Source organism: Nocardia paucivorans NBRC 100373, assembly GCF_000308675.1.
GTDB classification, from domain to species: Bacteria; Actinomycetota; Actinomycetes; order Mycobacteriales; family Mycobacteriaceae; genus Nocardia; species Nocardia paucivorans.
Map to the genome: position 1 here is coordinate 1 of NZ_BAGE01000023.1, position 41,189 is coordinate 41,189.

Annotated in this window: 41 protein-coding genes; 26 read left to right on the forward strand and 15 right to left on the reverse strand. The window is 65.8% G+C overall.

What is annotated here, in order from left to right; translation table 11 throughout:
• On the forward strand, positions 1–201 hold a 201-nt coding region (locus ON32_RS04930; protein ID WP_040789012.1), incomplete at its 5' end, for a non-canonical purine NTP pyrophosphatase.
• A 112-nt stretch (positions 202–313) separates the two neighbouring features.
• Here ON32_RS04930 and ON32_RS04935 read toward each other — a convergent pair.
• The 3 genes from ON32_RS04935 to ON32_RS29300 all read right to left on the reverse strand — a co-directional run bounded on the left by ON32_RS04935 (position 314) and on the right by ON32_RS29300 (position 1,781).
• The gene (locus tag ON32_RS04935; protein WP_040789014.1) at positions 314–841 is read right to left on the reverse strand and encodes a DUF3558 family protein; all 528 of its coding nucleotides are present in this window, start codon (positions 839–841) and stop codon (positions 314–316) included.
• Positions 838–1,284, reverse strand: coding sequence for a hypothetical protein (locus ON32_RS04940; protein WP_245550806.1), 447 nt, complete (start codon positions 1,282–1,284; stop codon positions 838–840). The genes ON32_RS04935 and ON32_RS04940 overlap by 4 nt, the downstream gene beginning before the upstream one ends.
• A gap of 152 nt (positions 1,285–1,436) precedes the next feature.
• Complete coding sequence (locus ON32_RS29300; RefSeq protein WP_040789018.1) at positions 1,437–1,781, reverse strand: hypothetical protein; 345 nt, start codon at positions 1,779–1,781, stop codon at positions 1,437–1,439.
• A gap of 785 nt (positions 1,782–2,566) precedes the next feature.
• On the opposite strand from ON32_RS29300, the gene ON32_RS27555 reads away from it, so the two are divergent.
• The 4 genes from ON32_RS27555 (at position 2,567) to ON32_RS04960 (ending at position 5,598) form a co-directional block, all read left to right on the forward strand.
• Entirely contained in the window at positions 2,567–3,091 is a 525-nt protein-coding gene (locus tag ON32_RS27555) for a DUF3558 domain-containing protein (protein WP_245550807.1), read from the forward strand.
• A 70-nt stretch (positions 3,092–3,161) separates the two neighbouring features.
• Positions 3,162–3,563: a hypothetical protein gene (locus tag ON32_RS04950; RefSeq protein WP_051132868.1), complete on the forward strand. Its 402-nt coding sequence runs from the start codon at positions 3,162–3,164 to the stop codon at positions 3,561–3,563.
• Positions 3,564–3,583: 20 nt separating this feature from the next.
• The gene (locus ON32_RS04955; RefSeq protein ID WP_169331589.1) at positions 3,584–4,819 is read left to right on the forward strand and encodes a PPE domain-containing protein; all 1,236 of its coding nucleotides are present in this window, start codon (positions 3,584–3,586) and stop codon (positions 4,817–4,819) included.
• The gene (locus ON32_RS04960) at positions 4,816–5,598 is read left to right on the forward strand and encodes an ESX secretion-associated protein EspG (protein WP_040789020.1); all 783 of its coding nucleotides are present in this window, start codon (positions 4,816–4,818) and stop codon (positions 5,596–5,598) included. Before ON32_RS04955 ends, ON32_RS04960 begins: the two co-directional genes overlap by 4 nt.
• 107 nt (positions 5,599–5,705) lie before the next feature.
• Here the strand turns inward: ON32_RS04960 and ON32_RS27560 are convergent, their stop codons facing one another.
• Together ON32_RS27560 and ON32_RS04965 are read right to left on the reverse strand one after the other, a co-directional pair.
• Entirely contained in the window at positions 5,706–5,912 is a 207-nt protein-coding gene (locus ON32_RS27560; protein ID WP_083874040.1) for a DUF397 domain-containing protein, read from the reverse strand.
• Positions 5,902–6,795, reverse strand: a complete 894-nt coding sequence (locus ON32_RS04965; RefSeq protein WP_040789021.1) for a helix-turn-helix domain-containing protein — start codon at positions 6,793–6,795, stop codon at positions 5,902–5,904. Before ON32_RS04965 ends, ON32_RS27560 begins: the two co-directional genes overlap by 11 nt.
• A 514-nt stretch (positions 6,796–7,309) precedes the next feature.
• On the opposite strand from ON32_RS04965, the gene ON32_RS04970 reads away from it, so the two are divergent.
• The 5 genes from ON32_RS04970 to ON32_RS04990 all read left to right on the forward strand — a co-directional run bounded on the left by ON32_RS04970 (position 7,310) and on the right by ON32_RS04990 (position 11,389).
• Complete coding sequence (locus ON32_RS04970) at positions 7,310–8,185, forward strand: oxidoreductase (RefSeq protein ID WP_040789023.1); 876 nt, start codon at positions 7,310–7,312, stop codon at positions 8,183–8,185.
• Between the two features lie 82 nt (positions 8,186–8,267).
• Positions 8,268–8,789, forward strand: coding sequence for a glucitol operon activator (locus ON32_RS04975; RefSeq protein ID WP_040789025.1), 522 nt, complete (start codon positions 8,268–8,270; stop codon positions 8,787–8,789).
• Positions 8,790–8,800: 11 nt separating this feature from the next.
• Positions 8,801–9,151: a DUF3817 domain-containing protein gene (locus ON32_RS04980; protein ID WP_051132875.1), complete on the forward strand. Its 351-nt coding sequence runs from the start codon at positions 8,801–8,803 to the stop codon at positions 9,149–9,151.
• A gap of 177 nt (positions 9,152–9,328) precedes the next feature.
• On the forward strand, positions 9,329–9,979 hold the full coding sequence (locus tag ON32_RS04985; RefSeq protein WP_040789029.1) for a PadR family transcriptional regulator: 651 nt from the start codon (positions 9,329–9,331) through the stop codon (positions 9,977–9,979).
• 198 nt (positions 9,980–10,177) lie between these two features.
• On the forward strand, positions 10,178–11,389 hold the full coding sequence (locus ON32_RS04990; RefSeq protein WP_040789071.1) for an FAD-dependent monooxygenase: 1,212 nt from the start codon (positions 10,178–10,180) through the stop codon (positions 11,387–11,389).
• Between the two features lie 41 nt (positions 11,390–11,430).
• Here the strand turns inward: ON32_RS04990 and ON32_RS29860 are convergent, their stop codons facing one another.
• Both ON32_RS29860 and ON32_RS05000 read right to left on the reverse strand, forming a co-directional pair.
• Entirely contained in the window at positions 11,431–12,111 is a 681-nt protein-coding gene (locus ON32_RS29860; protein ID WP_245550808.1) for a hypothetical protein, read from the reverse strand.
• A gap of 32 nt (positions 12,112–12,143) precedes the next feature.
• Entirely contained in the window at positions 12,144–12,902 is a 759-nt protein-coding gene (locus ON32_RS05000) for an HNH endonuclease family protein (protein WP_040789031.1), read from the reverse strand.
• Between the two features lie 861 nt (positions 12,903–13,763).
• Here ON32_RS05000 and ON32_RS05010 point away from each other — a divergent pair.
• The gene (locus ON32_RS05010; RefSeq protein WP_040789034.1) at positions 13,764–14,159 is read left to right on the forward strand and encodes a nitroreductase/quinone reductase family protein; all 396 of its coding nucleotides are present in this window, start codon (positions 13,764–13,766) and stop codon (positions 14,157–14,159) included.
• A 36-nt stretch (positions 14,160–14,195) separates the two neighbouring features.
• Here ON32_RS05010 and ON32_RS05015 read toward each other — a convergent pair whose 3' ends face one another.
• Entirely contained in the window at positions 14,196–14,636 is a 441-nt protein-coding gene (locus ON32_RS05015; protein ID WP_040789035.1) for a winged helix-turn-helix transcriptional regulator, read from the reverse strand.
• 93 nt (positions 14,637–14,729) lie between these two features.
• Here ON32_RS05015 and ON32_RS05020 point away from each other — a divergent pair, with 93 nt between their 5' ends.
• Positions 14,730–15,215, forward strand: a complete 486-nt coding sequence (locus tag ON32_RS05020; protein WP_051132871.1) for a PaaI family thioesterase — start codon at positions 14,730–14,732, stop codon at positions 15,213–15,215.
• A gap of 71 nt (positions 15,216–15,286) precedes the next feature.
• Here the strand turns inward: ON32_RS05020 and ON32_RS05025 are convergent, their stop codons facing one another.
• Both ON32_RS05025 and ON32_RS05030 read right to left on the reverse strand, forming a co-directional pair.
• Entirely contained in the window at positions 15,287–16,078 is a 792-nt protein-coding gene (locus ON32_RS05025; protein ID WP_040789037.1) for a hypothetical protein, read from the reverse strand.
• Between the two features lie 78 nt (positions 16,079–16,156).
• The gene (locus ON32_RS05030) at positions 16,157–16,873 is read right to left on the reverse strand and encodes a VIT1/CCC1 transporter family protein (protein WP_040789039.1); all 717 of its coding nucleotides are present in this window, start codon (positions 16,871–16,873) and stop codon (positions 16,157–16,159) included.
• Between the two features lie 117 nt (positions 16,874–16,990).
• On the opposite strand from ON32_RS05030, the gene ON32_RS05035 reads away from it, so the two are divergent.
• Positions 16,991–18,499, forward strand: coding sequence for a flavin-containing monooxygenase (locus tag ON32_RS05035; protein WP_040789041.1), 1,509 nt, complete (start codon positions 16,991–16,993; stop codon positions 18,497–18,499).
• A 21-nt stretch (positions 18,500–18,520) separates the two neighbouring features.
• Here the strand turns inward: ON32_RS05035 and ON32_RS05040 are convergent, their stop codons facing one another.
• Positions 18,521–19,528, reverse strand: a complete 1,008-nt coding sequence (locus ON32_RS05040) for a metal-dependent hydrolase (protein WP_245550809.1) — start codon at positions 19,526–19,528, stop codon at positions 18,521–18,523.
• A gap of 418 nt (positions 19,529–19,946) precedes the next feature.
• On the opposite strand from ON32_RS05040, the gene ON32_RS05050 reads away from it, so the two are divergent.
• From ON32_RS05050 to ON32_RS05075, 6 genes are all read left to right on the forward strand, one after another.
• Positions 19,947–20,339 carry an Rv3235 family protein gene (locus ON32_RS05050; protein ID WP_051132872.1) on the forward strand — a complete coding sequence of 131 codons (393 nt, stop codon included), beginning with the start codon at positions 19,947–19,949 and terminating at the stop codon, positions 20,337–20,339.
• Positions 20,340–20,457: 118 nt separating this feature from the next.
• Positions 20,458–21,261 (forward strand): SDR family oxidoreductase, encoded by an 804-nt coding sequence (locus ON32_RS05055; protein WP_040789080.1) that lies wholly within the window; start codon positions 20,458–20,460, stop codon positions 21,259–21,261.
• Positions 21,262–21,271: 10 nt separating this feature from the next.
• Positions 21,272–22,120, forward strand: coding sequence for a DUF72 domain-containing protein (locus ON32_RS05060; RefSeq protein WP_040789045.1), 849 nt, complete (start codon positions 21,272–21,274; stop codon positions 22,118–22,120).
• A gap of 227 nt (positions 22,121–22,347) precedes the next feature.
• Positions 22,348–23,154 (forward strand): hypothetical protein, encoded by an 807-nt coding sequence (locus tag ON32_RS05065; protein ID WP_157224077.1) that lies wholly within the window; start codon positions 22,348–22,350, stop codon positions 23,152–23,154.
• Entirely contained in the window at positions 23,147–24,325 is a 1,179-nt protein-coding gene (locus ON32_RS05070) for an ImmA/IrrE family metallo-endopeptidase (RefSeq protein ID WP_083874042.1), read from the forward strand. Before ON32_RS05065 ends, ON32_RS05070 begins: the two co-directional genes overlap by 8 nt.
• A 402-nt stretch (positions 24,326–24,727) precedes the next feature.
• Positions 24,728–26,380: a TlrC/CarA/OleB/SrmB family ABC-F type ribosomal protection protein gene (locus ON32_RS05075; RefSeq protein WP_040789048.1), complete on the forward strand. Its 1,653-nt coding sequence runs from the start codon at positions 24,728–24,730 to the stop codon at positions 26,378–26,380.
• A gap of 340 nt (positions 26,381–26,720) precedes the next feature.
• Here the strand turns inward: ON32_RS05075 and ON32_RS05085 are convergent, their stop codons facing one another.
• Positions 26,721–28,235: a hypothetical protein gene (locus tag ON32_RS05085; RefSeq protein WP_040789052.1), complete on the reverse strand. Its 1,515-nt coding sequence runs from the start codon at positions 28,233–28,235 to the stop codon at positions 26,721–26,723.
• Positions 28,236–28,849: 614 nt separating this feature from the next.
• On the opposite strand from ON32_RS05085, the gene ON32_RS05090 reads away from it, so the two are divergent.
• Positions 28,850–30,382 (forward strand): acyl-CoA synthetase, encoded by a 1,533-nt coding sequence (locus ON32_RS05090; RefSeq protein ID WP_040789054.1) that lies wholly within the window; start codon positions 28,850–28,852, stop codon positions 30,380–30,382.
• A 21-nt stretch (positions 30,383–30,403) separates the two neighbouring features.
• Here the strand turns inward: ON32_RS05090 and ON32_RS05095 are convergent, their stop codons facing one another.
• Together ON32_RS05095 and ON32_RS05100 are read right to left on the reverse strand one after the other, a co-directional pair.
• Entirely contained in the window at positions 30,404–30,868 is a 465-nt protein-coding gene (locus ON32_RS05095; RefSeq protein WP_040789056.1) for a PPOX class F420-dependent oxidoreductase, read from the reverse strand.
• 206 nt (positions 30,869–31,074) lie between these two features.
• Entirely contained in the window at positions 31,075–31,509 is a 435-nt protein-coding gene (locus tag ON32_RS05100; RefSeq protein ID WP_157224078.1) for a YbaB/EbfC family nucleoid-associated protein, read from the reverse strand.
• A 220-nt stretch (positions 31,510–31,729) separates the two neighbouring features.
• Between ON32_RS05100 and ON32_RS05105 the strand changes: the two genes are divergently transcribed.
• The 3 genes from ON32_RS05105 to ON32_RS05115 all read left to right on the forward strand — a co-directional run bounded on the left by ON32_RS05105 (position 31,730) and on the right by ON32_RS05115 (position 34,190).
• Complete coding sequence (locus ON32_RS05105) at positions 31,730–32,317, forward strand: type 1 glutamine amidotransferase domain-containing protein (RefSeq protein ID WP_040789058.1); 588 nt, start codon at positions 31,730–31,732, stop codon at positions 32,315–32,317.
• Between the two features lie 82 nt (positions 32,318–32,399).
• Positions 32,400–32,753, forward strand: a complete 354-nt coding sequence (locus tag ON32_RS05110; protein ID WP_040789086.1) for a hypothetical protein — start codon at positions 32,400–32,402, stop codon at positions 32,751–32,753.
• A 210-nt stretch (positions 32,754–32,963) separates the two neighbouring features.
• Positions 32,964–34,190, forward strand: a complete 1,227-nt coding sequence (locus ON32_RS05115) for a sensor domain-containing diguanylate cyclase (protein ID WP_051132874.1) — start codon at positions 32,964–32,966, stop codon at positions 34,188–34,190.
• 97 nt (positions 34,191–34,287) lie between these two features.
• On the opposite strand, the gene ON32_RS05120 is transcribed toward ON32_RS05115, so the two are convergent.
• Positions 34,288–34,770, reverse strand: coding sequence for an NUDIX hydrolase (locus tag ON32_RS05120; protein ID WP_083874054.1), 483 nt, complete (start codon positions 34,768–34,770; stop codon positions 34,288–34,290).
• A 107-nt stretch (positions 34,771–34,877) separates the two neighbouring features.
• Between ON32_RS05120 and ON32_RS05125 the strand changes: the two genes are divergently transcribed.
• The 3 genes from ON32_RS05125 to ON32_RS30480 all read left to right on the forward strand — a co-directional run.
• On the forward strand, positions 34,878–36,338 hold the full coding sequence (locus ON32_RS05125) for a hypothetical protein (protein WP_174361598.1): 1,461 nt from the start codon (positions 34,878–34,880) through the stop codon (positions 36,336–36,338).
• Between the two features lie 177 nt (positions 36,339–36,515).
• Complete coding sequence (locus ON32_RS05130) at positions 36,516–38,237, forward strand: WXG100 family type VII secretion target (protein WP_040789062.1); 1,722 nt, start codon at positions 36,516–36,518, stop codon at positions 38,235–38,237.
• Positions 38,234–41,189, forward strand: a 2,956-nt coding sequence (locus ON32_RS30480) for a hypothetical protein (protein ID WP_040789064.1), incomplete at its 3' end; no start/stop codon positions are given. The genes ON32_RS05130 and ON32_RS30480, both read left to right, overlap by 4 nt.

Consider the following 41,189-nt stretch of genomic DNA (forward strand, 5'->3'; position numbering starts at 1 on the left):
CGTGGGGAGTGGCCGGGCACGATCGGGCGGGAACTGTTGGGCGACGGGGGATTCGGTTACGATCCGCTGTTCCGGCCCGACGGTGGCGCGACCAGCGCGGCACAACTGAGCCCGGCGGAGAAGGACGCCGCCTCGCATCGAGGGCGGGCACTCACCCAACTCATCCCGGCCCTCACCGCATTGGCCGACCGAAGCGCCTGACGCGCCGGAGTATCGGACCCCGTACCCGGCTCGGCCTCTTTCGGTCCGTGCGTCCTGCCCACCGTATGTGAGCCGAACCGGGTAGCGCCTTCTCCTATATGGGCGAAGCGAATTATCCGGGCAGGTGGGGAGCCAGTTGGCCGCTGATCCGTTCGGCCTCGCCGCAAAGGTTGCCTTGCGGCGCCCCACCGGCAGGTCCCACCGGAATTCGTGACCATATGAGCGCCATGCCCTGCGGTAGCGAGATACCGATATAGCATCGCTCCTGGCGTTCCGGGTCCAGGGAATCGGCGAATTTCACGGCTTCACGGGAATCGACCGTGGTTGAGCCGACCGCTTTGTAGTCCCGATAGCGCTGATCTTTCTCGAACTCGTTCAATGGGATCGGGCCATAGTAGACAGCGAGGTCGTACCAGCCCGCGGTGGACTTCCAGAAGCACCCCTGCCACCCCGCGAACTCGGCCCCGAACGGTTCCGTCATGAGCGGCTCGGTGTTCAAGCCGGAATCGGTCAGTGCCGATTTCGGTATGTCGCAGGGGTGTGCGGCTCGATTTTCACTGCCCGCGGAAGCGTTCTCGCTGCCGCAGGCCGTTGCCGACGCAACGAGGCCGATCAACGTCGCCGCGATACTTCTTCTCATACCAACCAGGTCCTTTGTGTCGGGTACTCGTCGAAATCGTCGGGCCAGTCGGTAGGACCGACGACGCCGGGGGCCTTCTTCCGTTGTGGCGGGGGCGTGGGTTCCGCTACGGGCTCGGGGATGTCCCAGGTCCAGGCATATGACGGTGAGTTCTTCAACTCCGCGACTTCCGGCGGCACGGGACGAGCCATCAGCTCTATCTCGGGCCATCGACATTCACCCGCCTCGACTCTCGCCGCATACGCCTTCAGCTCGGGCGATGCGTTGGGGATGGCAGCCAAGGCGCTCATGAGTCCTTCGTTGACCAGGATGGGATCACGCCACAGGTCCTCGAGAACGGTACGTTCGACGCGCAGGCTTGCCGTCTCCAGATCATCGGCGGCATTCAGTACCCGTCGCGCCATCGCTTCCACCTCGGGATCCAGATTCGGGTCATCGAGCATGGACATCACCGTTGTTCACGATTACTTCTCGGTGTTCCTGCGCGGTTCTCATACCGCGTCCTCCCACGGCTCGCGTCCCGATCCTGTCTCATAGGCTTCCTTCGGCCGATTCAGTGTGTTCTGCGCCTGGCTCACCATCGCGATGTCATTGATCAGCGCGGCCTTCTTGGCGGCATTGTCGATACGGTTGGGAGGAGGTCGGATATGACCCGGCCCACGGGGCCTTCCCATTTCATGGCCGCGATCTGGGACTGTGCCCACCCTTCGAATGCCAGCGCGGCCTTGCCATCCCAGTGTGGGCCGACTCGGCGCACCACCTCTTCGAGGTTGCCGCCGCAACTCTCCATGGAGTTTCCCGCGAGCTTGTACGATTCGCCGATCCGACGTAACTCGTTCCAGTTGGCGGTGATCGGTGCGAGGAGCGTCTCGAGCATGTTCACTTCACTGCCCGCCATCCTCGTAACGTTCTTCACCGCCTCGTTGACATCACCGACCACACCGGTCGTCTCCGCTATCAGATCCGCCGGCTCGGGCGGAGCGGCTGACGGTGGATCGAGCTCGATGGAGGCTCAGGGGTCGTGGACTCGACCGGAGGCGGAGGCATCCACGCGGAAGCGGCTTCGTGCGCTTCGGACGCCTTGTCGAGGTAGGGATTTCCGATCCATGCGATGCCGTTAGGGCCACCACGAGGACAACGAGCCAGCCTGCGACCTGGGCAAGCGGGGTGAAAACGCCGGATCGGTAGAGCTCGGCGAAGAACCTGCGCAACCACCTTCCGACGCGTATCCATCTCGGAAGACCGGAATGGTCTGCGAGGGTACCGTCGGGTTTCTCGTAATCCACCGTCACTCCTCGTACCGGTTCGATCGACCTCTCACTGAATCGGACGCGGATGACGCCGGCACCGGTTCCATCGGATACGTGACGCCGTCGAAGGCCCGAAGTTGCGCTCGGCGAACTATTACCAGGTTCCAGACGGTGATATGGAGCCGAACATCATCGGTAGCCCGATTGCGGATCGCATCGCCGCGGGCGGTTCGTGAGGTGGATGTGGCGGCATGGCCACCAGAGGAAGGCTGCCGAGGAGCGGTCTTCGGCTTCTCTGGTTCTGTGCCGGTGCGGTCGGTAGCAGGGCGATACCGGATGGGCTGTTGGCCGATATTGGATCGCGGTATGGTGCTTTGGACGAGTGTGCGGGGTTGTTCGCACCGGTGGCAGGAGGGGCATGCGTTCCGTGGTACGGCGATACGGTGGGGGCGCGGGTCGCGTAGCGCTCGCCGGTGTGGCTCTGTTGGGGCTGGTTGTGGGGTGTTCGTCGGAAGTGGACGGACAACCCGAAGCGCAAGGGCAGAGCACCGCAAACGGGGACACAAATGTCGAGTACAACCCGTGTACAGATCTGTCGGATGAGGCGTTGCGGGCTACGCGGGTGGATCCGGCAACCAAGGACGCCGATATCGATCCTCCGGAGGGGCCGAGCACGTGGCGCATCTGTGCGTGGGATTCGATTGACGGGCCATATTTCGTCAGCGTCGCGTCGACGACGCATAGGCAAGATGAGCTTTACAGCAACCCTGCGGTGACGGGGTTCCGGTCGGTGCAAGTAAACGAGAGGTCTGGTCTCAGTTTCTATAGCAGCTCTGACGCGGACCATCTTTCTTGTTATGTCAGTTTTCCTGCTAAGCAGGGAATGTTCAACGTGATCGTCGACTGGCGTTATGGCGAGCGTGAATCGATGCCGCAGTCGCCGCCGTGTGACCTGGCTATTCGGCATGCGCGGGAGCTCGAACCATTTCTGCCGAAGTGAGGGTCGGGATGGACGGCAATGCAGCGCGAGAAACGATGGGTCGGAACGAGGGTGAATAGGGGGTAGACCCGTGACGGATGATCAGAACGCCGATCCGCAGCTGGCTGGAATGATGCAGCATTGGCAGAATCTTCATACCCAAGCTGAAAATGGTGCACTTCGGATGGACCCAGAGCTTGGGGCTGAGCTGAAGCGCCATGTGGGCGAGTTGATCAAGCAGCTAGAAGAGCAGTTACGCCCGGCGGAAAGGCTCAAATTCGTAACGGGTTTCGGTGGTTTGAAGTCGGCGCAGGCTCTTCAGCAGAAATTCGCAAACAAGGCTGTGACAGACGATGATTCTGCCGTGAATCGTCTGAAGCAGGCGATTGATATCGCCAAGTTGATGGAAGATACCTACTCATTGGCGATTGGAAAAATTGAGGAAACAGATCAATCCACCGCCGCTGCGCTCGGTAATGCAGGGGAGCAGTAATGGTTGGGTTGAGTGAATGGATGACTTCGGTTTTCAGCGGGCCTTCCGAGGCTGCGGAGAACAAGCGGACCGACACCCAGCTGGCCGAGTCTCAAAAGACCAAATGGGACGGGGACAGGGCCATCGTGGGCGGGGAGTGGTCCGGGTTGTTGTCGGACTACCCGAATGCGCAGTTCGCACCGAAGGCGATTCAGGAACCTGATCCGTTCGAAACCATGTCGCATCAGGAGATCTATCAGGCGCTTACGGAGGTCGATCCGGGCGAAATCAATGGTCTCGCCGATGGGTGGCGAGGGCTGGCAACCGCTGTTCGGGAGGCAGATACCACGTTCACCCAGGGCATCACTGCCGCCATAGATCAATACTGGAACGGTGAATCCGCGCGGGCGGCGGTGGAGGGAACGAAGGCGTTCGCGACCGAGCTCACCGCGCTGGCGGCGAGTTTCCAGATGGTCGCACATGGATTGGACCTGATCGAGGGCCATTTGGCGCAGGCCAAGAGTTCGGTGGCCAAACCGGACAATGTGACGATCGGCGACAAGATCATCAGCGCGCTGCCGATGCAGAACATCCTCAAGGGGCCGGAGTATCGGGCCAATGAGGCGCAGGAGACGGCGCGATGGATCATGACGACGTACTACCGTCCCGGCGCGGAGGATGTGGACAGTAAAACGCCGGTTCTACCGCAGTTGAAGAACCCGGTGGAGGGCTCGAATCCCACGGACCAGCCGTGGAAACCGAGGGGGACCACCAACCCGCCGAATACGAATACGGGGAACCCGAGCAACCAGCCGGGGCCGGAGACGACCGATCAATCTTCGGAGCAGGAGACTCCAGAGAACCAGACGACTCCGCAGTCGACCACCCCGGAGTCGACCATTCCCTCCTCCACCACCACCCCCACGACGACCGGTACCCCGACCACGGAGAACCCACGGACCACCACGCCCGGTCTGACCACCGGCACTCCGAGCGTGCCGGGACCGAACACGACGGGCACACCTACGCCCGGCCGCACTGTTGCGGGCACGCCGAGTAATACGGCTGCGCCGAAGAAGACCGGCACTTCGGCGAGTAATGCGAGCCGTTCGGGGCGTATGGGGATGCCGGGTATGATGTCCCCCGGTGCTCGGGGCGGTCGGGACGATGACGAGACCGAACACAAGACCCCGGATTATCTGGTTTACGAACGTGAGAGTGAGTTGATCGGTGATATTCCGCCGGCGCTCCCGCCCGGTGGGGTGATAGGCGGTTGAGCGAGCTTCGCTGGCGGCTCGACGGCATGATGTTCACCTTGGCCGTACAGGGCTTCGGCCGCGATCGGTTGCCGTACCCGTTTCGCTACGAGCCCGAACGCCGCCATCCCCATGAACCGGTTGGATACGACGAGTATCAGCGACTGCGGACCGAGGCGCGGCGACGGCTTCGGCAGATGGCCGACGAGCGGTTGCATCATGCGCTCTCGGTTTTGCTGGAACCCGAGGTTCGGATCGAGGTCCACGGCTACTACGGGCCGAATTTCCAGCAGGTCGTTCGCATGCATGCGGGAACGAGCCGTGGCTCGGCGGCCCTGGCCATCCAACTGCCGGGGCCGACACAGGAATACGGCCGCGACATCATCCTCACCCGGCTACCGCCCGAGGCACTGCCGAAACAGATCGTGATGCATCTGCCGGCGTGTGCTCCGGGGCGGTACCGCCCGGTGCGCTCGCGGCGCTCGGATGTGGATAAGGCCGAGTACTCGCAGCATCCCACCCGGTTGTCGCCTTCCGAGGAGGTCAACCGGATCATTCGTCGTCGCCGTTCGGGGTTCGGTGAGGTGGGTGTCCTGGCCGGTCCCGCAATCGACGCGCGGCCCACGCCCGATGTGCGTGGTTTCCATTGGATGGACTACCTGCCCGAGGACGGCCGCTATATCCTGCATCACCTCCCGGACGAGGAGTTCGTCCTCACCCCCGGCCAACCGGATGAGGTGGCGCGCCAACTCCAACGACTCATCGAGACGACCCGTCGCTCACCGGCCCGGCGCTGGTAGCCCAGGTAAGGGCGATGCTCGAAGAAGGCGGGCAGCGCAATTGATGACACAGTGCGGACAGCCCCACTGAGATCGTGGGTGCGATCCCAGTGGGGTGTTCGGCTGCATCAAGGACGGTCGAATTTGCCCGAGCGAGTGTGGGATACGAATTCGTCCCATTTGTCAGGGGTGAAGATCAGGGCAGGGCCGGTCGGGTTTTTGGAGTCTCGGACGGCGACATGTCCACGGTTCAGGTGTGCGATCTCGACGCACTCCTTACCGCCTGCACTACGGCTGGACTTGATCCACGTGGCCTCGGCTAGTTCATCGTGCACGTTCGTACTCCTTTGCTTTCGCTCTCAGCAGGTTCTTGCTGTCGACGCTGTTCAGGGTTGCTCCCTGCATGGTTCGGAACGCCTTTCGATAGCGATCGACCGTGTCGGCTCTGTCGTAGTAGATGTCGCTGGTGTAGGACTCTACGTATACGGTCGCCGGTTCATGCGTCGACGGTGCGAAGTCAAGCACGATGAATGGACCGGTGGACATTCCTATCGGAAAACCGCTGGAGAACGGGAGGATTCGTACATCGATGTTCGGCGGCAGATCGGCCAGGTGCCGCAGTTGCGCGGCCATGGTCTTGCGTCCGCCGACGACCCTGTTCAGCACTGCTTCATCCAGAATCAGGCTTACCGTGGCCGGATTCCGTTTCCGGGTGATGATCTTCTGGCGGCCCAACCGCATCCGTACTCGTTTGTCGAGCTCTTCGGGTGTGTCCGTGGGAAAATAGGCCGCATCCAGAGCTCGCGAGTAGCCGGCCGTTTGGAAGAGTCCGCTGACCATGTCGGGCCGGTACATCAAGAGCGAGGATGCCATCGATTCCAAACCCACATAGAGCTCGAAATCGTCGGGGATCAGCTCCCCGTACTCGTGCCACCAGCCGCCGTTCCGAGACTCTGCGGCTGCCTCTTTGGCGAGCCCGAGCAGTAGATCCTTCTGTCCGAGCTCGTCATACAGCTCGCACAGACCGGTGATGATGTCCAGCCTGATCCGTCCCGGATACCCGGTTTCGAGCCGCTGGACGGTCCCCGACCCGCACCCGATATGACGGGCGGCTTCGGCAATGGTGAGCCCGGCTGCTTGGCGCATTTCGCGCAGGTGTCGCCCCAGTTGACGTCGCGGCACAGTATTACCGCTGCCAACAGATGCTTTGGCGGACATGAAAAGTCCCCTCCTGGAAATCGGCCGCCCCTTGCCGTGGAAGTCATTGTGGCGCAACCCTGGGCGTCGCGCTGGGGAAATGCGCAAAACCATTCGAACCGGCTATCGCCGCAGGTGGGATGGGTTCCTTCGGTGCTTGGCTGTGGCGGCATCGGGGAGCGGGTTCGTCGCTGTCCATCCGAGTACGCCCCTCGCCGTGGCGACGCATCCGGTACGGCCCTGGTGGTCGCGTCGGGTGGTGGTTCGTCCACACCGTTCCCCGGTGCGCCCGGACGGCGCATGTGGCCGAGGAGTGACCATATCGATCAGGAATCGAAAGGCTTCGCTCGAGCTACAGTGGCCGGATCCGGCTAGCGTGACCTGCGGAGATATTCCGGAGCCGAGATCGACTCCGTCTGAGACGGACGGATCGACCGGAGGTGACAGGTGGTCGAGAGCAGCGGACGGGTGGTTGTGGTGCGGCGCGTTCGCCTCCAGGCTTCCCTGGGAACTTACTCCTAAGTAAGGTTTGGATATGGCGTGGAAACCGAACCAGATACCCGATCAGAGCGGGCGCACCTTCATCATTACAGGAGCGAACGGGGGAATCGGGGCCGAGACCACCAAAGTCCTGGCGAGCAAGGGCGCGACGGTGGTCATGGCATGCCGCAATACCGATAAGGCGCAGCGGGTCGCCGACCGGATCGATGGGGATGTGCGGGTGGCCGAACTGGATCTCGCGGATCTGGCCTCGATTCGGAAGTTCGCGGCGGACACCGGTGAATTCGATGTGCTCGTCAATAACGCCGGGCTGATGAACCTGCCGTTCTCCCGCACCAAGGACGGATTCGAGACCCAGTTCGGGGTGAACCACCTCGGGCATTTCGCACTCACGGGGCTGCTGCTGGACCGTTTGAAGGATCGGGTGGTGACGCTGGCGAGTATCGCCCACCGGCAGACGCCGAAGCTGTGGATCGACGACCTCAACTACGAGAACCGTCGGTACCAGCGCAACCTGGCGTATGCGCAATCCAAGCTGTCGAATCTCATGTTCGCGCGGGAATTGCAGCGCCGTCTCGACGCGGCCGGGTCGTCCAAGCGGTCCTACGCGGTGCATCCCGGTGTCTCGGCGACCGATCTGTTCACCCGCACCGAAACCCCGCTGGACCACATTTCCAAGCCGTTCATCGCGATCGTCGGACATTCGCCCGCCAAGGCGGCGCACTCGAGTCTGTTCGCCGCCACCGAACCCAATGCCGACCCGGAGAAATATTGGGGACCGAACTGGTTGTTCGGCATGCGCGGGCCGGTGACGGCCTGTCCGTCGAGCCGGTTGTCGAAGAACACCGAGTTGCAGCGGCGGCTGTGGGAGGAATCGGAGCGTATGACCGGGATCACGTACTCGCTCTGATCGGCGTATGCCCCGGTCATGCCGGTTTCCGGGGTGCGACCTCACTCTACGGCCGTTGTAGTAGACGAGTACCGTGGTAGGCGTGTCCGCTCCGCCGCCTCGTCATGTCCATCATCGTCCGGCGTTGATCGCGCTGGTCGTCGTGGCCGCGATGACCGCGTTGGCCTTGGGCTGGTGGCAGTGGGAGCGGTTCTCCTCTGCCAGTGGGACCGCGCAGAACCTCGGCTACGCGCTGCAATGGCCGTTGTTCGCCGGGTTCGCCGTTTTCGCCTACTTCCGGTTCGTACGCATGGAGCAGGAAGCCCAGGACGGCGAAGAGGGCGAGACCGCAGTAGCGGATGCGGCAACCGACGGTATGGAGCCCGGGAAGTCCACACGGGCGGATACCGCCAAGCGCGGGAAACGGGGCGATCGGGCAAAGCCCTCGGCTCCCCGAGAAATCCCGGCGGGCTTTCTGCCCGAACGGCCGAAGGCGGTCCGGGACGAGGACCCGGTGCTCGCCGAATACAACGAATACCTGGCCCGGCTGCACGCCGCCGATATCGACGAACAGGTGCGCGCCGCGACCGAATCGATCCGACATACCGAGAGGAACGCCGGTTGACCAGCGAGAACATCACCGAGGCAAAAACCGCCCCGGCCCGATCGGCCGGCGACACCCGCCGGATCGCGGGTGCGCTCCTGCGCTACCGGGTGCTGGCCTGGGCCACCGGTATCTGGCTGCTGCTGTTGACCGGTGAGATGATCGCCCAGTACGGCTTCGGTGTCGACACCCCGAGCTGGATCGCGATCGTGCACGGCTGGGTGTACTTCGTCTACCTGATCCTCACCGCCGATCTCGCCGTCAAGGTCCGTTGGCCCATCGGGCGCACCATCGGCACACTCATCGCCGGGACCATCCCGTTCCTGTCGTTCTTCGTCGAACATCGCAATGCGGTGCAGGTGAAACGCGACTTCGGCGTCTGAGCGGCGGGTCGCGCGCTCGGTTCGCGCATACCGCGCTCGGTTCGCGCATATATCGCCTCGGCCGATGGAAACACATGGTGAAACCGCCCCGGGTCATTCGACCCGGGGCGGTTTTTTTCCAATGCTTGCGACCACAATGCTCGTCTACGTATATTCGTAAGCGAGTAAGGAGGGTGCATGGCGAAGAAGCGCAAGGTCGGCAACCTGCTGGCGTTGGCCGTGCTGTCGGTTATGACCGACCGGCCCATGCACCGCTACGAAATCGCTGCCACGCTGCGGGAACGCGGCAAGGACCGCGATATGGACATCAAATGGGGCTCGCTCTACACGGTGGTGCAGAACCTGGAGAAGGCCGGCTTCCTCGAAGTGGTCGGCAGTGAGCGGGCGGGAGCGCGACCGGAGCGGGTGATCTACCGGATCACCGAGGCCGGGCGCGCGGAATTGGTGGACTGGACCCGCGAGCTGATCGCCGAACCGGTCCCGGAACAGCGACGCTTCGTGGCCGGGCTTTCGATTCTGGGGGCGCTTTCCCCCGACGAGGTGGTCGAGCTGCTCGGCAGGCGGCTGGTCGCGCTCGACGAGCAGATCGCCGAGGCTCGGCGTGAACTCGTCGAATGCGCGCACACGCTGCCCAGGCTGTTTCTCATCGAAACGGAGTACGGGCTGGCCATGTTGAAGGCCGAGGCCGAATGGGTGCGCGCGCTGCGCGCGGAACTGGAAGCGGGAACATTTCCCGAACAGGACCGTTGGCGCGCGTGGACCACCGGCGGGATCGCGACGGCGAACGCCGAAGAGGCGAAAGGGGGAAACGTCTCGGAAGACAGCTGAGCCGATGATTTGACCGGGCTCGGCGGAGGTGCGGCAACACCACCGCCGAGTCCGGGTAACCGCCTCGGACCGTGCCCGCGCATTTCGAATCGCACACCCGGCCGCGAGTTTGGCAGACACAGGATAACCGGGTTATCGATCCGCGGGGTGGTCCGACTCGAACTGATTCGAATTCGAAACACCCGAGGAGATATATCCATGCCCGGAATCGGTTCCGCCCTGGTGATCGGCGGCGGTATCGCGGGGCCGGTCGCGGCCACCGCACTGCGGAAAGCGGGTATCGATGCCCGCGTCCACGAGGCCTATCCCGGCCCCGCGCACACCATTGGCAGCGGACTTGCCTTGGCGCCCAATGGGATAGCCGCCCTCGATCTGATCGGCGCGGGCGACGCGGTCCGCGATATCGCAATAGCGATCTCGAAAACGGCCATGCGGATCGGTGACAAGAAGATCCCCCTGCCGACTCTGACCGATGTGCCACCCATGCAGGTGGTGGATCGCGGTGAGCTGCACCGGGTTCTGCATCGACACGCCGTTGCGGAAGGTGTGCCGATGGAATACGGGAAACGACTGATCGGGGCGGAGCAGGACGAGACCGGTGTCACCGCTCGCTTCGCCGACGGCAGCACCGCCCGCGCCGATGTGCTGATCGGTTGTGACGGTATCCGTTCCACCGTCCGGCAGCTCATCGATCCCGACGCGCCCGGCCCGAACTACACCGGGATGCTGGGATTCGGCGCGCTCACCGAATGTCCGGTCGACCTCGACGAGAACACCATGGTCTTCGCCTACGGCAAACGGGCCTACTACCTGTACTGGTCGGAGGGCGACGGACGGGTGGCCTGGGGCGCGAACCTGCCGCACAAGGAATATCTGTCACTGACCGAGGCGCGGAAGATACCGGCCGAGCGGTGGCTGTCGATTCTGCGCGATGTCTACGGCGCGGACACACCGGGTGGGGAGTTGGCTCGGGCCACCCGGCCCGAAGATCTACAGATAGTCGGGGCGCTGCACATCATGCCGTCGGTGCCGCGCTGGTACCGCGATCGGATGGTCCTGGTGGGGGATGCGGTGCACGCGCCGTCCAACAGCTCCGGGCAGGGGGCCTCGCTGGCGATCGAGAGCGCGATCCAGGTGGCGCGCTGCCTGCGTGATCTGCCCACCCCCGGCGAGGCGTTCGCCGCCTACGAGCGATTGCGGCGCACTCGAGTGGAGGGGGTGGCGGCGCGCGCGGCCAGGATCAACCACAGCAAGACACCGGGGCCGGTGGCGCGGGTGGCGATGCGGACGCTCATGCCGGTGCTGGCGCGGACGGTGATGAATCCCGAGAAGACGATGGGGGCCGAACAGCGGTATCGGATCGACTGGGCGGCCCCGGTGCACACCGAACTCGTCGCGAGCGCGGTGTAGTCGGGGAGTGGGTGGGCGCCATATGTCGGCGCCCACCCACCTCACCAGGGTTTCCGTAGTTTCCGCACGAGCCGCCGCAGCGCGCCGGTCTCCGCTTCGGGGCGGTTCGCCGAGGGCTGTTGCTCGGTGGTCTCCTCGGACGAGGGCGTCGTCTCTTCGGTTGCTGCTTCCTGCGCCGGAGGCTGTTGCCCGGAGGACTTCGCCGAGGTGGACTCCGGCTCCGGTTTCGCTTCGTCGGTTGCCGATTCCGGCTGTGTCGACGACGGGGCGGAGTCGGCTGCCGCTGTGGATTCTTCCGCCTCGGCCTCTCCTGTTGCCTCGGGCGCTTTCGTCGGCTTGGTCTCTTCCGCTACCTCGGCTTTTTCCGCCGACTCGGGCTTTTCCGTCGCCTCGGATTCCGCTGTCGTCTTCGCCGCGGACTCCTCCGTCGACTCCGACTCCTCCGGGGTCGCCGCAGACTCGTCCGACGAGGCGGCGTCTTCCGACTCCTCGTCCTTGCCGGCCTCGAACGGAATCGTGTTACCGGCCGCGTCGCGGGTACCGGCCGCGGCCACAATGGCCGAGACGAGTTCGTCGCAGCTGGACCAGGTGCACGGCTCGGTGGCCTCGAGGTTGCCGATCGTGTACCAGGTGTCGGTGCCTCGATAGCGGACCAGGCCGTAGCCCTTGTCGTCGACGGCGACATCGAGCTCCCCGGAGACCGTCCCAACCTCCTGGGTCATGATCGATGTCTCGATGGGGATCTCGATGACGTCTATTTGAACTCGCCTCGTTTCACGCAGTCGTCGACCGCGGTGCGGAGCGCGGTCTGTTCGTCGGAATCAACGCTCAGGCCGTACTTTAGCTTGATTTTGATGTATCGATCGATATAACTGCACCGAAATTCTCCCGGCGGCAGATAATCCGCCGGGTCCTGGTCACCCTTGGACCGGTTGGCCGACGGATCGGAGGCGACCAGATTGACGGCGTCGTTGGCGATGCGGCGACGGGTGTCCTTGTCCAGTTTCCCGGCGCCCGAGCGCCATGCCTCGGCCAACGGAACGATGTGCTCCGCGTCCACCTTGCTCGGCTCGGTGATCCACTTGTACGGCTGAAGCTGTCCGGTCTTACGGTCCAGCACACCGTAGTGGTCGCGCCAGCCGCCGTCCTTGCCGACCTTCAGATCGCAGGTCTTCGGGTCGAGGGTCACGGTGCCGGTGGAGTCGCGCAACATCATCACCTCGCGGGTGGTGCAGCGCTGGTACTGCGCGAATTCGGGACCGAAACCGTGTTCGGGGTCGTTGTTGTCCCAGTGCGGGAACTCCTCGCGGCTGTAGCCGGCCATGGGGACCTCTTTGCCGACCGGGAGTTTCCCCAGGGCGTCGAGCACCTCTTGCGCGGAAACCGCCGAGGGGTCCGCGGTGTCGGGGGTGATGACGTTCGGGTCGGTGGGGTCTTCGAGCAGTGAGCAACCGACGGCCACGACGACGGCGATCAGAATCGAGCCGGCGGCGGCTCCGATGCGCTTGATCATCGATTATCTCCGCCCACTCGGCTCACCGGCACGAGCCGGGCGGATGATGCAGCTACGAACGCTGTGAACTTCAACGGATTTCCTTGCCGACGCGCCGAGTTGTACAAGCGTCAAACTACCGGGAACGGTTAATGGGAGGCAATCGTCGGCCGGGAGATCGATGCACCTCCCCCTGCGCCGCCGTGCCGGCGACGGCGCAGGGGGAGGGCTGTCACGAACGAGCCGGCTACCGCCCGGGGGACCGGGTGCGGGGCCGATTGTCCGGACCGGCTGCCGCTCGCAGGACGGAGCTGATGAGGGGATAGCTCCGTTCCGACGTTCGGGCCCGGGCGCGAACTCGTCGTGACGTTCATCGGCCGGATACGACGAACCGGCCACGTCTTCCGCTGTGGAACCGTAACACAGTACATACACCGAATCCGTTGGGGATTCCCAGAATTGGGAGAAATATTACGATCGGTCGGTTCGCTCGGAATCGGATTCGTTCGGCGACGGCGGTGTCGGCGCGGGCGGTGGCGCGGGCCGCCGGGCGGCCCATATCGGCGAGTAGGTCGAGTGCGGGTGCCGGGGCCACGGGTTCGGGGTGGTATTCGTCGACGCGCTCGGCCGCCCGGGAAGCGAGCCGACCGCGACAAGGGCGTCGGTGGGCCGTTCCGTGGCGTTCCTGGGGGAGTTGGCACATCTGCGTCAGGTGTGCGGTCGGTGCGAGGAGCTCGTCGGTGAACCGGGTTCGCACCGCCGAATTGTCACCCACGCATACTCCACCGGTCGACGGATCCGTGATCCGCGCAGGTGGCGAATGCTGTTGACGCGCGACGGAAACGTCCCGGCCCGACCGGGTTCCGGTGTTACCGTTGCCATATGGCCGACGCGCGCGCGGTGAAACATCGCATCGTCACCACAGTCCAACGTCTGGTGGCGAATCCGTTGAACCGGCGGTTGCCCTTCCAGCAGTTGCTGGAGACGACCGGGCGCAAGAGTGGCGAGCCCCGTATCACGCCGATCGGCGGTGCGCGGGTGGGCAACGAGTTCTGGTTCGTCTCGGAGTTCGGGGAACGGTCCCAATACATTCGCAATATTCGGGCGAACAACAGGGTCCGGGTTCGGACGGGTGGGCGGTGGTATTCCGGGACGGCGCATGTGTTGCCCGACGACGATGCCCGGAAACGGCTGCGTTCGCTGCCCCGGGCCAATGGCGCCATGGTGCGGATCATGGGGAACGACCTGCTCACCGTGCGCGTGGATCTGGATACCTGATCGAGTTCGCGCGGTTGGGGGAGGCGGCGGTATCGATCACTCCGCGGGATGGACGTGGTAGGTCACATCGGTGGCCGAGAGTTCCGCCCCGCAGTGCGCGCACTCCAGCCGCTGCCGTACCGCGCCGCCGTCGGCGCGATGGGTGAGCGACAGGGCGGGACGTTCGACGATCCAGCGATCGCCCCAGCGCATCAGCGCCACCGTCACGCCGTAGAGATCCAGGCCTTTTTCGGTGAGGCGGTACTCCTCGCGTGGGGGATGGTCGCTGTATCGGCGTCGCTCGAGTATTCCGTTGCCGACGAGCCGGTCGAGTCGATCGCTGAGGATATTGCGCGCAATGCCCAGATTCCGTTGGAACTCGGCGAAACGGCGCACGCCGTAGAAGCATTCCCGCAAGACCAGGAAGGTCCAGCGGTCGCCGACCGCGCTCAATGCGGCGTCTACGGAATCGTGACGGATCGAGGGGGGTCGAGGCATGGTCGCAGCCTAGCGAGAACCGGTTGCACCAGGCGGTACGCTGTGGTCTCCTAGTTGGTAGCAAAATGAAACCTAGCTGGAGGTGGCCTTGAAATGACTGTTGTCGAGGCTTCGATCGATGACGACAACCCCTATCGGGACCTCACCCCGGAGCAGGTGACCGCATGGTTGAGTCGGTATTTCCACGGCGTTATCGGTCTTCGATTCACCGAGATATCCGCGGATCGGGTTCGTTCGGAACTGCCGGTGACCCCCGCGCTACAACAGGGGGCGGGCATTGTGCACGGCGGGGTGTACTGCTCCGTGGTCGAATCGACGGCAAGTGTCGCCGCCACGGCATGGTTGGCCGGGCGTGGGCGGGTCATCGGCGTGAACAACAACACCGATTTCCTCCGGGCGGTGTCGTCCGGAACGCTGTTCGCGGAAGCGACCCCGGTGCATCGGGGGCGTAGTCAGCAACTGTGGTCGGTCGAGGTCACCGACGATCGGGAGCGGGCGGTCGCGCGCGGGCAGGTACGGCTGCACAACGAGTACGGGCAGGTCACGCTCCCGGAGCGGCCGACGCCGTCGAATGGCTGATTCGGTCGAACCGTCACGGCTCGGGTGCCACCGTCCTCATCCGCGGTGCCGGTCTCGTCGCGAGGAAGGCCTCAGTCGACAGGGGGTTCGTCGTCTTCGGCGCGGTCGAGGATGGCTCGGGTGTGGGAGTCCAGGTCGTTCAGAGTGGAGATCAGATCGAGGGTCGGCAGGTCGGAGGTCTCCTCGGCCATTCGGCGGAGTTCGGCCATGACCGTGTCGATATCGTCCTCGGGGTTCGTGGGCTCATCGGTCCGAGCCGTGACGGGCTGCCAGGCGATTGCCTGCTGCCACCACGGGTCGTCGGTGGCCCAGGCCCAGATGGTCTTGTGGACCAGCTCGGTGTTGTCGGTGAGCAGTCGATAGAAGTCGTCGATTCGGCGGTGCTCCAGTTCGTGGACACCCTCCGGTAGCCGTCGGGTGCCGATATGGCACATGGGGGCGCGGGTGACGGTGAGGGTGGGGGTGGACGGGTTGTCGAGCAGTTCGCGCAGGAGCTCCTCGGTGAGATAGGGGAGGGTGATCTCGCCGACGGTGATCGGCATACGGGCCCGCCGGCGAGGGCTGTAGAGGCGGCGTGCGGTCACATCGAAAACCGCCAGGTCGCGTTCGCCGGTCAGGGTGAGCAGGGCGGATAGACAGGCGATCCGATCGTCGACCGTGGCGCGCAACAGCAGACCGCGCCCATCGGGTGGTCGGTGCACCGACAGACCGGCATCGGCGCGGTCGATCAATGCGTAGACCACCCCGACAACCGGAAGAGGCGCCGTCGGTTCGGGTGCGCGCTCCATCGCCACGTACTGCTCGTATGCCTGTTCGGCCGAGTCCGTTGCGGCGGCGGGCAATACGGCGAAGAGGAAACTCACCCGGTAATTACAGCAAAGTTCTCATAGAAATTCGCGGGATGGACGGTGAAAAGTTCTGATCCGCAGCGAGATTCGGGATCAGAACCCCGCGACGCCGGCAAGTTGGCCGATACCGTAGGTAACGCCCATGGTGAGGGCTCCACCGCACACCACCCGGACCGCGGCCCGTGCTCGACTACCGCCGCCGAGTCGCGCGCTCACCGACCCGGTGAGTGCCAACGCCACCAACACCGCGCAGATCGTCACCGGAACACGAGCCGACACCGGCGGAAGCAGAATCGCCGCCAACGGCAGCAACGCGCCCACCACAAAGGAAATCGCCGACGAGAACGCCGCATGCCAGGGATTGGTGAACTCCGCCGGATTCAGGCCGAGCTCCACCTCGGCATGTGCGGCGAGCGCGTCCCGAGCGGTCATCTCCTCGGCCACCTTCCGGGCGGTCTCCGCGGAAAGGCCCCGCATCCGATACAGCTCCACGAGCTCGGCCGGCTCGTCCTCCGGCGCCTCGTGCAGTTCCCGGCGCTCCAATTCGATCAGCGCTCGTTCGCTGTCGCGCTGGGTGCTCACCGAGACGTATTCGCCCACCGCCATGGAGATCGCTCCCGCTCCGACACCCGCCACACCCGCGGTGATCAGGGTGTCCGTGCTGGTCGTGGCCGCCGCGACCCCCACCACCAATCCCGCTGTCGACACGATCCCGTCATTGGCGCCCAACACCCCCGCGCGCAGCCAGTTCAGTTTCGCGGCCAGTCCCGTGCCGTGCGGTTCGCGCGATGAAGCCTCGGCATCGCTCATGACGTCAGCCTAGGGAATGTTTCGGCCGTGGACGCGACGGTGACATTTCGACTCGCGGCGGGAGGCGAAGCGGAGGTGGTCGCGACGCCGGGCCGGGGTTCGGCGACACTGTAGGGCATGACCGAGACCGCTGCTGCCCCGGAACACCTCGATGTGGTGATCGTGGGGGCGGGTCTGTCCGGTGTGGGCGCCGCCTACCGGCTACAGACCGAATGCCCGGACAAGACCTATGCCATCCTCGAAGCCCGGGGCGATATGGGCGGTACCTGGGATCTGTTCCGGTACCCCGGGGTCCGTTCGGACTCGGACATGTTCACTCTCGGCTACCCGTTCAAACCGTGGCGCGATGCCAAATCCATCGCCGATGGACCCTCCATCCTGCGCTATATCCGGGAAACCGCCGCGGAATACGGGATCGACCGCCGGGTTCGCTACCACACCAAGGTGGTGGCCGCCGACTGGTCGACCGAACACGCCCGCTGGACCCTCACACTGGAGCGCCGCGACTCCACGGGTGCCGTCGAACGCGGCACCCTGACCTGCGGATTCCTCTACTCCTGCGCCGGTTACTACGACTACGACCGAGGTCACAACCCCGAATTCCCCGGGATCGAATCCTTCACCGGCACCGTGGTCCATCCGCAGTTCTGGCCGCAAGATCTGGACTACCGCGGAAAACGCGTGGTGATCATCGGTAGCGGCGCGACCGCCGTCACCCTCGTGCCGTCCATGGCCGACGACGCCGCGTCGGTCACCATGCTGCAACGTTCCCCCACCTGGATCGGGGTCGTGCGCGGGCGGGACGCCTTCGCCGACCGGGCGCGCGCCCTGCTGCCCCCGGACCTCGCCCACCGGTTGATCCGCACCAAGAACATCCTGTTCGGCATCGGCTTCTACCAGTACTGTCGACGCCGCCCGGCCGCCGCGCGGAAACTGCTGACCGGCCTGGCCACCCGCATTCTGAAGGACGAGAAACTCGTCGCCGAACATTTCACACCCCGCTACGACCCGTGGGATCAGCGGTTGTGCGCGGCGCCCGACGCCGATTTCTACCGCGCCGTGCGTAAAGGGAAGGCCGAGGTGGTCACCGACCATATCGACGGTTTCGTTCCCGACGGTATCCGCCTGCGTTCCGGTCGTGTCCTGCCCGCCGATGTCGTGATCGCCGCGACCGGACTGCGACTGCTGGCCTTCGGCGGTATCGCACCCACCGTCGACGGGAGGCCGGTGGACCTGGCCCGCCAGTTCGTCTGGCAGGGCGCCATGGTGACCGGGCTGCCCAACTTCGCGGTATGCCTGGGCTACACGAATTCCTCCTGGACCCTGCGCGCCGACCTCACCTCACGGTTGGTCTGCAAGATCTTGCGCCATATGGATCGCAACGATTACGCGGCCATCGTCCCTCGCCCCGACCGCGGTCTGTCCGAACGCCCACTGATCGATCTGACCTCGGGGTATGTACAACGCTCCATCGGCCACTTCCCGCGCCAGGGCGACCGGCATCCGTGGCGGGTGCGGCAGAACTACCTGCTCGACTCGGTCACAACGCTACGAACCCGACTGGGCAAAACCCTGGTGGGAACACCGCGCTCGGCACTGCGAACCCCGGTCCGGGCCGAGGTGTGAGGAGGTTCGGTTACGCCGTCGTCAGGGCACCGCGTAAAGGTAGAGCAGGACGAGGGTGCCCACGCCCATGAGTGGGGTGAGAATCCAGGTTTCGACCTTGTTTCCGGTGCGGGAGATGACCGGGATGGCGGCGCGCTGTTTCAGCGGCCACAGCAGTGGGCAGCCGCGTTCGGTGAGACAGTCGCCGACCAGGTGGATGAGGCAGCCGAGGCCGATGGCGAACGGGAGCCAGCGGGGGGTGTCGGGAAGCCAGCGGTGCATGAGGATCGTCCCGGCCCCGGCGAAGATCACACAGAGGCCGTAGGCGCGCAGCGAATCACCCGAGGGACTCAGGTGTAGGGCGCGCACCCCGAAGGCGAGCATGACGAAGACCAGTCCCAGGGTGAAGGGGCGGCCGAGGAAATGCTGGCCCGCCCAGGTCGCCCACCCGGCGAGGATCACGAACAACAGGCTGTGGGTGGCGTGGCGGTGGCCGCCCGAGATCGTGGAAACACCTTTGGCCAGGTAGTGACTCACCGGGCCCAGAGACTGGGCGATGGTGCCCTTCGGGTGGTCGATATCGGGCAGCAGTGCCGCGCCCGCGGTGATCAAGGTGCCGAGCACCAGCTCCATGGCGCTGATCCGGACCGGTCCCTGGATCAGTTCCATCGCGTCCGCGGCGGCGACCGGAACGAGGGTGGCGGCCGCGGCGAAGGCCAGGGCGCCGCTGGTGGCATGGGAGTGACCGAGCAAAAGTGTTTCCCCCGAATCGGTGGACCTGGACAGCCCGACCAACTTAGCAACCCGAACCGATGCGGTGAGAACTCCGAAGTCCTGGTGATCGGATGGCTGTGGCATGCCGCAGGTGGTATTGCCATGTGCTCGGGAAGGGATGCGGCCGAGTCCCGAGACGGTGGGCCGGACTCGTGACATCGGGGGGCCGAGGGCGTCCGGCTCGGTGTCGGTGTCGGTGTTGATGTTGATGTTGATGTCGATGTCGATGTCGATACCGCCCTCGACCGCGCCATTGCGGCGTGTTGCGCATGACACGCCGTGGGGTTTTATGGGGAACCGAACGTCACATACACCTGTGTTCGGAATCGATGCCATATTGGCCCGATCGGATCGGCGCGCGGCGGTCCGGGTGTGGGGGAGTCATACCGGATATGGGGGAGATCGGATGTCCGAGTATCGACCGGTATTGCGGCCGGTTCCTCGTTTCGAACCGTCGGCTCGTCGCCATCCGAACGAGCCGGACCGGGGTGGTTCCGGTTCGGAGGTAGGGGGTGCGGTTGGTTCGCGGGCGGAGACCGAGGGTGGTGGGACCACTCGCGCGACACCACCACGAGAACGGGCCCACTCGCAGCCGACCTGCGGGAACGCCGTGGTGTCGAAGGGGCGGCGGGGTGGTGGTTCCGTTACCGCGGTCTGTTCGAGTGGCGTTCCCCGTGGTCGGCGTCGCTCGCGGATGGGAGCGGTATCGGGCCACGGTGTTCCCGAGGGGGTGCGCCAGGTATTGCGCGCCGGACATACCGCGGCGATGGCCGAGGCCCGCGAATACTCCTGGCGTGTGCTGCGGATGGTGCTCGAGGTGCTGGACCGTAGGCGTCCGGTTGCCCAGCTCGCCCGGTTCGCGTCACCGGCGGTGCAGGCGGCGGTGGGCACCCTGGTCGGCGGGAACCATCTGCGCCATCGGGAACTGGGCACCGCGGTATTGGCGAGAGTGCACGTCATCGGCGGCGACGACGGCGCCATCGAGGTGTGCGGTACCTATCAGCGGGGTTCCCGGCATTTCGCCATCGCCGCCAGAATCACCCGTGCCCCCGCGACGGGGTGGCAGCTCACGGCTCTGCGCGTGTAGTGCCGCGCGGTTCGCGGAGAATATCGTCGAACCCATCGGATACAACCCATCGGATACATTGGCCAACCGGGCGGCGGAGCGGTCCGCGGCTCGGCGCCTGCTCGAGGATCGAGGGAGTATGACCAAGACTGCGCTGGTGACCGGTGCGTCGTCCGGTATCGGCCGGGCGACCGCGCGGCTGCTGGTCGAGCACGGTTATCGAGTGATCGGGACCAGCCGGCATCCGGAGACGATCGCGGAGTCGGACCGGATTCCCGGTGTGGAGTACCGGGCGCTCGACCTCACCGATGTGGCGGGGATCGAGGAGTTCGGCGCGCAGCTCGGCCCGATCGACGTGCTGGTGAACAATGCCGGGGAAAGCCAGTCGGGTCCCTTCGAGGAACTACCGCGCGAGGCGCTGCTGCGCCTGTTCCAATTGAATGTGTTCGGCCAGGTGCGGCTGACGCAGCTGGTATTGCCCGGGATGCGGGAACGGGGATACGGCCGCGTCGTCATGGTGGGATCGATGCTGGCCAGCTTCCCGCTGGCCTACCGTTCCTCGTATGTGGCGGCCAAGGCCGCGATCAAGGGATTCGCGGACGCTGCCCGTTTGGAGACCTCGCCGTTCGGGGTATGGATCACCACCGTCGAACCCGGATCGATCAGCACCGGTATCGGGGAACGCCGCACCAAATACATTGCCGAGGATTCCCCCTACGGCGATGACTTCCGAACCATGCTCACCCGGCTGGATCACAACGAACGCAACGGTATCCCGCCGGAGAAGGTGGCCGCGCTCATCCTGCGCGCCATCGAAGCAGACCGCCCGAAACCGCTGTACGCCACCGGAAGTCGGGCGCCGCTCGTGTTCCTGCTGCGGCGGTTGGTTCCGGGCAGCGTTATCGAGCGGGTCGTCGCCCGGGTGCACGGTCTGCGCCGATGAGCCGGTGAACATGCCGGAGAACCCCCGGCCCCGGTTGTTCGTGGGGTGCGCCATGTGGTCGCACCCCACCTGGCCGGCCGCATCGCGAGAACGCCTGCGCACCTACGCCAGTTGGTGCAATGCGGTCGAGGGCAACACCACCTTCTACGCCGTCCCGGCCCGTCACACCGTCGAATCGTGGGCCCACCAGACCGATCCGGACTTCCGATTCGTACCGAAACTGCCCCGCACCATCACCCACGATCGCAGGCTGTCGGGCGTCGACGCGGAGCTGCGTGACTTCCTGAACGCCGTCGAACCGTTGGGACCGCGGCTGCACGCGCTGTGGGTGCAGTTGCCGTCCGCGTTCGGTCCGACGGATCTGGGGTCGTTGGCCGCGTTTCTGCGCGATCTGCCGGGCGGGTACCCGCTCGCGGTGGAGGTCCGCCACCGTGCCTTCTTCGACGACCCCCGGGCCGCGTCCGGGTTGGAACGCGTCCTCGACCGGGTGGGCGCCGAATGGATCCCCTTCGACACCACCACACTCTTCGCCCGAGAGGCCACCAGCGCCGCCGAATACGAGGCGAGGTCCAAGAAACCGCACCTGCCGCGTCGGGCCCGCGCCCTCACCGATCGGCCGATCGTGCGATATCACGGCTGCGATGACAGCGCCCGCACCATCGAGGGTTGGCAGCCGTGGATCGGCACGGTCGTCGACTGGTTGCGCGAGGGACGTTCGCCCACGGTCTTCGTACACACCCCCGACAACGCCGGCTCCCGTGTCCTCGCCCGACGCTTCCACGACGAGATACGCGCCCACATCCCGGAATTGGTGCCACTGCCCGACCCCGCATCCGCCGACCCCTTGACGCTGTTCTGAAGCATCGAATCGATGTGACGGTTCATGAGCCGGATGCTCGAACGCATCACGGCCGACGTCCCTGCTCACCATGCTGTCGATGACTCGTCGGCGCCTGGGCAACGCTATCGTTGATCCATGAAGTTCGTTGCAACACAATAAAATACGCATTTGCGTGCAAAACCCAAGTGATACCCTTACTTCTCGGTCCGGTCCGTAAGAGACCGATTGGGGGACGAGGAGGCCGGGTGAGTAACCCTGATGTGCCGACCGATTGGGAGCGGAAGCGGTTCGGCGATCTCGCAGTGACCTTGCGCCGGGCGATCCCGGTTGCTTTGCAGGCCGCGCACCAGCGTGCGCTGGAATCACACAGGGGCCTGGGACTACAAACCAATCACGCCTACGGGCAGATATGGCTGGCGGCTCCGGACGAGCTGATCAAAGCGTTGGAGCCGCTCACCGAGGTGCGTCGTGTCCGCCCACCCCGGGCGCAGCACGACCTGCCGATGGTCGGGGAGAACAACGTCATTTTGTACCCGTGGAAGTTCTCCGACAACGCGTACTCCGACCTGCGCACGGCGAAGATGAATACTCCACTGTCCGATCTGCGGCAAGAACTGCTTGCTCTGATACCGGTCGTGGATGCTCAAATGACCATCGATCAGGCCATGATGAGCGAGGCGGAGCTGGATGCCTACTACGCGGAGCTGACCGCGATGATCGAGGAAGCCGACTCCGACAGTTGCACGGTCATCATCGCCTATGCCAGTAATCCACGCTCGGGTATCCTCCGTATCTACTGGGGCGATGCCTCGGGGGTCGACGAACGCGGACATGTGCTCTGGAATCACGTGGAACAGATCCCGCTCATCGATGGTGAGCAAGCCGGCGGTGTGGAACTGCGACCCGTGGGACCGGCATCTGCTCCTTCACGCCCCCAACGGTTCTACGAGGCCGAGCTGGAGGATATCGAGCTGAGCATACGCCCGCCGTTGGCCTCGCCACCGGAGCCCGAACGGCCGATCCCACGCGATGAAACAGGAAGTGATGACTGACGACCGCTCGCGACTACGCCTGTTCGGCCGTGTCGAGCCTGCCGCCGACGCCGCCGAAGTCGTCCAGGTCTTCGATGCCGCGCGTCTGACCCAGGCGCGACAGCTGGCCGGGATGACCAAAGCGGCCCTCGCTGCCGCGGTGCGGGTCTCGGCGGCCGCGGTATCGCAGTGGGAGGCGCATACTTCGCTGCCGCGGCCGGACCATCTGCAACGGCTGGCCGATATTCTCGACGTCCCGGTCGAATTCTTCGCCAGGGGGCGTCCCCATGCTCGTCTGGACGCCTCTACCGCACATTTTCGCAGCCTGCGTTCGACCCGATCCTCTCAACGCGCCAGGGCCATCGCGTTCGTCGAGCAGGTGTGGGAACTCACCTATGCTCTGGAGAAGAGGGTGCGGTTTCCTGCGGTCGACCTACCCGGGTTCTGCTCGGAGGAACCGCTCACCGAACCTGCCGACTCACCTGTCGAGCCGGTTCAGGCGGCACAAGCGCTCCGGAAACGGTGGGGATTGGGTGACGGTCCGGTTCCGCATCTGATCCGCACCATGGAGATGCACGGTATCGTCACCACCATGGTCGCCTTCGCCGGCGCCGAGACCCCCACCATCAATGCCTTCTCCACCTCCCGGCTCCCACGACCACTGGTGGTCATAACCCCGGACCGGGGAGATGACGTGTACTGGCACCGCTTCACCGCTGCCCACGAACTCGGCCATCTCATCCTGCACCGTGACGCCGCCCCCGGTGACCCCCGGCAGGAACAGGAAGCGGACGCCTTCGCCGCCGAATTCCTCACTCCCGCCCATCGCCTCGCCCCCCGGCTGTCGACACGAGTCGATTTCGGAATCCTCGAAAGTCTCGGCCGAGAATGGGGAGTATCGGTCAAATCGCTGATCTATCGCGCGTGTGAACTCGGTGTCCTCTCCGAAGCCGGTGCCCGGCGCGCCTACCAACGTCTGCACCACCTCTACGAACAACGGATTCTCACTCCCGAACCGGTCACCGACTACCCCGGCGAAATTCCCACTCTGCTCAGCAAAGCTTTCACCCTCGCCGAAGCCGCTGGAATACTCACCACCGCAGACCTCGCTCGCGAGCTACGGTGGAGCATCCCCCGACTGCGGCTACTCCTCGGACAGGAGTGCCGGCGTCCTGCACTCCGGCTGGTCTGAGAGGCTCTGCGGCCGATCGCCGAAAAGCAACGGAAACCTCCACTGATCCATGATCAGAGTGTGTCCTTCGGTCCTGGCGGCAGGATAGGCCGTGTATCTGCCGTTCGCGCATGCTGTAATGGCGGGCGGCAACCGCGAATGGGTACAGGCGTCGACCTGTTCGCCGAATACTCCGGTGAATCTCGAAGCAGGGTTGACGGGCGAATTCCATACCGATACAGTCAGAGCTCTCATGGGTACTTTGTTGTTCTTCCTGTAATCACGCCCCCGACGCGTCGAGCACCACTCCTCAGGTGAGTGCAGCTCCGCGTTCTTCACCCACCACGCCTACCGGTTTATCCGGCTGCTCTTGCGTGTGGGTTCTCGCAATCCCGGCCGTGCGCCGAGAACAGGAGGACATTCATGCTTACCGCTGCTCAACTCACCCTCTCCGAGGTCACCAAACGCTACAGCGATCGTCCGGTTCTCGATCGCGTCTCACTCTCGATCCGTCCTGGTGAAACGGTCGGTATCGTCGGCGACAACGGTTCCGGTAAATCGACACTGCTGAGATTGCTCGCCGGACAGGAACAACCGGACAACGGCGATATCCGCGTTTCGGCGCCCGGCGGAATCGGTTACCTTCCCCAATCACTCGAACTACCGGGGACCGCAACCGTCGCCGAGGCGATCGACCTGGCACTGGCCGATATTCGTGAACTGGAGAACGATTTACGTAGCACGGAAATCGAACTGGGCGCCGAGGGTTCGTCGGCACCGGCGATGGCCCGCTATGCGGAGTTGCTGACACGGTTCGAAGCACGAGGGGGATACCTGGCCGACCAGCGGGTGGACACCGCGCTGGCCGCACTCGGGCTTCCGAATCTGGCGCGCGACCGCACACTGGACACCCTGGCGGGTGGGCAGCGATCCCGGCTCGCGCTGGCGGCCACCCTCGCGGCCGCGCCGGAACTGCTGCTGCTCGATGAGCCCACCAACGATCTCGATGATGTCGCGGTGGGCCGGCTCGAACAGTATCTGCGCGCTCATCGCGGCACCACCGTGGTGGTGACGCACGACCGGGTGTTCCTCGAGCGGCTCACGGATGTGATCCTCGAGGTCGAGGACGGCCGGGTCACCCGGTTCGGGGACGGATACAGCGGGTACCTGCGCGCCAAAGCGGCGCAACGGCAGCGAATGGCGGAAGAACATCGGCAATGGAAGGAGGAGCTGGCTCGTAACCGCCGCTTGGCCGAGTCGAATGTGGCTCGGCTGGAGGCCATTCCGCGCAAGCTTCCACTCGCGGGATTCGGCGACGGGGCCTTCCGGGCGCGTGGGCGTGATCACGGCGCCCGCGCGCGGATCCGCAATGCCAAGGAACGCCTGGAACGGCTCACCGAGAACCCGGTGGCGGCACCGCCGGAGCCATTGGATTTCACCCCGGACCTGGATTTCCACGCACCGGCGGCAGGTGAGCCGGTGGTCGCGATGAGCGGGGTACGGGTGGCCGGTCGGCTCGAAGTCGACGAGATAACCCTGGCCGCGGGCGAACGTCTGCTGGTCACCGGCCCCAACGGCGCGGGCAAGACCACGCTGCTGCGGTTGCTGGCCGGCGAACTGGAACCCGACAGTGGATCGGTGCGGGTGCGAGGCCGGGTGGGTCATCTACGTCAGGAGGAAGTTCGGTGGCCTGCCGAGATGACCGTGCTACAGGCCTTCGCCCACAACCGTCCGTGGCATCCGCAGGAGTACGCCGACGAACTGCTGCGAATGGGGTTGTTCCGGCCGCAAGACCTGGATGCCCGTGTCGGTGACCTCTCCTATGGGCAACGCCGACGTGTCGAGTTGGCCCGTCTGGTCAGCGAGCCGGTCGATGTGATGCTGCTCGACGAACCGACCAACCATCTGTCCCCGGCGCTGGTGGAACAACTCGAGCAGGCACTGACCGGATATCGCGGTGCGCTGGTGCTGGTCACCCATGATCGGCGCATTCGCGACCACTTCCGGGGCACCCGACTCGAAATCCGCGAGGGGGTGTGTTCGGAGGTGAGTGCGACAGTGGCGCGGACGGCATGAACCGGGCGGTGGCGCGGTAGCGGCCGCGCCACCGGGTTTTTTCGTCGATGCGGATTTCCGCGTCCGGATCACGTGGATGGGTGTTCACACAGTGTCGCGCGCTTCGGAGGCGGCTGCCCGGCGAACTTCGATGGTGGACGACCATCGACGTCATGTGACGTATCGAAATGATGTCCTCGGAAGAGGTTTCGATACGGGCGCGCCGGGTTCATGGTTCGGCCGTCGACCACCCCGACCATCCGGCTGTCCTCACTCGGGATGGTGCGGTGGCCGGCTTCCTGCGAGGGGCGGCCACCGCATGGTGGGAGTCGTCGGAACCGGAACGGTTTCCGAACCTCGGTCAGCGGCCCGGGTAGGTGTACGCGCTGCGGAAGGTGAGGACCCGTTCGCCGTAGGAAGCCAGTGGTCGGGCCTCGGCCGCCTGACGGATACCGCTGGCGGGCAGTTCGGTCAGCTTGGCGAACATGGGGGTGTTGCCGAAGGCGGTGCGCACCTGGGTTTCCGAGGCGTAGTCGGCGCCGTAGTCGGCGAGTTTGCCGAAATCCAGGGGAGCCAACGGGGTGTCCAGGGCGACCGGTTCGGCCGGGCGGCCGAGCGCCGCGTACTGGGTCGCGGCGCCATGCTCGTACCAGCACAGTTCGTAGGCGACGTTCTCGGTGGTCGTCACGCTCACCACCGGCCAGCGCTGCGAGAGGTGCAGGGCGATGGGGTGTTTGGCCACCGGGGCCACTTCCCATTTGAGACTCATCACCGCCACCCAGCTACCGGACAGTCGTTCGACCAGGACGATATCGTCGCCCAGGACGGGGTTGGTGTTCATCTGTGGATCGGGGGTGGCCCAATGGCTTTTGTCCACCCCGTGGAAGCTGGATATATCGACCTGCCGGGCGCCGTGGGAGGTGAAGGCATCGATCACCGCCTCCCGCACCTGCTGTACCGCGTCGGGAGCCGAGCAGAGCACACTCAGCGCGCCGAACGAGGTGGCGATCTCGACGGGTTCGGTGGGACGGTCGGGCATGGCGCCCGCCACCAGCGGTTTGAGGCCGATCAGCGCCAGATGCCAGTTGATCTCCTCGATGGTGGAGAGATCACCGGAGCTCTGATACAGGATCTGCTGCTGGGTGAGCCGACCCGCTCGTTCCAGGGTGGGGCATTCCAGTTTCGCCAGCGCCTTACAGGTCTTGAGGGTGAAGCCGACCTCATCGATCTTCATACCGCGCAATCGGGCCGCCATCTCGGGAGTGGTCAGGGCGGCATAGCGTTCGCGGTACATGGCGATGGCCTGTTTGCGTTCCCGGCCCACCATGAGCGTGCGCAGCAATGTGTTGAGGGTGGCGAGATATTTCCGGGACTGATCCGGATCGGAGGCGAACAGCGAGGCCCGGATGCGTGCGGCCTCGTCGGTGGCGGTGACCGCGGCGCCGGGGTCCAATCGGCACAACCACACTCCGCATTTCGACAGGCCGTCGGCGCAGACCCCCGCGGCATGCGGGTACTCGTGCGCCACCCTGGTGTAGGCGTTACAGGCGTCGCGGATGGTCGCGGCGGCCAGTTCCCGGTGGCCGATGGCGCGCGCGGCCTGTTCGAGTAGGCGCAGCGCGTCCTGCACCTCGGTCGCGAACCGCGCCGAGACATGTCCGGCGGTGAGCCAACGCAACCGGATGAGGACGGCTTCCTGCGCCGGCTCCAATGCGCCGGCGGACCGGTCGCGAACGGATTTGTCGTCTTTGGTCGCGATGAGCGCCGCGGCGAGTTCGCACAACGAAGTCGCGAGCCGAAGTTCGCTTTCGGCCGTGCGATCTCGTGCCGCGCGACGTTTTTCGGCCACGTGGGCCTCGATGGCGATCAGATCCATCGCGATCTCAACTCCCGCATCACCTTCCGCGTACGGTCGTCGGCCGGCCGTATATGAGCAGTCTTCGAGAGTGTGCCACAGATCGGGACCGGCGGCACCGGTAGCCGGTCGGTATCCGGCTCCGGATCGAACGAACCGCTTCCGCGCTCGCCTTACGCCCGGTACGGTCGAGGGATTTCACCACTCGGTCGCGAACGGGTTCGTCGATGTCCGGGGGCGTGGGCCGAGCTGCTCCGCGTCGTCGGCCCCTTGTCGCCGGACGGCCGACCATGCCCTCGAGTGATCGACCGTTCCGGGTGTCCGAGTGGCGCTACCGGCGATCCGGGGAGGTTGCGCGGTCCGGTCGGGCTTGCGGGTCGGCCGACGGTAGGAGTTGTTCACCCCGGCCGGATGTAGAGGTGTTCGGTCGGGTATCCGGCGGTCGACACGGGCGCGTCATCCGGACGGGACAGTTCTGGCGATACTGTCGAATCGCGGTTTACTTTCGGCTATCCTCGCGGCTACCGGGCGAACGCCCGGTGGGACACTGAGGTCCCGGCCGTGTTCGTCGATCTCGGTGACCCGTGCAGGCCCGGCGGTCGGGAAGCGGCCGCTGTCGTTCGTAGAGGAGCCGCATGTATCCCGGTGCGCACGTCGACCGTTTTCCCGATAAACCAGCGGTTATCCTTGCCGAACGCGACGAAGTGTTGACCTACCGGGAGTTGGAGGACAACTCCATCCGGCTCGCCCGACACCTGTACGAGGCCGGTCTACGCAAGGGCGACCACATCGCGTTGCTGTCCGTCAACGACCCGAAGATATACGAGGTGTACTGGGCGGCGTTGCGATCCGGCCTTTACATCACCGCCGTCAACTGGCATCTGTCCCCGGCCGAGATCGGCTATATCGTCAACGACTGCGATGCCCGCGCGCTCATCGTGTCGGCCGATCTGGGGGAGGCCGCCGAACAGATCGTCGCGGATACGCCGGGCGTGGAGATCCGGCTTGCCTTCGGTGGTGGCGTCACCGGTCACAAGTCCTACGAGGACGCCCTGGCGGCCTCGTCCCCCGAACCGCTACCCGACCAGCCGCGTGGCGCCGACATGCTCTACTCGTCCGGAACCACCGGCCGGCCCAAGGGCATCAAGCATCCACTGCCCGAACGGCAGGTGGGCGACCCGCCCGGTGATGCCTACACCGCCGTCTTCGGCCCCCTCTACGGGTTCGACACCGACAGCGTGTACCTGTCGCCCGCACCGCTCTACCACGCGGCGCCGCTGCGGTTCGGCGGAGTGGTGCACGCGCTCGGCGGCACCCTCGTCGTCATGGAACGCTTCGACGCCGAACGGGCGCTGGCCGCGATCGACCGCTACCGGGTAACCCACAGCCAGTGGGTGCCCACCATGTTCGTCCGGATGCTGAAACTGGACGAGGCCACCCGGGCGCGCTATGACGTGTCGAGTCTGAAGGTCGCGATCCACGCGGCGGCGCCGTGCCCGGTCGATGTCAAACGCGCCATGATCGACTGGTGGGGGCCGGTGCTGCACGAGTACTACGCCTCGACCGAGGGCAATGGGGTCACCTTCATCGATAGCGAACAGTGGTTACGCAAACCCGGATCGGTCGGACGGGCCGGGCTGGGTGTCATTCGGATCTGCGATGACGACGGGCGCGAACTGCCCACCGGGGAAATCGGCGCGGTCTATTTCGAACGCGAGGAAATGCCGTTCGCCTATCACAACGATCCCGCCAAGACCGCGCAGGCGGTCCACCCCGAACATTCCACCTGGACCACCACCGGCGATATCGGGTATGTGGACGAGGAAGGTTATCTGTTCCTCACCGACCGCAAGGCCTTCATGATCATCTCCGGCGGTGTGAACATCTACCCGCAGGAGGTCGAGGACGCGCTGGCGCTGCATCCCAAGGTCTTCGACGTGGCCGTGATCGGGGTCCCCGACGAGGAAATGGGTGAGTCCGTCAAGGCCGTCGTCCAGGCGGCGCCCGGTGTCGAGACCGGCCCCGAGCTCGCCGAGGAACTGCGGATCTATCTGCGTGAGCGGATCGCCCACTACAAGGTGCCCCGCAGCTTCGACTTCGTCGACGAGCTGCCGCGTACTCCCACCGGGAAGCTGGTCAAGGGCAAACTCCGCGACCGCTACCGGTGAGGTCGAGCAGCCGATACGCGCCTATCGAGGCCGCTCCCCGTTCTCCAGATCGACGCGCACGATGACGCTGTCCGGCCACAGCGACCGTGCTCGTGCGCGTCGGATTTTTTCGCGCAGTGGCAGGTTTCGGTGCACATTGGGCACGCCGGGGATCTTGATCAGCGGTATCAGATTCCATTGCAGACCGTAGCGGTCGTGTAGGGCGCGTTCGGCGCGTTCGGCGGCTTCTCCGTCGAGGATGGTCGCCGTTCCGTGCACCGAGTCGACGCCGTCTCGCACCCGACCGCGATAGTCGCACGGCCACAGCTCGACGCGCGGGTCGGCCTGGAGCCGTCGGGTCTTGGGGCCGCGTTTGGTGCGGAACACCAGGGTGCTGCCGGTGAGGTGGAACCAGAGGGGGGTGTCGACCGGGGTGCCGTCGCGGCGGTGGCTACGGAGCAGGACGTAACGGGACTTCGCGAGCGTCGCCGGTGTGGTGGTACTCATGGCGGTATTGAAGACCTTCGAGTCGACTCGAAGGCAAGATGGTGAGTCGACTCGAAGGCAAGATGGTGGGTCGACTCGAAGGCAAGATGGTGGGTCGACTCGAAGGCAAGATGGTGGGTCGACTCGAAGGCAAGATGGTGGGTCGACTCGAAGGCAAGGTGGCGGGTCGACTCGGAGCCGAGATGGTTGGTCGGCTCCGCCTCGGGCTAGCGGGGCCGGTCGTCGTCGGCCAGGTCCGCGTCGGTTTCCCACAGGCTCGGCGCGCCCGGCAGGATATCGGGCAGATCCGGCAGGTCTCGGGTGGCCTCGGCCAGCGGCGCGAGCATGGTCTCCGTCTGCTCCTTGGCCCGGCGCACCGCTTCCCGGGCCACCGTGGTGATCGTCTGGCTCAGCTGCTCGGCCGTGCCGCGCATCGCTGCCGGGGTCACCCGCACCTCGACAACCGCTCCGGCGGAATCGACGATCACCTCCACCCCACCGTCGGAGGACTGCACCGAGACCCTGAGCTCGGCCAACTGCCGCCGCACCTCGCCGATCTGCTGCTGTTGTTGTTCGAAGGCGTCCATGAGCCGATGCACCTGGTTGCGCAGCCCCTCGTTGGTCGAACGCAGCGCGTCGTGTTCCCAGTCGTCCACAGGCACCCTTCTTCCTCTGCGGGTGATCTCGTTTGCCGAAGATGTTCACAACGAAACCGGTCGGGTGTTCAGCCTAGAAAAGTTACGGGCCGCTCGCGACGTGACGGTCCATGCCGTCGGCCGTCACGCCCGTGACCACGTTTCGCCCATCTCGTGCCGGGCACACCGCTCGAGTAGGTCCCGTCCGGAACGGACAACCGTCGAACGAGCCGAAAGGAGCAAAACCATGGCTCAACAGAGCCTGACCGGGAAACGGGTCGCGATCCTCGCCACCGACGGTGTGGAGGAGGCCGAGCTCGTCCAACCGCGGGCGGCGGTCGAGGACGCCGGCGCGACCACCCGGCTGATCTCCCTGAAACCGGGCCGTATCCAGGCGATGAACCATGATGTGGAAAAGGGCGACACCTTCACCGTGGACGGTGTGGTGGCCGACAGCGACCCGAACGATTTCGACGCCCTGCTGCTCCCCGGTGGCACCGCCAACCCGGACAAGCTGCGGCAGGACGAATCGGCGATCCGGTTCGTAAAGGAATTCTTCGCCGCCGGTAAACCGGTCGGGGTGATCTGCCACGGTCCGTGGACCCTGGTGGAAGCGGATGTGGTCCGGGGCCGCACCCTCACCTCCTATCCCAGTCTGCGTACCGATATCCGCAATGCCGGCGGCAATGTCGTCGACGAGGAAGTGGTCACCGACAACGGTCTGGTCTCCAGCCGCAATCCCGGCGACCTCCCGGCCTTCTGCGCCAAGATCGTCGAGGAGTTCGCCGAAGGCGAGCATCGCGTGCATCCGGAAGGCGCGACCGCCGGTCGTTGACCCGGTGCGACGCGGAACATACGGCCCGGTCCGGGCAGGGAATATGGGTAGATCGAACCGGCTGTCGAAAGATGTGGCCGATATGACGAACGATGTCGAGAAACGCTGGACCGATCGGGGAACCTATCGCCGAGCCGGGCGATATGTGGCAGCGGTGCTGGTACTGGCGGTTGTCGTGTTCGGGGTCGCCGTCTTCTACGCGTCGTCGCGGTGCGGCGACGCCGGCACCCAGCTGTGTGATGGACCGGCCCAGGTCGCGGTATTGCTCGGGCCGTCGACCGTCGCACTCCTGGGGGGGATCGGTGCGTTCGTGCAGACCTTCCGAGAGTGGCGACGCGGCGGGAACTGGCCGATCTGGCAGGGAGCAGGCTGGCTGTTGTTCCTGATCATGCTGTTCTACATCGGTATAGGGGGCACATCGACCAGCACAACCTGAGCTGCTGTGCGGTGCCCTCGTCGACCGAAACATCGCACGCACCATTCTGCTTAAGTAGGTAATCGGTAATCGGGCGGGGTACACCGATGCGGCGCGGTCGCGAAAAGCGCAGGCTTATGAGGATGAGACCGCGCCAGACCAGCAGAACTCCAGCGACACCGTGCCGGGCCGATCTATCGGGGTCGATTCGTGGCGGCATGTGGTGAGCAGGTGGGCTCGCTCGCGACAGCGGCGAGCCGGGTGTCCGGCCTACCGGCCGATCTGGTCGACCGGTTCGTGAACGCATTGTGCGCACAGCCTTTCCGGGCCGCCGCCGGTATTCGAGTGGGTGCGGCCCTGGCCGATATCGGTGGCACCGATCCCGATTTCCTGTCCACGGCCTCCGCCGAGCTGTTCTCGCTTGCCGAGCTCTGGGATCCCCCGGAGAAATACCAACGGCTTCCGGCTCTCCTGGCCGCGCTGGGCCAGGGCTACCAACAGCGTCGTCAGGAGGTGGCCGACAATGCCGGGGCCCGATCGGCACGGCGGATCACCTTACAGGAGCAGCGGTTTCGGCTCGTCTTCGAGCACGCGTCCGTGGCCATCGCCATCGGTGACACCGAGGGACGACTGTTGGAGGCCAACCAGGCCCTGGCCGATATGATCGGCGTTCCCGTCGAGGCGCTGCGCGGCATCTCGGTCTACGAATTCGCTCATCCCGACGACCGAGCCGAAATCCGTTCCCGTATCTACGAACACCTCGTGCCCGCCCGGGGCGGAAGTGTGAAGCTGGAACGGCGGCTGGTACGCGCCGACGGCAGTCGGTGCCGGCTCGCGTTCACGATCACATTCATCAGAGGCGGGCAGGGCCATGATGACTACCTCCTCGCCATCGGCGAGGACGTCACCCATCACCACCGGTTGCGTCATCAGGCGCACCACGATCCGTTGACCGGGCTGCCCAATCGACGCCATCTGCTCGAACAGATCGACGCGGTCATCTGCGCTGCCACCGCCTCGACCGCCGGCCGAATCGGCCTGTGCTTCATCGATGTGGACAACTTCAAACATGTCAACGACCGCTACGGTCATCGGGTCGGGGACCAGACCCTGATGACGGTCGCCCGCCGGCTGCGTACCTGCGCCGTGCCACTCGGTTGCCGGCCGGCGCGGTGGGGCGGTGACGAATTCGTCGTCCTGATCCCCCCGCCGGTCGACGAAGCGCGACTGGTCGAGATCGCCGATCACCTGCGGGAGGCGTCCACGGCCGAGGTGGAGGTGGCCGGCCATCGGATCCGAGTATCGGCCAGTATCGGGGTGGTATCGGCGAATATCGCCGGTATCGGCGCCGAAACCCTACTCGAGGTGGCCGATGCCGGGCTGCGCCGCGCCAAAGCGGAGGGACGGGGACGGTGGGTGATGCATTCCATCTCCACCGCGCCAGGCCTGCCCGTATAGGGATGGGCCGGGTATCTTCCCGGCCTGCCCGGACCGGGTGGGGCGATCGGCGACCCTTTCTTTCGTTTTCCGCACCGGTGAGCGGCGGAGGAGTTGTTCACCGGTTTTCGGTCTCGCGAAGTCGCTCGGCGAGCCGCCCCAAGAATGGTCGTTGCCCGGCGATCAGCTTGTCGTGTGCGGTGGTCGGATCGAACCATTCGGCCCGATCGATCTCGGGAAAGGCCTGATACCTGCCCGACCGGGGCGGCCATTCCATCTCGAACGTTCCCGGCACCACCCGAGCCGGATCGAGCTCCCCCTCCACCGCCCACGCCACGACCTGCTTCTCGCTGCCGGCGCTGCGGTACCGCACCGTCCCCAGTGCGAGCCACTCACCGGCGGGCACCGGTAACCCCAATTCCTCGGTGAATTCGCGACCGGCGGCGGCTCGGGCGTCCTCGAGTTCCGGTTCGTACTCACCCTTGGGAATCGACCAGGCCCCGGCGTCCTTGCGCGCCCACAACGGCCCGCCCATATGTCCCAGCAGGACCTGTACCTCCGGTTCACGGCGAAACAGCAGGACTCCGGCGCTGTATTTCATGGAACGTAGTCTGCCGGCGACGGCCCCCAACATTGGGAACCCTCGACAATGAGGAACGGTCGCACGAGTGCCATACACGTATCCGGCGCCTGCACGAGGAGGACCCGGTGGTAGACGAATCGGCAGAACCGACCGGTGAGCAGTTGATAGGTCGGGCGCTGGCAGCTCATGCCCCGGCGGGCTGGCAGCGCGCGGAAGCCGTGTTCGCGATGACCGTATCCCAGGAATTCGGACGCATCGTGTACTCGGTCGGTGAACAGACGATCTCCATGACCGCGCCCGAGTCGGTCCTGACCGCGGTGCGGCAACAGCGGGCGGTCGCCGCCCGATCGGCCGGGGGGCCGTGGTGGCGGATGCTCATCGCGCAAACCCCTTCCGGCGAAACGGAAATCGGTTACGACTACGGCGAAACACCGTTCCCGCCGGGACAGTTGTTCGAACCCGACAGCTATCGGGCCGATCTGGCGACGTATCCCCGCAGCCGTGTCCCGATATGGTTGACCGCTTACCTCGAGCACGGAGACCGGCAACGCCGCGCACCCCGGCAGGCCGCCGAGCAGGCCCGCGCCGACCGAGCCGGTCGGGTATGGGCGAGATTGGCGGAGAACGAGTTCCCGCCGTTTCCGGCGATGTGGGCGCGATGGGCGACGATCGCCGCGGCCTTCGTCGCCGTCGGATCGGAGCGAGGGCCGCGTATGGCGCCCTGGACCGGAATATTCGAAGGCAGTACCCGGAGCGGGTCGACCCTGTACGCATTGCCGTCCGGTCGGGCCGTGCTGTCCGGGGGAGTGTGGGACGCGCCGACCCTGGACGCGGTCTACAACGGTGGCGCGCCGATGCCGAACCTCTATGCGGGAGCACCGGATTGGGTGACCGACGAGGTCCTCAATCCGCGCGCGGTGACCGGCCTGCTGTCGTTCTGCTACTGGTGGGAGGCGGGACGCTGGTATCGCGGACAGTCGCCGTCGGCGGACGAATGCGCCACGGCCGTACCGGGAGTGTGGACTCCCGAAACCGTGACGGGAATCGTCGTCGAACTGCTGCCCGCCGACCGGCAGGTTCCGGCCCGAGCCGCGATGGCCGCTCTGATCACCGCCGCCGAAACCGGTATGGTGACCCGCCGCTCGGTGGTCGAGGTGTTCGGCGAGGACGGACGTTTCGATATCGACGGCGCGCTGCACCAGTTCTCCCTTGCCGGTCTGCTGGCCCCGAGAACGGAACCCATCCCGGCGGAGGAAGCGATATCGCGGGTGCGCGACTACATCACCGGCAACCGGTTCGACACCACTGGCTACCCGCTGTCGCAGCTGGTCGCCGAGCGGTTCGGCGTCGGCTGGATGATCCATGTACCGGTGCCGGAAGGGCAGATCGCCATCGGCCGGGCGGTTTTCTACGTCGGTGACGACGGTGTACTCGAGCACGCGTCGTCCTCGATCGCGCCGGCCACCTATATGGCGGATTTCGAGCGTCGCTTCGCGCAGCGCAACGGTGTGGTGATCCCGGCGGACGGTCGTGCCGCGGAAGGCGTTCCGGCCCCCGAACAACCGTCGAGTCCGGTCGACCGTTGACGAACGGATACCGGCGATTCGGTGACCTGCACCCCGCCTCATGCCATCTGTTGCGTCGTTCGGGGAGCCGTCCGTGACCATCCGGGTTCCCCGAATTGGGGAATCCGAGGCCGAAATGGTCGGAAAACGGAGCGAGAATAACCCTTTCGGTTCTATGGGGTACAGAGGATCACCGGGATGAGTCGATCGCTGAATATCGACGTCGAGTCGGTGCGTGAGTTGACGAACAGGCTGGCGATGGCGGCCGAGCAGGCACGACGAGACCTGAACGAACTGAAAGCCGCACTCGCCGAAGAGGGCGAACCCTGGGGTGATGACGAGCCAGGGCGGGCGATCGGCGAGTCCTACACACCCTATGCGGAGCAGACGCTGGAGGGGTACCAGAATCTGGTCGACAACCTGCAAGGGATGAGCAGGGGCATTACCGACGCCACTACCGATTTCGACCGGCAGGATCGGCTCGCCGGCGATCTGGTCCGCGCCATCGAACGCGACCGTATCGATCCGACCGCCTCCCATACCGATACGATCTACCCGGTTCCCGGGCCGAGCCTGCCGATCGGGCCGAGCCTGCCGATCGAGCAGCCCACAGACCACCCGGCCATCGTGTACCCGGCTGCTTCCGGGCCGGTGGTCGAGGGGAACACCACGAACCGGCAGCCGGGCACCCCCGAACCGGGAGCATCCCCTGGATCGATGTCGTGGCCCGTCGGTGACGGTTCGGTCGGCAAGCCCATACCGTCCGTACCGCATCCGGCGAGCACCACCGCTCCGATCACCCCACCCCCTACCGTCGGCTCACCGAATGTGGTGGGTACGCCGGTCACCCCCTACATCGTGAATTCGGTTCCGCGACAAACCCCGGTGGCGGGACCGCCCGCCCCCGGTTCACCTCCGACCGGCCAACCTCCCGCCGCTCGAAAAACCACTGAAACCCCCTGGTCGCGCAGTTCCGGCGGACCGGTATCGCTGTCGAGATCCGGCGACGCACTCCGGTCGCGCGGTCCCGGTGGGCCGGTTTGGGCGCCGAACTTCGGTGTTGCCCCCGGGACACGCGGTCCCGGGGGCAACCGGCTCGGACGGGTTTCCGGGCCGGAGCTCGTCGGGGCAGCTCAGGCACCCGGGAGTACCGCCCGGAAAGGTCCGGACGACAAGTCCCGGAAGAAGGAAAACGCCGACGTGAAAAAGGACCGTCCCATCCCAACGGACCCCCGGGCGCTGGAAGCGGCCCGGGCGATGGCAGAACGTCACCGCATACGACTCGCCGGGTTCGAGAACTCGGGCATCGGAATACCGACGGTGGACGAGATCGCGGCGGCGCTCGACGACATCATGGGCAAATATCCATTCCTCGAGCTCGCGGGTATCGCGATCGCCGAGCTCGAGGAGGTGATCTTCCGGATACAGGGGGGCGAGAGCGGTGACGAAGCACGACAGGACCACGACGGTCGGTCGTGGCTAATGCTCGATCGAACACTCGTCGCGGATCCGGCGCGCACAGCCGAGCAGGTGCAGACGGCCGTCCGTGCGGGAGATATGGTGCGCGGTTGCGTCGAGCGGCCGATGTATTCGATCGTCGTCACCGGTCTGGGGCGGATTCTGGAAACCGCGGCGGGGTCGTATCCGCGTCGGTCGGCACAGCGGACTCTGATCACCGAATACCACCGGATCAGTGGCCCGTGGGCCGGCCGTGAAACTCTCGCCCGAGTCGTCGGCGGTTATCGGGATTGGCGAGATCAGCTGGGGGGCGGTGCCGTCATCAGGGACCGGTTCGAGCCGCGCGCAGCGTTGGTGGCTGCGTTCGTCGAGGTCGAGCTGCATACCGCGGCGTGCGGGCCGGCGAAGGTGCTGCATCTCCTGCTGGTCGAAAGTATGCGCGGGCGATCGGGTTCGCGGTGAACGAGACCGTCATCCCAGGGGTTCCGGAGGAGATCACCCGCTGGATCATCGGGCATTCCCCGGTCGGTGACGTGGCCGGTATGCGCGATATCGCGACGACGTTGGCCGGTTCGGCGACCCAACTCGCGGGCATCGTGGGCGAGGTGGAGACGATGCTCGAACGGGGTCTCACGTCCGTGATCGAAGGGCAGATCGCTGCAGGCCTACAAGTCGCATTGGAGCGACAGGTCGAAGACGGTCACAACCAGGTCGAGGCGCTGCGGGAGCTGTCGAAGCTCATGCACGAGGCGTCGAACGTCATCGAGCTGGAGCAGCTGACCGTACGGGCGATCGGTATCGCGATGCTGCTGACCATCACCGCCAGTGTCGGTACCCAGGCGCTGCTGGCCCGTCTCCGGGCCAAGGTCGCCGTGGAGGCGGCGCGGCGGCGCACCATGGTCTGGCTCACGCAGCGGCTGTTCGCTTTCGGGCAAACCTTCCCACGCATGGCGTCGGCGGCGAGTGGATTGCTGATGGGGGCGGGGTTCATGGCCGGCGCGTCGGCGGCCGCCCAGTACATCCAGATCGAGCGGGGACAGGGTCGGCCGGGACGAGTCACCGAGATGGATTGGGGGAAGGTCGGTGTGGCGGCGGCGGCCGGTGCGGTTGGTGGTGCGTCGGGGGCGGTGGCCGCGCGATGGGTGATGCCGTGGCTCAACCGCCGGGCTGTGGGGGCTGGTTTGCCGTTGCCGGCGGTGTGGGCGGTGGTGGGTACCGGTGGTATCAGCGGTGCCGTGGGTGGTTTGACCGGGGGGTTGACCGCACTCGAGTTGTCCGACAGCGGGTTCGGGGTGCGCGACCTGGTCGAGATGGTGTTGATGGGTATCGGTGGGGGAGCCGTGGGCGGGCTCGGTGCGGCGGTGTATGCCGCTCGCACTGGTGCGGCGGCACCGGCGCCGGGATCGGTGGAGGTGGGGAAGTCCGGGTCGGATGTGGGTAACAGGAATGAACCCATCCCCCGATCCGGGCTCACTTCGGGTCGGAATCGTCCCCGTAAAGAGGTCGTCGGTGATGCCGTTTCCTTGCGTGGGCCCGGTTCCGATGGCGGGGATGGGCATGCGCGTCGGCCCGAGTTGTCGTCGGAGTTGGTGCGGTTGGGTCGGGAGATCGCGAGTGAGGTGGTGCGTGATCCGCGGCTCGATGATGTTGCGCCTGGGGGGCGTTCGTTGTTGGAGTTCGCTGCCGGGCAGGTGTCGGAGGTGTCGGGGGGTTCGGGGCGGTTTCGGGAAGTGGGACTGCCGCAATGGCAGCAGATGGCCGATGCGCAGGCGTTGCGGTTGTTGGCGGGGTTGCAGGGGGGTGCCGATACACCGCCGGGGGTGGGTGCCTTTGATGCGGCGTCGCCGCCCGCGTCGCCGGGGTCGGGGGTGGCACCATCCTCTGGCTCTGGCTCTGGCTCTGGCTCGGGGCCGGGGTCGGGTCGGGGGCCGGGGTCGGGGGTGTGGTCGAAGGTTTTCGAGCAGTTTCAGGTGGGGGTGGTGGGGGCGGATGCACCGGTGTCGGGGGCGGGGTCTGTGGGGGGTGCGCCGCAGGCGGGGTCGATGAGCGGTAGGGCGGTGGTGGCGCCGCAGATGGTGTTGGCGGGGACTGTGGTGGGGTCCGGTGCCGAGGTCGGTGGTGGTGTGGTGGCCGGGACGGGGTCGGTGGCCGGTGGTGGTGTGGTTTCGGGGTCGGTGGTGGGTGTGCACGGGCCGCCGGCGGTGTCGGGGCCGGGGACGCATGTGGCTGCCGCGTCGGAGGTGGGGGGTGCGGCCGGGGTGTCCGGTGGGGGTGTGGATCCGGTCGGGTTGAGGGGATCGGTTGTTGGTGGTCGGGATGTGGGGGTGTCGGGTCGGGGTCCTGGTGTGGGTTCGGTGGGGGAGGAGCCGGGGTTTGTGGGTGTGGGGTCGGTCGATGATTCGGTGCCGGTTGGTGGTGGGTCGGTGGAGGGGCGGCCGGTGGTGGGTCGGGATGCGCCGGGCTCGGGTGCTTCGCCGCAGGTACCCGCTCAGCAGCAGGTGTCTTCGGTCCAGCAGCAGGTGCCTGGGCAGCAGGTGCCTTCGGTCCAGCAACAGGTTCCTGTACAGCAGGCCTCGGCTCAGCAGGTGTCCGGGCAGCAGGGTGCCGCGGTTCAGCAGGTTTCGGCCGGGAGTTCGGTGTCGCCTGCGGAGGTCAAGGGGCATTCCGGGGCGGCGGTGACGGCGTCCGACCGGCACGGCACACCAACACCATCATCGGTGGGGACACAGACATCGGTGGGGACACAGAAACCGACCGAGGCCACGGCCCCTGCTTCGACCGGGGCGTCGGCGCCACCGGCGGCGACGGTGGCGGGTGCTTCGAGTTCCGGGGCGGTGACCTCGGGTGCAGATATTTCGGTTCCGGGGTCGGTGGCCGCGGGTGCGGGCGTGTCGAGCCCGGCCTCGGCGGCGGTGCCGGCGGTCGCGGCGATGGCCTCGGTGTCGGCACCCGTCGACACCGAGGGCGAGCTCGACTCGCCGCCGACGACGGACCCCGCCGCGAGTCCCGCTGCGCCCCTGCCCTCGGCGGCCTCGGCCGCACCCGCCGCGACCACCGACACCCCCGCCACACCCCCACCGGCCACCGAATCCACCCTCCCCACCACGGCCTCCACCCCGGCCACCGCCGCTCTCGCCACCCCCACCGACCCCACCACACCCGACCACACCCCCACACCACCCGACGAAGCCCCAACCCCCACACCACCCGACGCCACCCCCCACGTCCCCCTCACCCACCCCGACCCCCACCCGACCCCCGAACACCCCACCGACCACCCCGACCAGTGGAACCAACCCCACGGCGACCACATCACCACCCCCGGCACCCCCCTACCCCCCGCCGGCCCGCCGGCCGACGCCATCCCCGCCCTGCCACACCACACCCACCCGATCACCCCCACCCACCCCAACG

What these genes read in the sequence shown, in the direction of transcription:
- ON32_RS04935 (WP_040789014.1), bottom strand. Translation starts at nt 841, where the DNA reads ATGAGAAGAAGTATCGCGGCGACGTTGATCGGCCTCGTTGCGTCGGCA.
- ON32_RS04940 (WP_245550806.1), bottom strand. Translation starts at nt 1,284, where the DNA reads ATGCTCGATGACCCGAATCTGGATCCCGAGGTGGAAGCGATGGCGCGA.
- ON32_RS04955 (WP_169331589.1), top strand. Translation starts at nt 3,584, where the DNA reads ATGACTTCGGTTTTCAGCGGGCCTTCCGAGGCTGCGGAGAACAAGCGG.
- ON32_RS04965 (WP_040789021.1), bottom strand. Translation starts at nt 6,795, where the DNA reads ATGTCCGCCAAAGCATCTGTTGGCAGCGGTAATACTGTGCCGCGACGT.
- ON32_RS04970 (WP_040789023.1), top strand. Translation starts at nt 7,310, where the DNA reads ATGGCGTGGAAACCGAACCAGATACCCGATCAGAGCGGGCGCACCTTC.
- ON32_RS04985 (WP_040789029.1), top strand. Translation starts at nt 9,329, where the DNA reads ATGGCGAAGAAGCGCAAGGTCGGCAACCTGCTGGCGTTGGCCGTGCTG.
- ON32_RS04990 (WP_040789071.1), top strand. Translation starts at nt 10,178, where the DNA reads ATGCCCGGAATCGGTTCCGCCCTGGTGATCGGCGGCGGTATCGCGGGG.
- ON32_RS29860 (WP_245550808.1), bottom strand. Translation starts at nt 12,111, where the DNA reads ATGACCCAGGAGGTTGGGACGGTCTCCGGGGAGCTCGATGTCGCCGTC.
- ON32_RS05000 (WP_040789031.1), bottom strand. Translation starts at nt 12,902, where the DNA reads ATGATCAAGCGCATCGGAGCCGCCGCCGGCTCGATTCTGATCGCCGTC.
- ON32_RS05010 (WP_040789034.1), top strand. Translation starts at nt 13,764, where the DNA reads ATGGCCGACGCGCGCGCGGTGAAACATCGCATCGTCACCACAGTCCAA.
- ON32_RS05015 (WP_040789035.1), bottom strand. Translation starts at nt 14,636, where the DNA reads ATGCCTCGACCCCCCTCGATCCGTCACGATTCCGTAGACGCCGCATTG.
- ON32_RS05020 (WP_051132871.1), top strand. Translation starts at nt 14,730, where the DNA reads ATGACTGTTGTCGAGGCTTCGATCGATGACGACAACCCCTATCGGGAC.
- ON32_RS05030 (WP_040789039.1), bottom strand. Translation starts at nt 16,873, where the DNA reads ATGAGCGATGCCGAGGCTTCATCGCGCGAACCGCACGGCACGGGACTG.
- ON32_RS05035 (WP_040789041.1), top strand. Translation starts at nt 16,991, where the DNA reads ATGACCGAGACCGCTGCTGCCCCGGAACACCTCGATGTGGTGATCGTG.
- ON32_RS05050 (WP_051132872.1), top strand. Translation starts at nt 19,947, where the DNA reads ATGGGAGCGGTATCGGGCCACGGTGTTCCCGAGGGGGTGCGCCAGGTA.
- ON32_RS05055 (WP_040789080.1), top strand. Translation starts at nt 20,458, where the DNA reads ATGACCAAGACTGCGCTGGTGACCGGTGCGTCGTCCGGTATCGGCCGG.
- ON32_RS05060 (WP_040789045.1), top strand. Translation starts at nt 21,272, where the DNA reads ATGCCGGAGAACCCCCGGCCCCGGTTGTTCGTGGGGTGCGCCATGTGG.
- ON32_RS05070 (WP_083874042.1), top strand. Translation starts at nt 23,147, where the DNA reads ATGACTGACGACCGCTCGCGACTACGCCTGTTCGGCCGTGTCGAGCCT.
- ON32_RS05075 (WP_040789048.1), top strand. Translation starts at nt 24,728, where the DNA reads ATGCTTACCGCTGCTCAACTCACCCTCTCCGAGGTCACCAAACGCTAC.
- ON32_RS05085 (WP_040789052.1), bottom strand. Translation starts at nt 28,235, where the DNA reads ATGGATCTGATCGCCATCGAGGCCCACGTGGCCGAAAAACGTCGCGCG.
- ON32_RS05090 (WP_040789054.1), top strand. Translation starts at nt 28,850, where the DNA reads ATGTATCCCGGTGCGCACGTCGACCGTTTTCCCGATAAACCAGCGGTT.
- ON32_RS05095 (WP_040789056.1), bottom strand. Translation starts at nt 30,868, where the DNA reads ATGAGTACCACCACACCGGCGACGCTCGCGAAGTCCCGTTACGTCCTG.
- ON32_RS05105 (WP_040789058.1), top strand. Translation starts at nt 31,730, where the DNA reads ATGGCTCAACAGAGCCTGACCGGGAAACGGGTCGCGATCCTCGCCACC.
- ON32_RS05110 (WP_040789086.1), top strand. Translation starts at nt 32,400, where the DNA reads ATGACGAACGATGTCGAGAAACGCTGGACCGATCGGGGAACCTATCGC.
- ON32_RS05120 (WP_083874054.1), bottom strand. Translation starts at nt 34,770, where the DNA reads ATGAAATACAGCGCCGGAGTCCTGCTGTTTCGCCGTGAACCGGAGGTA.
- ON32_RS05130 (WP_040789062.1), top strand. Translation starts at nt 36,516, where the DNA reads ATGAGTCGATCGCTGAATATCGACGTCGAGTCGGTGCGTGAGTTGACG.